The organism is Pseudomonas sp. GW823-FHT02C02 (assembly GCF_058797635.1).
In genome coordinates, this window is the sequence record NZ_JBXAJV010000002.1 from 115,344 (window position 1) to 172,336 (window position 56,993).

General features: G+C 60.7%; 51 protein-coding genes and 1 pseudogene (2 of these 52 cut by a window edge). 26 read left to right on the forward strand and 26 right to left on the reverse strand.

Translation table 11 applies throughout. From position 1 onward, the window contains the following. Together AC1ROI_RS03255 and AC1ROI_RS03260 are read right to left on the reverse strand one after the other, a co-directional pair. Positions 1–330, reverse strand: partial view of a carbohydrate-binding module family 20 domain-containing protein gene (locus AC1ROI_RS03255; protein ID WP_158243829.1) — the 5' portion only. It extends 180 nt beyond the left edge of the window; only the first 330 of its 510 coding nucleotides appear in the window; its start codon is at positions 328–330; the stop codon falls past the left edge of the window. Positions 331–442: 112 nt separating this feature from the next. Next, positions 443–721, reverse strand: coding sequence for a hypothetical protein (locus AC1ROI_RS03260; protein WP_102594616.1), 279 nt, complete (start codon positions 719–721; stop codon positions 443–445). A gap of 91 nt (positions 722–812) precedes the next feature. On the opposite strand from AC1ROI_RS03260, the gene AC1ROI_RS03265 reads away from it, so the two are divergent. Together AC1ROI_RS03265 and AC1ROI_RS03270 are read left to right on the forward strand one after the other, a co-directional pair. Then, complete coding sequence (locus tag AC1ROI_RS03265) at positions 813–1,592, forward strand: AraC family transcriptional regulator (protein WP_102594615.1); 780 nt, start codon at positions 813–815, stop codon at positions 1,590–1,592. Between the two features lie 46 nt (positions 1,593–1,638). Beyond that, entirely contained in the window at positions 1,639–2,631 is a 993-nt protein-coding gene (locus tag AC1ROI_RS03270; RefSeq protein WP_102599429.1) for a diaminopimelate epimerase, read from the forward strand. Between the two features lie 112 nt (positions 2,632–2,743). Here the strand turns inward: AC1ROI_RS03270 and codA are convergent, their stop codons facing one another. The 5 genes from codA to AC1ROI_RS03295 all read right to left on the reverse strand — a co-directional run bounded on the left by codA (position 2,744) and on the right by AC1ROI_RS03295 (position 8,092). Then, positions 2,744–3,988, reverse strand: a complete 1,245-nt coding sequence (codA, locus tag AC1ROI_RS03275) for a cytosine deaminase (protein WP_010458540.1) — start codon at positions 3,986–3,988, stop codon at positions 2,744–2,746. A 13-nt stretch (positions 3,989–4,001) separates the two neighbouring features. Further along, a complete protein-coding gene (gene codB / locus AC1ROI_RS03280; protein ID WP_010458543.1) occupies positions 4,002–5,273 on the reverse strand; it encodes a cytosine permease in 1,272 nt (423 codons plus the stop codon). A 248-nt stretch (positions 5,274–5,521) separates the two neighbouring features. Further along, positions 5,522–6,355 carry an alpha/beta fold hydrolase gene (locus AC1ROI_RS03285; protein ID WP_010458544.1) on the reverse strand — a complete coding sequence of 278 codons (834 nt, stop codon included), beginning with the start codon at positions 6,353–6,355 and terminating at the stop codon, positions 5,522–5,524. Positions 6,356–6,571: 216 nt separating this feature from the next. Further along, positions 6,572–6,928: a 6-carboxytetrahydropterin synthase QueD gene (gene queD / locus AC1ROI_RS03290; RefSeq protein ID WP_008152165.1), complete on the reverse strand. Its 357-nt coding sequence runs from the start codon at positions 6,926–6,928 to the stop codon at positions 6,572–6,574. 84 nt (positions 6,929–7,012) lie between these two features. Further along, a complete protein-coding gene (locus AC1ROI_RS03295; RefSeq protein WP_102595450.1) occupies positions 7,013–8,092 on the reverse strand; it encodes a hypothetical protein in 1,080 nt (359 codons plus the stop codon). Between the two features lie 271 nt (positions 8,093–8,363). Between AC1ROI_RS03295 and AC1ROI_RS03300 the strand changes: the two genes are divergently transcribed. Genes AC1ROI_RS03300 through AC1ROI_RS03315 form a run of 4 tightly spaced genes read left to right on the forward strand, consistent with a single transcriptional unit; the run spans position 8,364 to position 10,959 of the window. Next, positions 8,364–8,672: a PepSY domain-containing protein gene (locus AC1ROI_RS03300; RefSeq protein ID WP_102595451.1), complete on the forward strand. Its 309-nt coding sequence runs from the start codon at positions 8,364–8,366 to the stop codon at positions 8,670–8,672. Then, positions 8,672–8,977: a PepSY domain-containing protein gene (locus tag AC1ROI_RS03305; RefSeq protein WP_010458557.1), complete on the forward strand. Its 306-nt coding sequence runs from the start codon at positions 8,672–8,674 to the stop codon at positions 8,975–8,977. Before AC1ROI_RS03300 ends, AC1ROI_RS03305 begins: the two co-directional genes overlap by 1 nt. A gap of 3 nt (positions 8,978–8,980) precedes the next feature. Continuing rightward, positions 8,981–9,649 (forward strand): response regulator transcription factor, encoded by a 669-nt coding sequence (locus AC1ROI_RS03310; protein WP_010458558.1) that lies wholly within the window; start codon positions 8,981–8,983, stop codon positions 9,647–9,649. Continuing rightward, positions 9,646–10,959, forward strand: a complete 1,314-nt coding sequence (locus AC1ROI_RS03315) for a sensor histidine kinase (protein WP_102595452.1) — start codon at positions 9,646–9,648, stop codon at positions 10,957–10,959. Before AC1ROI_RS03310 ends, AC1ROI_RS03315 begins: the two co-directional genes overlap by 4 nt. A gap of 127 nt (positions 10,960–11,086) precedes the next feature. Here AC1ROI_RS03315 and AC1ROI_RS03320 read toward each other — a convergent pair whose 3' ends face one another. Both AC1ROI_RS03320 and AC1ROI_RS03325 read right to left on the reverse strand, forming a co-directional pair. Then, positions 11,087–11,842 carry a methyl-accepting chemotaxis protein gene (locus AC1ROI_RS03320; protein ID WP_370654464.1) on the reverse strand — a complete coding sequence of 252 codons (756 nt, stop codon included), beginning with the start codon at positions 11,840–11,842 and terminating at the stop codon, positions 11,087–11,089. 102 nt (positions 11,843–11,944) lie between these two features. Further along, positions 11,945–13,234 (reverse strand): annotated as a pseudogene (locus AC1ROI_RS03325) (methyl-accepting chemotaxis protein); the annotation flags it as partial. Between the two features lie 405 nt (positions 13,235–13,639). On the opposite strand from AC1ROI_RS03325, the gene AC1ROI_RS03330 reads away from it, so the two are divergent. Then, on the forward strand, positions 13,640–14,956 hold the full coding sequence (locus AC1ROI_RS03330) for a Na+/H+ antiporter family protein (protein WP_162179694.1): 1,317 nt from the start codon (positions 13,640–13,642) through the stop codon (positions 14,954–14,956). A 124-nt stretch (positions 14,957–15,080) separates the two neighbouring features. Beyond that, positions 15,081–16,757, forward strand: a complete 1,677-nt coding sequence (gene ctpM, locus AC1ROI_RS03335) for a methyl-accepting chemotaxis protein CtpM (protein WP_492573974.1) — start codon at positions 15,081–15,083, stop codon at positions 16,755–16,757. Between the two features lie 105 nt (positions 16,758–16,862). Here ctpM and AC1ROI_RS03340 read toward each other — a convergent pair whose 3' ends face one another. After that, complete coding sequence (locus AC1ROI_RS03340; RefSeq protein ID WP_102595456.1) at positions 16,863–17,798, reverse strand: LysR family transcriptional regulator; 936 nt, start codon at positions 17,796–17,798, stop codon at positions 16,863–16,865. 225 nt (positions 17,799–18,023) lie between these two features. Between AC1ROI_RS03340 and AC1ROI_RS03345 the strand changes: the two genes are divergently transcribed. The 3 genes from AC1ROI_RS03345 (at position 18,024) to AC1ROI_RS03355 (ending at position 19,216) form a co-directional block, all read left to right on the forward strand. After that, positions 18,024–18,509, forward strand: coding sequence for a DMT family transporter (locus AC1ROI_RS03345; protein ID WP_010458572.1), 486 nt, complete (start codon positions 18,024–18,026; stop codon positions 18,507–18,509). Further along, a complete protein-coding gene (locus tag AC1ROI_RS03350; protein WP_010458574.1) occupies positions 18,509–18,964 on the forward strand; it encodes a DMT family transporter in 456 nt (151 codons plus the stop codon). Before AC1ROI_RS03345 ends, AC1ROI_RS03350 begins: the two co-directional genes overlap by 1 nt. An 84-nt stretch (positions 18,965–19,048) precedes the next feature. Next, positions 19,049–19,216, forward strand: a complete 168-nt coding sequence (locus AC1ROI_RS03355; protein ID WP_010458576.1) for a metallothionein — start codon at positions 19,049–19,051, stop codon at positions 19,214–19,216. 67 nt (positions 19,217–19,283) lie between these two features. Here AC1ROI_RS03355 and AC1ROI_RS03360 read toward each other — a convergent pair whose 3' ends face one another. Continuing rightward, positions 19,284–19,511 carry a DUF6555 family protein gene (locus tag AC1ROI_RS03360; RefSeq protein ID WP_010458578.1) on the reverse strand — a complete coding sequence of 76 codons (228 nt, stop codon included), beginning with the start codon at positions 19,509–19,511 and terminating at the stop codon, positions 19,284–19,286. A gap of 145 nt (positions 19,512–19,656) precedes the next feature. Between AC1ROI_RS03360 and AC1ROI_RS03365 the strand changes: the two genes are divergently transcribed. The 3 genes from AC1ROI_RS03365 (at position 19,657) to AC1ROI_RS03375 (ending at position 21,849) form a co-directional block, all read left to right on the forward strand. Then, a complete protein-coding gene (locus AC1ROI_RS03365; RefSeq protein ID WP_077748862.1) occupies positions 19,657–20,442 on the forward strand; it encodes an AraC family transcriptional regulator in 786 nt (261 codons plus the stop codon). A gap of 246 nt (positions 20,443–20,688) precedes the next feature. Continuing rightward, complete coding sequence (locus AC1ROI_RS03370) at positions 20,689–20,862, forward strand: DUF1427 family protein (RefSeq protein ID WP_010458583.1); 174 nt, start codon at positions 20,689–20,691, stop codon at positions 20,860–20,862. Positions 20,863–20,892: 30 nt separating this feature from the next. After that, on the forward strand, positions 20,893–21,849 hold the full coding sequence (locus tag AC1ROI_RS03375; protein ID WP_102595459.1) for a quinone oxidoreductase family protein: 957 nt from the start codon (positions 20,893–20,895) through the stop codon (positions 21,847–21,849). A gap of 120 nt (positions 21,850–21,969) precedes the next feature. Here the strand turns inward: AC1ROI_RS03375 and AC1ROI_RS03380 are convergent, their stop codons facing one another. Further along, entirely contained in the window at positions 21,970–22,992 is a 1,023-nt protein-coding gene (locus AC1ROI_RS03380) for a purine-nucleoside phosphorylase (RefSeq protein WP_102595460.1), read from the reverse strand. A 24-nt stretch (positions 22,993–23,016) separates the two neighbouring features. Continuing rightward, positions 23,017–23,973, reverse strand: a complete 957-nt coding sequence (locus AC1ROI_RS03385; RefSeq protein WP_102595461.1) for a nucleoside-specific channel-forming protein Tsx — start codon at positions 23,971–23,973, stop codon at positions 23,017–23,019. A 273-nt stretch (positions 23,974–24,246) separates the two neighbouring features. On the opposite strand from AC1ROI_RS03385, the gene selD reads away from it, so the two are divergent. After that, positions 24,247–25,281, forward strand: coding sequence for a selenide, water dikinase SelD (gene selD, locus AC1ROI_RS03390; RefSeq protein ID WP_102595462.1), 1,035 nt, complete (start codon positions 24,247–24,249; stop codon positions 25,279–25,281). Then, the gene (mnmH, locus tag AC1ROI_RS03395) at positions 25,281–26,384 is read left to right on the forward strand and encodes a tRNA 2-selenouridine(34) synthase MnmH (protein WP_102595463.1); all 1,104 of its coding nucleotides are present in this window, start codon (positions 25,281–25,283) and stop codon (positions 26,382–26,384) included. Before selD ends, mnmH begins: the two co-directional genes overlap by 1 nt. Positions 26,385–26,914: 530 nt before the next feature. Here the strand turns inward: mnmH and AC1ROI_RS03400 are convergent. After that, positions 26,915–27,589: a hypothetical protein gene (locus AC1ROI_RS03400; RefSeq protein ID WP_010458594.1), complete on the reverse strand. Its 675-nt coding sequence runs from the start codon at positions 27,587–27,589 to the stop codon at positions 26,915–26,917. 356 nt (positions 27,590–27,945) lie between these two features. On the opposite strand from AC1ROI_RS03400, the gene AC1ROI_RS03405 reads away from it, so the two are divergent. From AC1ROI_RS03405 to hemB, 3 genes are all read left to right on the forward strand, one after another. Beyond that, positions 27,946–28,644 carry a glutathione binding-like protein gene (locus AC1ROI_RS03405; protein WP_010458596.1) on the forward strand — a complete coding sequence of 233 codons (699 nt, stop codon included), beginning with the start codon at positions 27,946–27,948 and terminating at the stop codon, positions 28,642–28,644. Between the two features lie 33 nt (positions 28,645–28,677). Beyond that, complete coding sequence (locus tag AC1ROI_RS03410; RefSeq protein ID WP_102595857.1) at positions 28,678–29,520, forward strand: PhzF family phenazine biosynthesis protein; 843 nt, start codon at positions 28,678–28,680, stop codon at positions 29,518–29,520. Positions 29,521–29,754: 234 nt separating this feature from the next. After that, positions 29,755–30,729 (forward strand): porphobilinogen synthase, encoded by a 975-nt coding sequence (gene hemB, locus AC1ROI_RS03415; protein ID WP_077750523.1) that lies wholly within the window; start codon positions 29,755–29,757, stop codon positions 30,727–30,729. Between the two features lie 124 nt (positions 30,730–30,853). Here hemB and AC1ROI_RS03420 read toward each other — a convergent pair whose 3' ends face one another. Then, on the reverse strand, positions 30,854–32,389 hold the full coding sequence (locus AC1ROI_RS03420; protein WP_102595856.1) for an FAD-dependent monooxygenase: 1,536 nt from the start codon (positions 32,387–32,389) through the stop codon (positions 30,854–30,856). Positions 32,390–32,586: 197 nt separating this feature from the next. Between AC1ROI_RS03420 and AC1ROI_RS03425 the strand changes: the two genes are divergently transcribed. Further along, complete coding sequence (locus tag AC1ROI_RS03425) at positions 32,587–33,681, forward strand: DUF1615 domain-containing protein (protein ID WP_102595855.1); 1,095 nt, start codon at positions 32,587–32,589, stop codon at positions 33,679–33,681. Between the two features lie 79 nt (positions 33,682–33,760). On the opposite strand, the gene AC1ROI_RS03430 is transcribed toward AC1ROI_RS03425, so the two are convergent. Further along, positions 33,761–34,123 (reverse strand): hypothetical protein, encoded by a 363-nt coding sequence (locus AC1ROI_RS03430; RefSeq protein WP_154911523.1) that lies wholly within the window; start codon positions 34,121–34,123, stop codon positions 33,761–33,763. Positions 34,124–34,348: 225 nt separating this feature from the next. Here AC1ROI_RS03430 and AC1ROI_RS03435 point away from each other — a divergent pair, with 225 nt between their 5' ends. Then, entirely contained in the window at positions 34,349–34,969 is a 621-nt protein-coding gene (locus AC1ROI_RS03435; protein WP_102593388.1) for a cysteine hydrolase family protein, read from the forward strand. 6 nt (positions 34,970–34,975) lie between these two features. Here AC1ROI_RS03435 and AC1ROI_RS03440 read toward each other — a convergent pair whose 3' ends face one another. The 3 genes from AC1ROI_RS03440 to AC1ROI_RS03450 form a co-directional block, all read right to left on the reverse strand. Beyond that, the gene (locus AC1ROI_RS03440) at positions 34,976–35,695 is read right to left on the reverse strand and encodes an anti-sigma factor (protein ID WP_256580126.1); all 720 of its coding nucleotides are present in this window, start codon (positions 35,693–35,695) and stop codon (positions 34,976–34,978) included. Beyond that, positions 35,692–36,219: a sigma-70 family RNA polymerase sigma factor gene (locus tag AC1ROI_RS03445; RefSeq protein ID WP_083377218.1), complete on the reverse strand. Its 528-nt coding sequence runs from the start codon at positions 36,217–36,219 to the stop codon at positions 35,692–35,694. The genes AC1ROI_RS03440 and AC1ROI_RS03445 overlap by 4 nt, the downstream gene beginning before the upstream one ends. Positions 36,220–36,311: 92 nt before the next feature. Further along, positions 36,312–36,833, reverse strand: a complete 522-nt coding sequence (locus AC1ROI_RS03450; protein WP_010458614.1) for a DUF3455 domain-containing protein — start codon at positions 36,831–36,833, stop codon at positions 36,312–36,314. A gap of 159 nt (positions 36,834–36,992) precedes the next feature. Here AC1ROI_RS03450 and AC1ROI_RS03455 point away from each other — a divergent pair, with 159 nt between their 5' ends. Then, positions 36,993–37,616 carry a glutathione S-transferase gene (locus AC1ROI_RS03455; RefSeq protein WP_010458616.1) on the forward strand — a complete coding sequence of 208 codons (624 nt, stop codon included), beginning with the start codon at positions 36,993–36,995 and terminating at the stop codon, positions 37,614–37,616. Positions 37,617–37,746: 130 nt separating this feature from the next. On the opposite strand, the gene AC1ROI_RS03460 is transcribed toward AC1ROI_RS03455, so the two are convergent. Next, complete coding sequence (locus tag AC1ROI_RS03460; RefSeq protein ID WP_007944798.1) at positions 37,747–38,187, reverse strand: CBS domain-containing protein; 441 nt, start codon at positions 38,185–38,187, stop codon at positions 37,747–37,749. A 332-nt stretch (positions 38,188–38,519) separates the two neighbouring features. Between AC1ROI_RS03460 and AC1ROI_RS03465 the strand changes: the two genes are divergently transcribed. Further along, entirely contained in the window at positions 38,520–40,880 is a 2,361-nt protein-coding gene (locus AC1ROI_RS03465; RefSeq protein ID WP_172962153.1) for a DNA polymerase II, read from the forward strand. Here AC1ROI_RS03465 and AC1ROI_RS03470 read toward each other — a convergent pair. The 3 genes from AC1ROI_RS03470 to AC1ROI_RS03480 form a co-directional block, all read right to left on the reverse strand. Then, positions 40,845–41,315: a DUF1810 domain-containing protein gene (locus AC1ROI_RS03470; protein WP_010458619.1), complete on the reverse strand. Its 471-nt coding sequence runs from the start codon at positions 41,313–41,315 to the stop codon at positions 40,845–40,847. The genes AC1ROI_RS03465 and AC1ROI_RS03470 overlap by 36 nt on opposite strands. A gap of 30 nt (positions 41,316–41,345) precedes the next feature. Continuing rightward, the gene (locus tag AC1ROI_RS03475; protein ID WP_102593390.1) at positions 41,346–42,167 is read right to left on the reverse strand and encodes an aldo/keto reductase; all 822 of its coding nucleotides are present in this window, start codon (positions 42,165–42,167) and stop codon (positions 41,346–41,348) included. A gap of 112 nt (positions 42,168–42,279) precedes the next feature. Further along, entirely contained in the window at positions 42,280–43,428 is a 1,149-nt protein-coding gene (locus tag AC1ROI_RS03480) for an aldose epimerase family protein (RefSeq protein WP_102593391.1), read from the reverse strand. A gap of 250 nt (positions 43,429–43,678) precedes the next feature. Between AC1ROI_RS03480 and AC1ROI_RS03485 the strand changes: the two genes are divergently transcribed. Together AC1ROI_RS03485 and AC1ROI_RS03490 are read left to right on the forward strand one after the other, a co-directional pair. Beyond that, positions 43,679–44,428 (forward strand): hypothetical protein, encoded by a 750-nt coding sequence (locus AC1ROI_RS03485; RefSeq protein ID WP_083377214.1) that lies wholly within the window; start codon positions 43,679–43,681, stop codon positions 44,426–44,428. Between the two features lie 256 nt (positions 44,429–44,684). Then, complete coding sequence (locus AC1ROI_RS03490; protein ID WP_010458623.1) at positions 44,685–45,470, forward strand: sulfite exporter TauE/SafE family protein; 786 nt, start codon at positions 44,685–44,687, stop codon at positions 45,468–45,470. A gap of 181 nt (positions 45,471–45,651) precedes the next feature. On the opposite strand, the gene AC1ROI_RS03495 is transcribed toward AC1ROI_RS03490, so the two are convergent. From AC1ROI_RS03495 to AC1ROI_RS03505, 3 genes are read right to left on the reverse strand one after another with little or no spacing between them, the layout of a single operon-like run. Further along, positions 45,652–46,980 carry a TolC family outer membrane protein gene (locus AC1ROI_RS03495; RefSeq protein ID WP_077750012.1) on the reverse strand — a complete coding sequence of 443 codons (1,329 nt, stop codon included), beginning with the start codon at positions 46,978–46,980 and terminating at the stop codon, positions 45,652–45,654. 1 nt (position 46,981) lies between these two features. Further along, entirely contained in the window at positions 46,982–48,322 is a 1,341-nt protein-coding gene (locus tag AC1ROI_RS03500) for an HlyD family type I secretion periplasmic adaptor subunit (RefSeq protein ID WP_077750010.1), read from the reverse strand. A 6-nt stretch (positions 48,323–48,328) separates the two neighbouring features. Further along, on the reverse strand, positions 48,329–50,065 hold the full coding sequence (locus AC1ROI_RS03505) for a type I secretion system permease/ATPase (protein WP_010458626.1): 1,737 nt from the start codon (positions 50,063–50,065) through the stop codon (positions 48,329–48,331). Between the two features lie 693 nt (positions 50,066–50,758). On the opposite strand from AC1ROI_RS03505, the gene AC1ROI_RS03510 reads away from it, so the two are divergent. Next, on the forward strand, positions 50,759–56,993 hold the 5' portion of the coding sequence (locus AC1ROI_RS03510) for a peroxidase family protein (RefSeq protein ID WP_102593392.1). It continues 4,751 nt past the right edge of the window; the window shows 6,235 of its 10,986 coding nt (coding positions 1–6,235); the start codon lies at positions 50,759–50,761; the stop codon falls past the right edge of the window.

Consider the following 56,993-nt stretch of genomic DNA (forward strand, 5'->3'; position numbering starts at 1 on the left):
TGCCACGGCATGACGAGGATCCCAGGCCCCCAGTTCCAGCGACGAGCCCACGGCATAATCGTCGCGCAGCGTGATGAATTCGGCGTTGAAGGTTTCGAACACGCGCGGGTTGTCGGTCTTTAGATCGGCGTTGCCATCGAGGAAGGTGTCGCCCTTATCGCAGGCGCCACAATCATGGCGGCATTCGCTCCGGCCTCTGAGGAACAGCGGTTCATTGCGATTGTTTTCGGCCATGGGGTTGGGTACGACGTCGTAGACCAATTTGACGCCTGCAGTTACTCCGCCGAGTACCAGGGCAATGAGCAGGGACACTAGGGAAGCCCGTTTCATGACCTTCCTCCGAACGTGCATCAGGAGCTTCACTCTGGCTCGGAGGCGAAGGCTTGTCTGCTGTCATAACTGACAGATCTGGCAGACTTGTTCGCAATAAGTGGCGAGGGATTTATAACTGAGTGACTGGAGGAACGCCCGGCTCTTGCTCACACAACGCCCGAACCAGTGGATCGCGCACCTGCATCAGTTCGAACAGGCCTAGGGCACGTAGCGCCGGCAACGCCTGGAGAATGTCTTGCGTGGCGGCCGTGCGTTGATCCTCGGGTGTCTGGGAATCGATCAGCATCCGGGCATTGATCAGAAAGGCCCCGACCGTGCCTTTGCGCACGACAGATCCATTGAATTGGCCTTGGTTCAGATCGTCGGGAAGCAGGTCTTCGGCGCGCATGGTTGAGACTCCGGTGAATGAGTGCCCAGACTAATCCGTTGCTCATGGCTAAACTGCGCTATCCGGGTCATTCGATAACGTGAAACTGCCAATGGCTAAACCACTGATATCTGTTGAACAGGCGCGATCCAACACCGGGCCGCTGGTAATTGCCTCGGTCCTGAACAGTCCCATCGAGCGCACCAGCACTCCCCACCGGCATGCGCGCGGGCAACTGTTGGGCGCGCGGCGCGGGCTGTTGACGGTGGAGGCGGCAGATCATCACTGGGTGGTGCCGGCGACCCATGCGGTGTGGATTCCACCCGACTGTGTGCATGGCTTGCGCTCCCACGGCCCCTTCCACGGCTGGAGTGTCTACGTGGTCGCGCCGGCCTGTGTCGTATTGCCCGGACAACCCTGCATCATTGCGACTTCGGGTTTGCTTCGTGAGGCCGTCGACCGGGCGGCGACCTGGAGCGAGGGACCGCTGGATCAGCGACAGGCGCGGATCGCTCAATTGATTGTGGATGAGGTCGCGGCGCTGCCCGCCGAGCCCTTCGGTCTGCCGCTGCCACTCGACCCGCGTCTGCGGCGGATCAGTCAGGCGCTGGCCGACGACCTCGCCGACAACCGTTCGCTCACCGAGTGGGCGCAATGGGCCGGTTTGTCTGCCCGGACCCTGGCCCGGCGCTTCGTCGATGAAACCGGCTTCAGCTTCAGCCAATGGCGCCAGCGCGCACGCTTGCTGCGAGCGCTGGAGTTACTCGCCGCCGACGTACCGGTGACCACCATCGCCCTGGAACTGGGCTACGACAATGTCAGCGCGTTCATTGCGATGTTCCGGCGAACGTTTGGCGTGACGCCGGGGCGGTATTTCATCGTAGGCCGTTGACGCCTACAGTACGGGCTCTTTTCAAGCTGACTTTCAGGACCGATCCATGACGCCGTTCTACGATGCTCGAGGCAATATCTACGCGGTGGTGACGCCCGACGAGGTGCGCGGTCGCGGTATCGATTTGCCGGACCAGGCTCGCGACGCCGCGCAGATCCGCGAGCACTGGGCATCGGCCGCTATCGAGGCATTTTGCAGTTGGGCGCCCGGTTCACAGCCATCGGGCAGCAAAGACCATCGCTGCGACGGGCTGCTGGTCGGGCCGTTTCAATCCTCGCCACCCTTTGATCTGTTGATCGTCAATACCGACGGCACCCTGGCCGAGCGCAGTGGCAATGGGCTGACGATTTTTTCCCAGGCGCTCAGCGAGCAAGGATTGATGCCCGAGGAGCAGGCGTGCCTGCTGCGGGTTCATCACGACAAGCGCGATGCGGTTTCACCGGTGGAAACCACTGTGGACGCCGCTGAGGTCGACGGTGTTCAAGGGTTCTGGCTGGATTTGGGCAAGCCTTCGTTCGGGCCGCAAGCGGTGGGTGCGCGCGAGGCTGAACGCGTGACGCTGAACGAGCGCGAAGTCAGCCATGTGCAGCCGTTGTCGGCGCTTGATCCTGCCTGGAACCGCAGCCAGTTTGTGCGCATCGGCAATCCCCATTGCGTGACGCTGCTGACGAATGCCGACGCGTTGCCCAGCAATGAGCAGATGCGAGAATCGCCCTTGGCCCAAGGCTTGATGCGTATCGCCTATGCCGCGCCGACCGGGGCTGGGCAGCCGTGTCCGGCGGGGGTGAATTTGCAATGGGCGATGCTTGAGTCAGAGGGGCGAGTGGTGGCGCGGGTGTTTGAGCGCGGGGAAGGGCCGACGGCGTCGTCAGGCACCAGCGCCAGTGCGGTGGCGTGTGCGGCGTGGCGGGTGGGTTGGGTGACGGCGGGTGAAGTGAAAGTCGTCATGCCGGGCGGCACGGCGCCGGTTTTGTTGGAAGAGTCGGAGGGGAAATTGAGTCGGGTCAGGCTGTTTGGCACGGCGCGGTTGATGGGTTGATTATTAGATAGCCATCGCGAGCAGGCTCACTCCCACAGGGGTTTTGTGATCGGCTCAAACCCCCTGTGGGAGCGAGCCTGCTCGCGAAGAGGCACGCCCAATCAGCGAAATTTCAGAGCTGACCCGCCCATTCCACCACCGGCATCGTCCGCTTCATCAACACCTTGCCGTCGCGTACCGAATACAACGGCAACCCCTGGCTACGGATCACCTCGTAGTCACTGTCCGCCGACAGAATCAGCAAATTCGCCGGGCGCCCGGCCTCCAGCCCATAACGGTCCCCAAGGTTCATGGCCTTGGCGCTGTTGTCGGTGACCAGGTCCAGCGCACTTTGCAGGTTGCGATACCCCAGCATGTGGCAGATATGCAGCCCCGCTTCCAGCACCCGCAGAATGTTGCCGTTGCCCAGCGGATACCACGGGTCAACGATCGAATCCTGGCCGAAGCACACGTTCATCCCCGCTTCCAGCAACTCATTGACCCGGGTCACACCGCGGCGTTTCGGGAAGGTGTCGAAGCGCCCTTGCAGGTGAATGCTTTCGGTGGGGCAGGAGACGAAACTGATCCCCGAATGCCCGAGCAGACGGAAGAGTTTGGCGCAGTACGCGTTGTCGTAAGAGCCCATGGCCGTGGTGTGGCTGGCGGTCACCCGCGAACCCATGCCACGGCTGCGGGCTTCTTCGGCCAGCACTTCCAGAAAGCGTGAATGCGGGTCGTCGGTTTCGTCGCAATGCACGTCCACCAGGCAGCCGGTGCGCTCGGCGAGGTCCATCAGAAACTTCACTGAGCTGACGCCCTGATCGCGGGTGTATTCGAAATGCGGAATGCCCCCCACCACATCGGCGCCCATACGGATCGCTTCTTCCATCAGCTCCCGGCCGTTGCGGTAGGACTCGATGCCTTCCTGCGGGAACGCGACGATTTGCAGGTCGATCAGGTGCCGGCTTTCCTCGCGCACTTCAAGCATTGCCTTGAGCGCAGTCAGTTGCGGGTCGGTGACGTCGACGTGGGTGCGCACATGCTGGATGCCGTGGGCAGCGAGGGTCTGGATGGTTTTCTTGGCGCGGGCCTTGGTGTCTTCCTCGGTGATGGTGACCTTGCGTTCGCCCCAGCACTCGATGCCCTCGAACAGCGTGCCACTCATGTTCCAGCGTGGCTCGCCAGCGGTGAGGGTGGCGTCGAGGTGAATGTGCGGCTCGACAAAGGGCGGCACCACCAGGTTGCCGCCGGCGTCGAGGTCGTCGGGCCCCAGGGTGGGGGCTTCGGTCTGGCGGGCGATGGTGCGGATCAGGCCGTTTTCCAGGTGCAACTCATGCAGGCCTTCTTGGTTGCGCAGGCGGGCGTTGATGATGTGCATCAGGCGAATCCTTTTATAGATCTTGTAAGGGAGCTTCAGCGGCACGGGCACCCAGTACGCTGGTCAATAGCACATACGTTAGCGCGGCAGCGGCAATCCCTACCAGTGGCGCGATCCAGGGCGAGCTGAATGCGGCGACGGTGCCGACGGCATAGGCGGTCAAACCGGGCCAGTTGAACGCCGGCAATCGAGCATCGGCCAGACGAGGATATTGACCACGATAGCGGTAGAAGAAATCCGCCATGATCACGCCGCCTATCGGCGGGATGACCGTACCCAGCAGGATCAGATACGGCACAAGCATGTCGTACATGCCCAGCAGCGCGAGCAAGGTGCCGATCACCGCGCCGGCCAGGGTCACGGTTTTGCGGCGGCCGGTGCGCAACAGGTTGCAGCCGGCGACGGCGAAGTTGTAGATGGTGTTGTCCTGGGTGCTCCAGATGTTGAGCAGCAACATGGCCATCGCGGCCATGGCGAAACCTTGCAACAGCAGCACTTCGACCACGTCCGGTTGCTGGTAGACGATGGCCCCGTAGGCCCCGATCAACACCATCAGGCCGTTGCCGATAAAGAAGCCGATCAGGCTCGCCAGCACCGCGACCCGGGCGGAACGGGAGAAGCGCGTCCAGTTGGTCGCCTGGGTGGCGCCGCTGACAAAGGTGCCAAAGACCAAAGTAATCGCGGTCGACCAGTCAAGCGTTCCCGTCGGAACCACCGCGAGCAGCCCATCGAGCCCGCCGACCTTCACTGTGGCGACCCACATCGACAGCATCAGCAGCAACATCATGGCGGGCACCGCAATGTACGAAAGGATTTCCAGCCCGCGATAACCGACATACGCGGTGGCGCAAAATGCCAGGCCGAACAGCACCATCAGGCCCAGAACGGTGCCCTCGCTCAGTTCGAAATACTTGCCCAGCACCACGGCGGCCGTGGCCGTGCCCCAGGCGTACCAGCCGATCTGGGTGAAGCCGAGGATCAAGTCGCTGAGCTTGCTGCCGACCTCGCCGAAGCAAAAACGCCCCATCAGCACCGAATTGAGGCCGCTCTTGAAGGCGATGTAACCCAGGCTTGCGGCGTAGATGCCCAGCAGCAGATTGCCGACGATAATCACCGCCATCATCTCGCCAAAACTGAACGCCACGCCGAGCTTGCCGCCGGCGAACATGGTGGCGGTGAAGAAGGTGAATCCCAGCAGCACCATGGCGGTGGAGGCGAGGCCTTTGCGGGCATGCATCGGTACTTCGCTGAGAGGGTAATCGTTGCCCGGATCTTTTTGCGTCATGTGGCGTTCCTTGCTGAATGGGTGACGCGGGAGGGGTTGCAGTGGTCGTGCCAATGGCTGGATATGCAGTTACTTATAGTCGAGGCGGAGAGTTTGGCGCGGGAGGGGCACAAATGCGGTGCACCTGAAGGAATATAGAGCCCATGTGGGAGCGAGCCTGCTCACGAATGCGGTGTGTCAGGCAATGTAGATGTCGACTGATACACCGCATTCGCGAGCAGGCTCGCTCCCACAGGGATTCGGTTTCTTCAGGAGGGCTGGATTAAGGGCAGGAACCGCAGTAAAGCCGCGACGATGGCCTCGGGCGCATCCTCCTGAACCAGGTGCCCGGCATTGGGAACCGCATGAAATTGCGACCCGGCGATCATCTGATGCAGTGCCCGTCCACGCTCGATGGGAATCCACTGATCCTCCTCGCCCCACAGAATCTGCACCGGGCAACGCACCGTTGGGTACAACACCTCAGCCTCGCGGGTGTAACGCTCGTCCATCTGCGCAATCTGCCGATAGAACGCCGCTTGCCCGGGATCGCCCAGCCACGGTTGTACATACGGGTCGAGCTCTTCATCGGGGATGTCGCGCTTGATCGCCCCGCGAATATACGCCGGCACAATCGCCTGTTGAATGTAATCGGGCAGTCCGCTGAACGCCGCTTCATGCTGGCGTACATGCTGCACGAACGGCGAACCCCAGGGCGTCAACGCCACCGGATCAATCAATGTCAGGCTGCGGTAATCCTTGCCGTTGAGCAGGTGCGCGCGCAGCGCGGTGGCACCGCCAAAGTCGTGGGCGACCACGTCCGGCCGCGCCAGGCCCCAGTGATCGAGCAAGCTCGCCAACAGGTCGTTCTGCACCCCCAGCGATACGTCGCCGGTGATTTTCTCGGATTGCCCATAACCCAGCAGGTCGAAGTAATGCACCCGGTGGGTGGTGATGAAATGTGGAGCGATGCGGTGCCACACGTAAGACGAAAAGGGCGTGCCGTGCACAAACACCAGTGGCGGGCCGTCGCCGCGCACGGCGTAGCGAACGGAATGCCCGTTGAAGCGATAGGTCTGAGCCAGCGGCCAGTCAGTCCTCATGGGGATGTCCTCTTGGCATGTTCGAGCCAAAAAGCATAGGCATAAAAAAACAGCCAATGAAGGCTGTTTTTTGTATCACTGACGAAACGCATTGCTCCTTGTGGGAGCGAGCCTGCTCGCGATAGCGTCGGCACACATGGCATCAATGTGACTGACAGGGCGCTATCGCGAGCAGGCTCGCTCCCACAGGGGAATTGTGTTGTCTTTTAGAGCGGGTTACTCGCCGTGATAGATGCAGCCGCTGGTGCACGTCTCGTGGATACGGATCGCGCTGAGTTCCGGCAGCAGGGGCTTGAGTTCCTTCCAGATGAACTTGGCCAGCACTTCGCTGGTCGGGTTTTCCAGGCCGGGAATATCGTTCAGGTAGTTGTGGTCGAGGCGCTCGTACAACGGCTTGAAAATCGCCTTGATTTCCGAGAAGTCGCGGATCCAGCCGGTGTGCGGATCGAGGTCGCCGCTCAAGTGGATCGCCACTTTGAACGAGTGGCCGTGCAAACGGCCGCATTTGTGGCCTTCCGGTACGTGAGGCAGGCGGTGGGCGGATTCGAACGTAAACTCTTTGAAGATTTCCACAGTGATTTCAGCTCTGTCAGGTGGCGATCGCCGCGGCGATGTGGGCAGGCGGCGAGTTTACCAGAGCGCCGGGCAAAACACTGACTAAAGGGTCAGCAAGCGCTCGCCGAGGCGACCATTGGCGGCCAGTTCGAGAAACTCGTCACCCAGGCGACGGCTTTCGTCCATCGTCGCACGCCAGTATTTCTGCCGGCTCGGGGCATCGCCCATGAAGCGCTTGAAGTCGTTGCGGTCCGGCAGTTTGCCGTAGGGCAGGCGCGCCAGGTAGTCCTTCGATGGCGCCAGCAGCAGGACATCCTGCAACCGCGCCGGGCAGGCTCGGCGCCACGGCAGGGTCTTGTCGAACCAGCCGGGAATGACCCGGTCGGTGAAATGCGGATAGAGCACGATGTCTTTGCCGCTGTAGGGCAGGTCGAGGTGATAGTCGAGCAGGCCGCCATCGCGAAACGTCCCCGCGCCTGCGCCCGGCAGGTCACGCACGCCTTCCATCACCATCGGGATCGAGCCCGACGCAAGCAGCGCCTGACGCAGGTTGCCGGCATTCAGCGCGACGAAGCGTGACGGGAAGTCGTTGAGTGCATGGACCGGCGGCGCCAGGCGCGGGTCGTGGATGATCAGCCGTTCGAAATGCCGCGACAGCCGTGCGCGCCCCCGCAGGTTGTCGGCGATCACCGACGACAGGCCCAGCCCGAGACGGCCGCGATGATCGTCCGCGAGCAAGCCGTGGCTTTTGACCACCATGATGTTCAGGCGGTAGTGGGCGTTGTCCAGAATCGACGCATCGCGACCGTCGAGCAGTTCATCGAGCATGCGCCGGGAGCTCTGGCTGATCTGCGCCATGGTCACACCCTTGTCGAAGTTCTGCTCGGTGTAGAGGTGACCGAGGCGCCGGATGCCTTCGGCGGCGTCCGGCAGACAGGCGCTGGCGAAGCGCCAGGAGCCCACCGACGCTCCGATCAACGCACGCTCGCGCGGTGCGGCCGGCAGCCATTCGCCAAACAACGCCAGGTCCAGACCTTGAATCCCCAACGCTTTCGGCCCCCCGGCGGCCCCCGGCAACGTGCCGACATCGGCGGCGCTCAAACCGTTTTCACGGATGCGTGCCAAGGCCCTCGGGCCGGCCTTGAGGGTCAGGGAAGGGAACTTGATGTGGATGGCGGTCATACCGGTCTCGATGTCGGGCAAGCGGGGGATTATAAACAGCTCAGGCAACACCACCAATCCACACTGTGGGCGTGAGCCTGCTCGCGATTGCGGTCTGTCAGGCATTAAAGATGTCGACTGACATGACGCTATCGCGAGCAGGCTCGCGCCCACAGGGTCGGTGTTCGCCCAGGTTTTATGGGTTGCTCCAATGATGGCAATTCAGTTTCAGTTAAGTTCAGCCCGCTAAGGTGCTCCTCGTAGGCAACACATAAAAAATACGGAGACACCCATGAAAACCCTGACTGCCCTGTTCACCGCGTCCATCCTTATCCTGACCGCCAGCCTCGCCCACGCCCGTGATTTAGGCCCCGATGAAGCCCTGCGATTGCGCGACGCTGGTACCATTGTGTCTTTCGAGAAGCTCAACGCCACCGCTCTGGCCAAACATCCCGGTGCCAAAATCACCGAAACCGAGCTGGAAGAAGAGTACGGCAAGTACATCTACCAGGTTGAGCTGCGCGACCCACAGGGCATTGAGTGGGATCTGGAATTAGACGCTGTCAGCGGCCAGGTTCTCAAGGATCATCAGGATACGTAATGAAGGTGTGTTCATTTTCACGCATGGCGCTGGTGCTGCTGGCGTTCTGCTCGGTCGTCATGGCCCGCGACCTCGATCAGGACGAAGCCCTGCGCTTGCGCCAGCAAGGCGTGATCCTGCCGCTTGAGCAATTGTTAAAACAGGCGTTGGACCGCTACCCCGGCTCCAAACTGCTGGAAGCCGAGCTTGAAGAAAAACACGACGTCTACATTTACGAAGTCGAGTTGCTGACTACCGAAGGGGTGGTTCGTGAACTGGACCTCGACGCCACCACTGGCCAGTTACTGAAAGACAAGGAAGATTGATCGATGCGTTTGCTTCTGGTGGAAGACCACGTGCCGCTGGCCGACGAATTGATGGCCGGCCTCAACCGGCAGGGGTATGCCGTGGACTGGCTGGCCGATGGCCGCGACGCGGTGTATCAGGGCAGCAGCGAGCCGTATGACCTGATCATCCTCGACCTGGGCCTGCCGGGTTTGCCGGGGCTTGAGGTGCTGGCGCAATGGCGGGCCGGTGGTCTGGTCACGCCGGTGCTGATCCTCACGGCGCGCGGTTCCTGGGCCGAGCGGATCGAAGGCCTCAAGGCCGGTGCCGACGATTACCTGACCAAACCGTTCCACCCCGAAGAGCTGCACCTGCGGGTCCAGGCGTTATTGCGGCGCTCCCACGGTCAGGCCAACCAGCCGACGCTCAAATCGGCAGGGCTGCACCTGGATGAAGGTCGTCAGTGCGTCACGCGTGACGGTGCCGATATCCAGCTGACAGCCTCCGAGTTTCGCCTGCTGCGCTATTTCATGCTGCACCCCGAGCAGATCCTTTCCAAAAGCCACCTCGCCGAACACCTCTACGACGGTGAAACCGAGCGCGATTCCAACGTGCTCGAAGTCCACGTCAACCACCTGCGGCGCAAGCTTGGGAAAAGTGTGATCGAAACCCGTCGCGGCCAGGGTTACCTGTTCGGCGGACAAGCCCAGTGAGGTCAATTCAGCGCCGCTTGAGTCTGGGGCTGATCAGCGTGATGGTGGTCGTCGGCCTGGTGCTGGCGCAAACCAGCCTGTGGTTGTTCGAAAAGGGGCTGCAGCGTTACCTCGAAGACGGTTTGCGCAACGACAGTGAAAACCTGCTGGTGGCGCTGGTGCGCGGGCCGGCGGGGTTGCAACTGGATGAGCGGCACCTGTCGCCGGCCTATCAACGGCCGTTTTCCGGGCACTACTTCCGTATCGATTTCGCCGACAAGCATTGGCGTTCCCGCTCGTTGTGGGATCAGGAACTGCCGCCACTCGACCATCCCGGCCTGCACAGCAACCTGCAACTGGGGCCGGAAGGTCAGCAATTGCTGGTGCTGCGTTCGGACTATCGCCGGCTCGGGCAATCGATTTCGATCAGTGTGGCGCAGGACTACACGCCCGTGCGCGAGAGTTTTCGGCGCATGCAACAAGTCGGCCTGGGCCTCGGGCTGGCGGGGTTGCTGCTGATTCTGCTGCTGCAACGGATCACCGTGCGCCGCGCCTTGCGCCCACTGGAAAAGGCCCGCGAGCAAATCGCCCAGTTGCAGCAGGGCCAGCGCTCGCAACTCGATGACCAGGTGCCGGTGGAACTGGAGCCGCTGGTGGCGCAGATCAACCATTTGCTGGCCCACACCGAAGACAGCCTTAAACGTTCACGCAATGCCCTGGGCAACCTTGGGCATGCGTTGAAAACGCCGTTGGCGGTGTTGCTGAGCGTAGCTTCCAGCGAGAAGCTCGACGCTTATCCCGAACTGCGCAAACTCCTCAAGGCTCAACTGGAACAGGTCCAGCAGCGGCTCAGTCGCGAACTCAATCGCGCCCGCTTGTCCGGCGATGCGCTGCCGGGAGCGCTGTTTGATTGCGATGGGGAACTGCCGGGGTTGTTGGCGACGTTGAACATGATTCACGGCGAACACCTGAACCTGAGTTACCGCGCACCAACCGGTTTGCAGCTGCCGTGGGATCGCGAGGATTTGCTCGAACTGCTAGGCAATCTCTTGGATAACGCCTGCAAATGGGCGGACGCCGAGGTTCGGTTGAGCGTGGTCGAGACGGCGCAAGGGTTTGAATTAAGCGTGGAAGATGATGGGCCGGGGATTCCCGAGGCGCAGCGCGATCAGGTGCTGAACCGGGGGACACGGCTGGATGAACAGACGGATGGGCATGGGTTGGGGCTTGGGATTGTGCGCGACATCGTCGACACGTGGGGCGCGGTGATGCGGTTGGAGGAAAGCGAGTGGGGCGGCCTGAAAGTGCTGATCAAACTCTCCAAACGCTGAGTATCCCTGTAGGAGCGAGCCTGCTCGCGATAGCGGTTTGTCAGTCGACATCTCTGTTGGCTGACAAACCGCAATCGCGAGCAGGCTCACTCCCACACTTTGATCTTCAGTGGACGCGATAACGGCGTTAAACGCGAAACTGATCCATCAGACTCTGCTGCTGATTCGCCAGGCTATTGAGTGACTGGCTCACCCGCGCCGATTCATTCGCCTGTCCCGACAGCGACTCCGTCACATCGCGAATCGTCGCCACGTTGCTGTTGATCTCCTCGGCCACCGCGCTCTGCTCTTCGGCCGCAGACGCAATCTGCAGGTTCATGTCGCTGATCACCGTCACCGCCTCGCCGATCTGGCGCAGCGCTGTCACCGCTTGGCCCACTTGCTCGACGCTGCCTTGCGCCTGGCGATGGCTGTTGTTCATCGAGCCAACCACGTCCTGCGTGCCGCACTGCAATTGCTCGATCACAACGCGGGTTTCTTCAACCGACTCCTGGGTGCGTCGCGCCAGGTTGCGCACTTCATCGGCGACCACCGCAAAACCTCGTCCGGCCTCACCGGCGCGGGCCGCTTCGATCGCGGCGTTGAGGGCCAGCAGATTGGTTTGTTCGGCAATGGCGCGAATCACTTCCAGCACCGAACCGATTTTCTCGCTGTTGGCCGCCAGGCCTTCCACTTGCACCATGGCCGCGCTCATGTCGGCGGCGAGGTTGCCGATGCTGGTGGTGGTCTGGTCGATGACGGTCAGGCCCCGGCGAGTCGCTTGGTCGGCATCCTTCGCGGCCTGGGCGGCTTGCGCGGCACTGCGGGCGACGTCCTGGGCGGTGGCGCTCATTTCGTGGGAGGCGGTGGCGACCTGATCGACCTGACGGTATTGCTGCTCCATGCCGGCGCTGGTCTGCGTGGCGATGGCGGAGGATTGATCCGCGGTGCTGCGGGCGTCCTGCACCGAGCGTTTCACTTCGGCGATGATCGGTTGCAGCTTGTCGAGGAAGCGGTTGAACCAGCCAGCCAACTGGCCCAGTTCGTCCTGCTTGTCGTAAGCCAGGCGTCGGGTCAGGTCGCCTTCGCCGCTGGCGATGTCTTCGAGCATGTGCGCCACGCCGAGGATCGGTCTGGTCACGCTGCGCGCCATCAGCCACACCAACAGCAAGCCAATCAGCGCGGCCAGTACACCGAGGCCGAGCTCAATCAGGGTGCCGCTGCGGTTGCTGTCATCGAGTTGGTTTTTCAGGGTTTCGGCGGGGCCGACCAGGACTTTTTCCGGCACGTCGAGCAACACGCCCCAGGATTTCCCGCCGGGAATCGGCTGGAACGGCGACAGCACTTTCAGTTGCTGGTTGCTGTGCAGGCTTTCGGTGGTGCTGCTGGCCGCGAGCATGCGAATCAGCTCGGTGCCGTCGGACGTGTCCACGGTGTCCAGGCGCTGGCTGAGTTTGCTGGCGTCCGCGCTGTAACCGGCGAGCAAGCCGACCGGGCTGATGATGCTGACGCGGGTCTGGCCGTCGTAGAGCTTTTTGCTCGCGCCCTGACTCATGGCCTGCAAGCTGTTGAGGTTGATGTCCACCGACAGCGAAGCGATGACTTTGCCGTTGACCATCAGCGGGAACACGATGCTGGTCATCAGCACCTGCTGGCCGTCGATCACATAGAAATACGGTTCGATCACGCACGGTTTGAGCGTGGTGCGCGGGCAGGTGAACCAGGCGTTGGCCGGCTCGCCGCTGGGACCGGCCTTGGTGTCGGCCATGTCGCTTTCCGGCAGCGCCATGGAGGTCACTTTGCCAGGCACAGGTTGCGACCAATACAGGGCAAAACGGCCCTTGTCGTTGCTGCCCAGTTCAGCCTGGCCAGCGAACAGATCGTCCTTGCCGTCCAGCGCGTTGGCTTCGAATACCAGGGACAGGCCGAGCAAATCCGGGTTGGCTTGCAGCGCCGACTTGACCTGGCGGGTCAGGTCTTCACGCAGGTCGAAGGCGTCCAGAAAACGCTTTTCCGCCTGGTCGCGCAGGAACAGCACCTGGCGCGAAAAGCCGTGGCCGTATTGATAGGCGTCCATGAACTGCTGACGAATCACCAGCGCCTGGTTTTCACCCTGGGATTCGATCCGGGCCTGAGCGGCTTCGGTGAGCATCTCCATGCTCGAGGCTTTCACCATCTCGGAGCTGTGCTCCATGCGATACAGCGAAAGACCCACCAGCAGGGTCACGATGCCGGCCAGGCAAAGCCCGGCCAGCAGGGTGATTTTCCATTGGATGGAAAGTTGTCTGAGCGACATGGAGAGACGTCCTTATTCGATATTTATCTGAGACTTTGCACTGTAACGGCCACGATTCACCTTTCTTTATGCCTGCATCCGAATAAGGCTCGCCGCTGATTTTGTGGCGAGAACGCTTCCTGTGGCGAGGGAGCTTGCTCCCGTTGGGTTGCGAAGCGCCCCCTGGCATTCCGTCAGCCACTACGCATCGGCAGGTTTTACGCCTGCTGCGCAGTCGAACGGGAGCAAGCTCCCTCGCCACAGGTATTTCGTGGCCCGTTACATACAGGTCGGCCCATGCGCTTTGACACCGGGCCGACTCTGCGGCACAGTGCGCGCCCTCTAATAAAACCCATTCCTTGATCTGCTGGCGGCGCTTCGCAGACTGCCGGCTGAGCTCATTTCGCTTGCCCTGAGGTAACGATGATTAATGCTGTAATTGCCGCGGTCGGCGTCATGCTGGTCCTTAGCCTGTCCCGCGTGCACGTAGTGATCGCGCTGATTGTCGGCGCCCTGGTGGGGGGGCTGACCGGTGGCCTGGGCATCGATGCCACCCTGAAGGCCTTTAATAGTGGCCTCGGCGGCGGGGCGACGGTGGCGTTGTCCTACGCCTTGCTTGGTGCGTTCGCCGTGGCGATTGCCAAGTCCGGGCTGGCCCATGCCCTGGCGGACAAGGCCCTGCTGATGGTGGATCGCCAACACGCCAGCGGTGGCGGCCAGGTCAAGTGGCTGCTGATCGGCTTGCTGTGGGTGGTGGCCATCGCTTCGCAGAACATTCTGCCGATACATATCGCCTTTATTCCGCTGCTGGTGCCGCCGCTTCTATATGTGCTGACCAAGTTGCAACTGGATCGCCGCTTGATCGCCTGCGTCATGACCTTCGGCCTGATCACGCCGTACATGTTCCTGCCGGTGGGCTTCGGCAACATCTTTCTGAATGAAATCCTGCTGGCCAACGTTGCGCGCAGCGGCGTCGATATCAGCGGCATCAACGTCACCCATGCCATGGGCATTCCGGCTTTGGGCATGGTTGTCGGCCTCGCGGTGGCGTTTATCAGCTATCGCAAGAAGCGCGTCTACGACCTGGAAAAGATCGAGAAAGTCGAGCAAGTCGCGGTGGAGTACAACCCGCTGAGCCTGATCGTCGCCGGTGTGGCCATCGCGGCGGCGTTCATCATTCAGCTGCTGCTGGACTCGATGATCATTGGTGCGCTGGCGGGTTTCCTGATCTTTTCGGTGTCGGGCATTGTGAAGTGGCGCGACACTGACGACCTGTTCACCGAAGGCATGAAAATGATGGCGATGATCGGTTTCATCATGATCGCCGCCTCGGGTTTCGCCGAAGTGATGAAAGCCACCGGTCAGGTGCAGACGCTGGTGCAAACGTCGGCGTCGTGGATCGGGCACAGCAAAGGCGTCGGCGCGCTGTTGATGTTGCTGGTCGGCCTGCTGGTGACCATGGGCATCGGCTCGTCGTTTTCCACCGTGCCGATCCTGGCGGCGATTTTCGTGCCGTTGTGCGTGCAGCTGGGTTTCAGCCCGATCGCGATCGTGTGCATCGTCGGCACGGCCGGCGCGTTGGGTGACGCCGGTTCGCCGGCCTCGGACTCGACGCTGGGCCCGACCTCCGGTCTGAACATTGATGGCCAGCATCACCACATCTGGGACACCGTGGTCCCGACCTTCCTGCATTACAACCTGCCGCTACTGGCGTTCGGCTGGGTGGCCGCGATGGTCCTCTGATTTCACTTCCGTAGGAGCCAGCGGTTCGGCGATCCGATGCCGCTGGCTCCTACAGTTTTTCGTTGGCGTGCCGTTAAAGCCTTTAACCACGCCAACAAAATCAAAAGAGTGAACCGTCATGCGCATGAGCCTGAAGGCTAAAGTCCTGTCCCTTGCTGTCCTCCCGGTGTTGCTCTTTGCGCTAGTCATCAGCCTGACCACGCTGTTCATTCTGCAGGAGCAGGCCAGCAAGGAAGTCGAGGAAACCCGCCAGCGCCTGCTCAGCGATGCCAAGGCCACCCTGCAAAGTTACGTGGCCGTGGCCATGACCACGATCAAACCGCTTTACGACGCGGCCACCCCTGGCGATGACGCGGCGCGGGCGCAGGTGATCAAGCTGTTGTCGAGCATCACCTACGGCAAGGACGGCTACTTCTTCGGCTACGACTCCAACACCGTGCGCCTGTTCAAGGCCAACAGCCCGGAAGGCGTGGGCCAGAGCTTCAAGGACAACCGCGACCCGAACGGCGTCTACGTCAATCGCGACCTGGTCAAAGTCGCCAAAGACGGCACCCACTACCTGCAATACAGCTCGCCGTTGCCCGGCAACACTCAAGTGCTGGTGCCGAAACTGGGCTACACCGAATACCTGCCGAAGTGGGACATGGCGGTCGGTACGTCGGTGAACCTTGATGGTATCGAGGCGCAAGTCGCGCTGGTCCAGGCCAAGGTGCAGGAGCGAATGGAAGGCGTGGTGCTGACCATCGCCGGTATCGCCGTGGTGATGCTGCTGGTGATCGCGGCAGCCGGGATGCTGCTGGCCAATACCATTCTGCGTCCGCTGAACCTGATGAAAGCCAACCTCGATGACATCGCGGCGGGCGAGGGCGACCTGACCCGTCGTCTGACCATCACCAGCCAGGACGAACTCGGCGAACTGGCCGGCTCGTTCAATCGCTTTGTCGACAAGATCCACGGCCTGGTGCGTCAGATCACCGAAATGACGTCGCAACTGACCGGCCTGGTGAATCAGGTCTCCGACCAGGCCCAGCGCTCGGATCAGGCCATGGAGCGTCAGCGCCACGAGACCGATCAGGTCGCCACGGCGATCAACGAAATGTCGGCGGCGGCTCAGGAAGTCGCTAAGAGCGCGCAGAACGCGGCGGTGGCGGCTCAGCAGACCGACGAAGAAGGCCAGGCTGCCAAGCGTGTGGTGGCCGGTAGCATCGTGAAAATTCATGCGTTGGTGAACGACATCCGCAGCAGTGGCGTGTCCCTCGACAGCCTGCAAAAAGACGTTTCGTCGATTGTCAGCGTGCTGGGGGTGATTCGTTCGATTGCCGAACAGACCAACTTGCTGGCACTGAACGCTGCCATTGAAGCCGCGCGTGCCGGTGAAGCCGGTCGTGGTTTTGCGGTGGTGGCCGACGAAGTGCGGGCGCTGGCCAGCCGCACGCAGATCAGCACCCAGGAAATCCAGGGCATGATCGACCGCTTGCAGGCCGGGACCCAATCGGCGGTGGAAGCGATGCGTCGTTCCAGCGAAGCGGGTGATGGCACCTCGGCCCAGGCCAATGAAGCCGGTGCATCGCTGGACACCATGGCCCAACTGATCGGCACCATCAATTCGATGAACGCGCAAATCGCCAGCGCGGCTGAAGAGCAGACCGCCGTGGCCGAAGAGATCAACCGCAGCGTGCATCAGATCGCCGTGGCGGTGGACAGCGTTGCCGACGAAACCCAACTCGGTGCCCAGACCTCACGCAGCCTCGCCGACCTCGGCCAGCGCCTGGGCAAACTGGTCGGCCAGTTCCGGATCTGACAAGCGACGCGAGCCTGCTCGCGATAGCGGTCTGTCAGCCAATATTAATGTTGGATGTGCCGGCCCCATCGCGAGCCGGCTCGCTCCCACAGGGTTTGTTTGGTGTCAGGGTCTGTCCCAGTAGGGCACCGTTCCGAAGCACTCGACGAAGAAATCAATCACCGTGCGCACCTTCACCGACAACCGTCGGCTACCTGGCCACAGCACCGCAATCTGCTGCGGTTCGAGGCTGTTGGACACCTGATATTCCCCCAGCACCGGCACCAGCGTGCCGTTGCGCACCGCCTCGCCGATCAGCCACGACGGAAACATCACCAACCCCAGGCCTCGTTCGGCGGCTTGCGTGAGCGTGTCGGCGTGGTTGCCGGTGATCGGGCCTTTGACGGAGTAGGGCGTCCAGTCCTGCGCGTCCTTGCGGAAAAACCAGCGTTGCTGCCCGGCCACGCCCTTGTAGGCCAGGCACTGATGCGCCGCCAATTCTTCGGGATGGTGCGGCGAGCCATGGCGTTTGAGGTAGGCCGGGCTGGCGGCCACTTGAAAGCGATGGGGCGCCAGGATCCGCGCCTGCATGCTCGAATCGTGCAGCGGGCCAATGCGAAACAGCAAATCGGCGCCTTCGTGCAACGGGTCGACGTAGCTGTCGGTTTGCTGGATATCCAGTTGCAGTTTCGGATAGCGCTCGCACAACAGCCCCAGCCACGGCGTCAGATGCCGTTGCCCGAAGACCACCGGCGCATTGATCCGCACCAGCCCGCTGGGTTCGCTTTGCTGCTCCTGCAAGGCCTGTTCGGCTTCCTCCAGTTGCACCAGCACCAGCCGCGCATGATGACCGAGCATGCGGCCGGCTTCGGTGGGCGTGACGGCGCGCGTGTGGCGGTAGAGCAATTGCTGGTTCAAGGCTTGTTCCATCAACTGGATCTGTCGGGAAATCGACGAGGGTGCCAGGCCCTCGCGGCGGGCGACTTCGGAGAAGCTGCCATGGTCGAGCACAGCGACAAACAGCCGAAGTGCCTTGAATCCAAGCTCGTTGAGGCCATGCATGGTCGATCCTGCTGTGCGAGTTGCGCAAAAGTGTTGTCGGGATGCTCCCATTTATCGCAAAGGATCGCCAGCCGATAATGCCTGCCACAACAGCCCCTTGGCAGGAGCGAAGCTTGCTCGCGAAGGCGGCGTGTCAGACGCCGGAAATGTCGACTGATACGACGCCTTCGCGAGCAAGCTTCGCTCCTACCGGGGCCGTATTCATCTGACGAGCAGGTTTTCCTTATGCAATCTTCTTCAATCGACATCGCTTCAGTGCCAGCGGCCAAACCAGGGCTGCGGCTGTTGCTGCTGCCTCTGGTGATCCTCGCCGGCATGGGCCTTTCCGTGGAGGCCGGTCTGCTCGGGCCGCTCGGGGTTCAGGTCGGGCATTTATGGGCGACGTTGAGCATCTTCGGCGTCGGCTCGGCGATTCTGTTTCTGCTGTTGTTGTTCAGCGGCAAGCAACAAGGTCCGGCGTTGAACACCTTGCCGCGCTGGCAGTTGATCGGCGGCTTCCTCGGGCCGATCTACGTGGTGGTGCTGACCCTGGCCACGCCGCACATCGGGATCGCGATGACGATGATCGCGATCCTCTCCGGGCAGGTCGGCAAAAGCGTGTTGATCGACCACTTCGGATGGTTCGGCGCCACCCGCAAAAAGGTCAACGGTGAGCGTTGGCTAGCGTTGCTGCTGATTGTCGCGGCACTTGTTCTGATTGCTCGGGGTTGATGATGAATCTGATTATTTTGTTGGCCGTGGTGGTGGCCGCCGGCGCGGTGTTGAGTATCCAGGCGGCGATCAACGGGCGTCTGGGGGAAACCGTCGGCGTGTTGCGCAGCAGTTTGCTGACCTTCGCAGTGGGCGCGGTGGTCACCGGGTTGCTGATCCTGTTTTTTGAACCGGCCCATGCCGTGAGCCTGCTGGACGTGCCGAAATGGCAACTCAGCGGTGCCTTGTTCGGCGTCGTCTACATGATGGTCATGGTCGGCGCGGTGCCGCGGGTCGGCACGGCGGTGGCAACCGTGGCGGTGATCGTCGGGCAGTTGGGCATGGGGATGTTGATCGATAACTTCGGCTGGCTGGGTAACCCGGCGATCGAGTTGTCGAGCAGTCGGTTGCTGGCGATGGTGTGCCTGGCGCTGGCGTTGCTGTTCATGTATCGCAGCAGCACCCGAAGCGAGTAACTGCGCGCCATTTTGTAGCTCCTACACTGATGAGTGAAGTGCGCATTTGCCGCACGCGACGACCACACCCAAGGAGTCAGACTCATGATCGACAGTGAAAGTACCTGCGACTGCCCCAAATGCTCCTGCAAACTGGGCGAGCACCCGATAGCGCGCCACGGCAAACACTATTGCTGTGAAGCGTGCGCCAAGCACCACGAACATGGCGAGGAGTGTGCGAGCAAAGGTTGCAAGTGCGCACACGCCAAATAGCTCATCAACATGAAGTGGAGCCTCTCGGGCTCCACTTTCAATGTCGGATGACTACCCCCTGTAATGCTCAGCCCGCCGGTCGCCACGTCACATTTTCGATGCCGAATTTCTCCGCCAGCGGCTTGCTGGTTTTTTGCACCTTCTCTCGGCCAAAGCGGGGTATTCGTCCAACCCCTGCGTCACAACTGGCCCAGTGCCAAGCTTCCGCGTTGTCCATTTTGTCCAGGCGGATAATGAAAGACTTTGGCGCGCCATGAAGGGTGTATTCAATGACGAAAAGTTTTGCGTTGTTCATAAAGCCCGTATTCCTCCCTGTGGTAATACAAGGATCGTTGGGGTTAAGGAAAATTCATTCGGATTGTCAGACGGCTGCCGCCGGTGGCGACAAGGTGAGTGGCCCGTTACCATGCAAGACCTGAAAACCCCAATGATCATTGCCCATGGCCCTTGCCGCCCCGCCAGACCTGAGTGACACCGATGTGCCCGTGCAACCGCTGGCACGCACTTACTCGCGTGGCTTGTACATCGAGCCCCACGAGCATGAATGGGGCCAATTGCTGTACGCCATGAGCGGGGTCATGTGGGTGGAAACGCCCCAAGAGGCGTTGGTGGTGCCGCCGCAACGGGCGGTGTGGCTGCCGCCGGGCGTGCCGCATGGCATCCGCGTGGTCTCGGACCTGCAGATGCGCAACATCTACCTGCGGCCCTCGTTGGCGGTCACGTTGGATGACAGTGTTCAGGTGATCGAAGTCGGCGGGCTGCTGCGTGAGCTGATCGTCGGGCTGGTGGAGCAGGGCGATGATGGCGCGCCCGAGTACTACGAGGCGCTGGTCGGCCTGGCGTTGCTGGAGCTTAGACGAGCCAGGCGTTCGCTGTTGAAAATCCCGTTGCCGGATGATTCCGACCGACGCCTGATGAACCTGTGTCAGGCGGTCATGGCCGCGCCCTCGCTGGCCATTCCCTTCGAGCAGCACGCGGAAAATGCCGGTGCCAGCGTGCGCACCCTGGCACGGCTGTTCAAGGAAGGCCTGGGCATGGGCTTCGCCGAATGGCGGCGGCAGGTGCAATTGGCGACCGCGGCGGCGGAGTTGATTCAAGGCGTGCCGGTCAGCACGATTGCCCGCGAACTGGGCTATTCGCCGAGCAGCTTCAGCGACATGTTCCGCCGGGAACTGGGTGTCGCGCCTTCGCAGTTTGCGGCGAGCCAACACCCCGTCCAGCCATGACGCACCCCTGTAGCAGAGCGAAAACCTTGTAGGCGTGAGCCTGCTCGCGATAGCGGTGTATCAGGTAGCACAGATGTCGACTGACACTCCGCTATCGCGAACAGGCTCACGCCTGCAGGGCTCCGCCGCTACACAATTGGCAGTGCACCCGCCGCGCTTTGGCCGATATTCAGAAGCACTTGGCCGATGCCCGCTGCCACCGCTCTTTAGACTTCAGGCATACCTTGTTTGCCCACGGAGTCTGCCATGAGCTACCTCATCTCGCTGGTCATTGGTCTGGGCGTCGGCCTGCTCTACGGCGCACTGGACTTTCGTTCGCCCGCCCCACCGGCCATTGCCCTGGTGGGCCTGCTGGGCATGCTCGCCGGCGAAAAGTTGTGGCCCATGGGCCGGCAACTGGTGGCGGGCTGGGTCTCCTGAAACCCTTTCCTTTATGCGATGGACACTCCCATGAAAGCACTGCAATTCGACCAGACCGGCGACCTCTCGGCCTTGCGTTATGTCGATGTCCCGACTCCCGTTCCCGGTGCCGATGAAGTGCTGGTGCAGATCAAGGCGGCCGGCCTCAACCCCAGCGATGTGAAGAATGTGTTGGGACGGTTTCCCTACACCACCTTGCCACGGATTCCCGGTCGGGATTTCGCCGGTGTGGTGGTTGAAGGGCCGCAGGCACTGATCGGTCAGGAAGTCTGGGGCACCGGTCGTGAACTGGGTTTTTTTGCCGATGGCTCCCATGCGCAATTCGTCAAACTGCCGGCCAATGGCGTGGCGCTCAAACCCACCCATCTGAGCTTCGCCCAGGCCGCCAGCCTCGGCGTGCCCTACACCACGGCGTGGGATGCGCTGGAACGCAGTCTGGTGACTGCTGTAACGCGGCTGTTGGTGATCGGCGGCGGAGCGGTCGGCAGTGCCGCGCTGGCGTTGGCCAAGGTGCGGGGTGCTCAAGTCCTGGCGGCGGCGCGGCGACCCGAGCAGGTCAAGGATCTGCAGGCGCAGGGGTATCAGACGCTGCAACTGGATAAACCGGACGAGCTGGGGGCGCAGGTGCAGGCCGTGTATACCGGCGGCGCCGACGTGATTTTCGACACCACCGGCTTCTGGCTACCGGCCTCGGTCCCGGCACTCGCGGCGTTCGGCCGCATCGCGATCATCGCGGCGCCGGTCGACGGCATGGTGCAACTGCCGGCGCTGGCGTTGTATCGCAAGGGCGGTTCGGTGGTGGGGATCAATTCGTTGTTGTATGGCGTGCAGGCGGGTGCGGCGATGCTCGATCAGTTCGGCAAGTTCTTTGATCAGGGGTTGTTGCCGTTGCCGGAAGGGTTGTTTGAATCGCCGCTGGCGGAAGGGCTGGAGCGGTATGAAGAAGTGAACCAAGGTGCCGGGGACAAAGTGATTTTGTTGCCGTAACGCCGATCAAAATGTGGGAATGAGCCTGCTCGCGATGATGGAGTGTCAGTCGACATTTGTGTTGCCTGATACACCGTCATCGCGAGCAGGCTCGCTCCCACAGGGTTTTGCATTGTCAGATCAAGCCTCGGGAACACCATTCTCCCACGCCGACCAATTGTTCAAGATCTCCAGCACCAACGGATTCCCCGTCCGGTACAGGTTCTCCAGTGCCGGCACAAACCCGCCCTGATCCGCATACTTGAGCAGGTTGTCCACCTCGCTCTGGCCCGGGGCCGGTCGATCAAAGTCGGAGCCCGCGCGCACCACCGCCAGGCGTTGCACATCCACCAGGCCCTCGCGACTGGCCCGCAGCAGCGCTTCGTAGGTGGAGTTATCTTCCTGTTGCGTCGTGCAGTACTCGCCTTTGTCGTCGGTCAACAGCTTGGTCCAGACCTCGGCACGTTCACTCAAGCGCGTCCCGGAAAACCAGGTGTTGCCGGCCAGCGTGTCGCACTTCGTCACCGCCGGTGGCTGATTGGCCGGGGCCGACGGGTATTTCAGGCGCCATGCCGCCGATTCCTTGCTCTCGCTCAGCTTTACGTTGTGCGTCAGGGCGAATGCCTTGGCCTGCAACTTCGGATTGAGCTCGAACACTTCGGTCTTGTAGTCCAGCGGCGGTTTTTGGTTCGGGCCTTGGGTGTTGATGCCGATGTATCCGGTCGGCCAGTCTTTCGGCGCGTCTCGCGAATCCAGTTCCCACTGGGTGCCGAACTCCACCAGGTAATGGGCCCACGCGGTGGTGCCAATGGTCCCGTGTTTCGGGCTGATGCCGGCAATGCCGGCGATCAGGAAGTAGCTTTTACGCAGGTCGAATTTCGGCGACAGGGCCAGGGCCAGTGTCGAAGCTGCGGCGTTGGTCTGGCCCATGCCGGTGACCATCAGGCACACCTGCTGCGTGTTGCAGCGAATGGTCGGGTACTCGACGGACAGGCCCGGCACTCGAACTTCCTGCTTGAGCTCCAGACGATCGATCCAGTTTTGCGCCTCGGGGGCGAACATGGTGATCAGCATCACTTTCGGCTGGATCGGTGCTTCGCTTGCCCAGGCAGTGGAAGAGAGCAGGGCGGCACAGGCCAGGGACATACGCGTCATTGCATTCATAAAACCTCCAGGTTCAATCAAGCCTCAGAACTGATAACCGATGCCGGCGTAGTAACCCCAGCCATTGGAGCTAGCGCGGAAGTCGCCGTCGCCGAAATTCAACTCGCTGCCATCCTCCCAGTTGCCGCCGTTGTGGAAGTAACGGCCGACCAGGGTGAAGCGCAAGTGTGTGAACGAGTACAGCAAGACGTTGGTGGCGACGGTGGCGTTGGCGGTGCGGGCCGGGTTGTCCTTGTGCAGGTCGGAGCCGAAATCGAAGTTGGTGAAGCCGATGTACGTCAGTGACGCGCCGTTGCTGAAGCTGCTGATCGGCACGATGTATTTGAGCTGGGCACGGTAGCCGTCCCACGAATACTCGTTGCTGGCGCCGTAGTTTTCCCACTGATAACGCCCGTAGAAGTTCGCCGACAAGTTGACTCGCGAGTGGGTGTCGATGTCGGTGCCCAGGCCGCTGTAAAGCGTATTGGCGCGGTTGGCGCTGTTGCTGCCGTGGTCGTAGATCCAGTCGAACGCCACGTACCATTCTTTGAACGGCCCGATGGCCAGGCTGCGGCCGGCAAGGTGGTCGATGGAAATGCGCGGTTCGTGCTCCATGAACACCGGCGAACCGTGGTCCCACACGCCTTTGTCATGACTGTTGCCGATGTCGAAGATCTTCGGGATGTCGATGTAGCCGTACAACTCGAACGGCCCTTTGCGCCCGAAGTACTCGTACTCCAGGTAAATATCGTCGGCCGGTTGCGGGCCGAAACTGATGTCTTTGCTGCCGATGACGGTCAGGTCCTGGTTGAACCAGTCCGACAGGTAAACGCCTTTTTTCGGCGGGCTGGCTTCGGGACTCAGGGTTTCGCCCTGGGCGGATTCTTCGGCGGGCGCGGATTGCGCCAAAACGGTGCTGCTGAGTAGTCCTGTAACGCTGGCCAACAGCAAGGAAACAGCAAGAGTGCGCGAGCAAGTCACGCGGCTGGACGTGCGGTGCATTAAAAGTCCCTTTTCGTGCGGATCAAAAGCCCGATTCTTCGGGCTTGCGCGGTTATGTCGCGAAAACGTCTATATCAGCGACTCGCAAACGTTTGCATAACAGATGCCAATTATTTCAATTCCATGAAAAATCGACGAAATAAGGTTTTTTATTGTCGGGTTGGTCAGTTACGCGAACTGACACTTCTGTAGCTGCTACAAGGCAGGTGGTGTTGCGCCTTGGATTGACCGCCAGTGGTAGACTCGCCCCCATTGTCTTCACGAGGTATTCCCATGAGCGAGCCGATTCGTCTGACCCAATACAGCCACGGCGCCGGCTGTGGCTGCAAAATTTCGCCGCAAGTGCTTGAGGTGATTCTGGCCGGCAGTGGCGCGCAGAACCTCGATCCCAGGCTTTGGGTCGGCAACGCCTCGCGCGATGACGCGGCGGTGTACGCGATCGACGAAGAACGCGGCGTGGTCTCGACCACCGACTTCTTTATGCCGATCGTCGACGACCCGTTCGATTTCGGCCGCATCGCCGCCACCAACGCCATCAGCGATATCTACGCCATGGGCGGTGATCCGCTGATGGCGATTGCGATCCTTGGCTGGCCGGTGAATGTATTGGCGCCTGAGATTGCCCGGGAAGTGATTCGCGGTGGACGTTCGGTGTGTGACGAGGCGGGCATTCCGTTGGCCGGTGGGCATTCCATCGACGCCCCGGAGCCGATCTTCGGCCTGGCGGTGACCGGGCTGGTTGAAAAGCGCCACATGAAGCGCAACGACACCGCCACCGCCGGTTGCCTGCTTTACCTCACCAAACCGCTGGGCATCGGCATCCTCACCACCGCCGAGAAGAAGGGCAAGCTGCGCACGGCCGACATTGGCCTGGCTCGCGACTGGATGTGCACCCTGAACAAACCCGGCAGCCGTTTCGGCAAGCTCGACGGCGTGACGGCGATGACCGACGTCACCGGTTTCGGCTTGTTGGGGCATCTGGTGGAAATGGCCGACGGCAGCAACGTCACCGCACGCATCGAATACAACCGTGTGCCGCGTCTGCCGGGTGTCGAGTATTACCTCGACCAGGGCTGCGTGCCGGGCGGCACCCTGCGTAATTTCGACAGTTACGCGAGCAAGGTCGGGCGCGTGCAGGAATTGCATAAGCGGGTGCTGTGCGATCCGCAGACCAGCGGCGGCCTGCTGGTGGCGGTCACGCCCGAAGGCAACGAGCAATTCCTCAAAGTGGCCAGCGAATTGGGCCTGGCCCTTGAGCCAATCGGTGAGCTGGTCGAGCGACAGACCCTCGCGGTCGAGGTGTTTTGATGTCAATCGACTTCACCGACTACCGCGACATCTTTCTCAACGACCGGCCGATGCTGGATGCCCGCGCGCCGATCGAATTCCACAAGGGCGCGTTCCCCGGGGTGGTCAATCTGCCGCTGATGAACGACCACGAGCGGCAGCGGATCGGCACCTGCTACAAGCAACACGGCCAGCAAGCGGCGATCACCCTGGGGCATCAATTGGTGTCCGGCGAGATCAAGGCCGAACGCATCCAGGCCTGGGCCGATTTTGCCCGGGCGCACCCCGAGGGCTATTTGTATTGTTTTCGCGGCGGCTTGCGTTCGCAGATCGTCCAGCAGTGGCTCAAGGACGAGGCCGGCATCGACTATCCGCGCGTCGGTGGCGGCTACAAGGCCATGCGCAGCTTCTTGCTGGACACGGTCGATCAGGCCGTTGCCCAGTGCGATTTCGTATTGCTGGGCGGCATGACCGGCACCGGCAAGACCGAGGTGCTCACGCAGCTACGCAACGGCCTGGACCTCGAAGGCCACGCCAATCATCGCGGTTCCAGCTTCGGCAAACGCGCCACCGTCCAACCGTCCAATATCGACTTTGAAAACCGCCTGGCGGTAGACGTGCTGAAGAAGCGCGCTCACGGCATCGAGCAGTTTGTGCTGGAAGACGAAAGCCGGGCGATTGGCAGCTGCGCGTTGCCCTTGCCGCTGTTTCAGGGCATGCAGCAGTACCCGATGGTCTGGCTGGAGGACAGCCAGGAAGGGCGGGTCGAACGGATCTTGCGCGATTACGTCGTGGACTTGTGTGCCGAGTTCATCAGCGTGCATGGCGATGAAGGCTTTGCGCTGTTTTCCGAGCGTCTGCTGGAAAGCTTGAACAATGTGCAGAAGCGCCTGGGCGGTGAACGGCACCGGCGGATGTTGATCTTGATGGAAGACGCGCTGGCGGAGCAGGCGAACAGCGGGGCGGTGGATTTGCACCGGGGCTGGATCGAAGGGTTGCTGCGTGAGTATTACGATCCGATGTATGCCTTTCAGCGGGAGAAGAAGGGCGCGCGGATTGAGTTTGCCGGGGAGAAGGGCGCGGTTCTTGAGTACCTGCGCGAGCGGCAGATCAACCGACAGTGATGTGTTGGTTTTCTGGCCTCATCGCGAGCAGGCTCGCTCCTACACTGGATTTGTGTCGCGCCGGAGATCCAATGTGGGAGATCAACCGACAGTGATGTGTTGGTTTTTCTGGCCCCATCGCGAGCAGGCTCGCTCCCACACTGGATCTGTGTCGCGCCGGAGATCCAATGTGGGAGATCAACCGACAGTGATGGGTTGGCTTTTCTGACCCCATCGCGAGCAGGCTCGCTCCCACACTGGATTTGTGTCGCGCCGGAGATCCAATGTGGGAGATCAACCGACAGTGATGTATTGGTTTTTCTGGCCCCATCGCGAGCAGGCTCGCTCCCACACTGGATCTGTGTCGCGCCGGAGATCCAATGAGGGAGATCAACCGACAGTGATGTGTCGGTTTTTCTGGCCCCATCGCGAGCAGGCTCGCTCCCACACTGGATCTGTGTCGCGCCGGAGATCCATTGTGGGAGCGAGCCTGCTCGCGATAGGGCCCAGACAGGCGCTATAAACTTTAATGCCTGGAGGGTATCGACTGCTTACGTCGGACACGTCTCCCGCCCATTATCCAGCCCTTGCTTGTAGCTATGGCTCTGCAGGCTCGCCTTGCCGTTATGCCAGGTCAGCGTGAGCACAAACAGCGAGTCGTAGTCGCTGGATTCCCAGTCTTCGGTGATCTTCTGTTTCTTTCCGACCGCATCTCCCGCGACCTTGTTGATCAGCTCGGGCAGGTAACCGTGGGACCAGGCGGTGTAGATGACCGAGTTGTGGTACTTGTCGTGGAGCAATTCATCGGCCAGGTCGCTGGTGTCGTTGGCTGAAAAGTTGATGTTCACCGGCAAGCCGAGCTTGATCGCGCTGGGGCTGATGGTCATCAGGGGGCGAATGTAGCTGTAGGAATTGTCCAGTTCGCCTTCCTCGACATTACGTGTCGGGTTGGCGGCAAAGACGTAATTGGCCTTGCCGAATTTTTCCGGCAGCAAGGTGGCCAGGTCGATGGCACGGTTCAGGCCCTGGCAGTTGAGCTGGCCCAGACCACCTTCGGGTTTTTCCGCGTGACGCAGGAATACCAGGGTCTGGGTGCCGTCTGCCGGTTGGGCGCGGCTTTCACTGGACTCCAGCGACAAAAACAACGCGCTCATCGCCAGCAGGGAGGGCAGGACGACATACGCGCGTTGCTTGAAGCGATCGGCAAATTTGAAAAGGTTCATCATTTAATAGGTGATCTTCAGCGCATTCGGTTAAGGCTGACAAACCTTTACACCACGAGCTCCCAGCAGCGGGTGTTTTCCATGTCATTGGGCCGGTCCGTTTCCGAAAGGGCAGTTCTCAGAGTCCTCTGAAGCCCATTTGGTTCGATTCCGGCGAGTGCGCCGCAATGTACCGGTAACCTTGCATGGGTTGGAGCAGAGGTTATCGACAGGATGTTGCGGATTTATGGACACGGTACAGGTATCGGCGCAGAACGATGACTGCAATGTTTTGATCTTCTTCATCAACAAGATTGATACGCAAAAAACCAGTCTCCTCCATTATGATCAGCGCTTACTGTTCACTGTGGATGCTCCCCATGACCGATCTGTCCGCGTTCCCGATTACCCAAAAATGGCCGGCCCACTACCCGGACTGGATTCAGCTGTACTCCTTGCCGACCCCCAATGGCGTCAAGGTCTCGATCATGCTCGAAGAGATCGGTCTGCCCTACGAACCCCATCGCGTGGGCTTCGACAGCAACGATCAGATGTCCCCCGAATTTTTGTCGCTGAACCCCAACAACAAGATTCCGGCGATCCTCGATCCCCACGGCCCTGATGACAAACCCCTGCCGCTGTTCGAGTCCGGGGCGATCCTGATTTACCTTGCCGACAAGAGCGGCCAGTTACTGGCGCAGGAGTCGGCGGCGCGTTACGAGACGATCCAGTGGCTGATGTTCCAGATGGGTGGCATCGGGCCGATGTTTGGCCAGCTCGGGTTCTTCAATAAGTTCGCCGGCAAGGACTACGAGGACAAACGTCCCCGTGACCGCTACGTCGACGAAAGCAAACGCCTGCTGAAAGTACTGGACAGCCGTCTGCAAGGGCGCGACTGGATCATGGGCGAACGCTACACCATTGCCGACATCGCGACCTTTCCGTGGGTGCGCAACCTGATCGGCTTCTATGAGGCTGGCGATCTGGTGGGCATCAAGAATTTCCCCAACGTCACTCGCGTGCTGGAGCGCTTCCTGGCGCGGCCGGCGGTGATACGCGGGCTGGAAATTCCCAAGTAAATCTCTTCGACTCTCTCAAGACCAAGGCAGGCAATGAGCTCATTCGATTTCAAACAAGTAGATGTCTTCAGCCAGGTTGCACTCAAGGGCAATCCGTTGGCAGTCGTGTTCGGCGCAGACAGGCTCAGCGATGAACGCATGGCGGCGTTCGCAAGCTGGACCAACCTCAGCGAAACCACATTCATCCTCGAACCGCGCGACCCTCGCGCTGACTATCGGGTACGGATCTTCACCACCCTCACCGAGTTGCCGTTCGCCGGTCACCCGACCTTGGGCACTTGCCATGCATGGCTTGAGGCCGGGGGCGTGCCCAAGGGCGAGGAGATCATTCAGGAGTGCGGCGTCGGTCTGGTGCGGGTCCGCAGGCAAGGCGCGGAGCTGGCCTTTCTCGCGCCGCCACTGATCAAGACAGGGCCGGTGGACGCTGACGTCGTCGAGCGTGTGCGCCTAGGGCTGCGATTGGAGCCGGGGGCGATTGTCCGGGCGCAATGGGTCGATAACGGTGCCGGCTGGTTGGCGGTGATGGTCGAGGACCGCCGACAGGTGCTGGATTTGCAGCCGGATCATTCACAGATGCTGGGCCTGGCCGTCGGCGTGATAGCGCCATGGCACCCTGAGCGCGATGGCGATGATGCGCAGTTTGAAGTGCGCGCTTTCATTTCCGGCGATGGCATGCCGGAAGACCCGGCTACCGGCAGCTTGAACGCCGGGATTGCGCAGTGGTTGCTTGCCGAAGGCTTGGCGCCGGCGTCCTACGTGGTCAGCCAGGGCCTGACCATGGGCCGGGCCGGGCGCATTCAGGTGGAGCAGGTGGGTGATGAGATCTGGATTGGTGGTTCGGTGGTGACCTGCATCAGCGGTGTGCTGGAAATCTAAAACTTGTGGGCGCGGGCTTGCTCGCGAAGGCGGTGCGTCAGATACATCCTTGTTGGATGTGCCGCCGTCTTCGCGAGCAAGCCCGCTCCCACAGGGAACCGCGTTATATCGCGCGATTATTGCGGCCTCGGTAACGCAGTCTTGGGCGATCGAGGTTTGTGCCCCGCGCCTTTGAGGGCATAAGCTTCGCCCCCTACGACTTTCATCTCGACCTCCGTTTTTCAGGAACCCCTCATGTCAAGCCAGTTCCCCGAAGCACGTCCACGCCGTCTGCGCCGCAATGCGAGCCTGCGCAGCCTGTTCCAGGAAACCGAGTTCAGTCTGAACGACCTGGTGCTGCCGATTTTCGTCGAGGAAGAAATCGATGACTTCGTGCCGATCAAAAGCATGCCCGGCGTGATGCGTATTCCAGAGTCGAAACTGGCCGGTGAGATCGAGCGTTACGCCCGCGCCGGGATCAAGTCGGTGATGACGTTCGGCGTGTCCCATCACCTGGACAGCAGCGGCAGCGACACCTGGAGCGACAACGGCCTGGTGTCGCGCATGTCGCGCATTGCCAAGGACGCGGTGCCGGAGATGATCGTGATGTCCGACACCTGCTTCTGCGAATACACCGACCACGGCCATTGTGGCGTGATGCACAACCATGAAGTCGACAACGACCAGACCCTGATCAACCTCGGCAAACAAGCCGTGGCGGCGGCCCGGGCCGGTGCGGATGTGATTGCACCGTCAGCGGCCATGGACGGGCAGGTCCAGGCCATTCGCCGGGCCCTCGACCAAGCCGGTTTCACCCAGACCGCGATCATGGCCTATTCGACCAAATTTGCGTCTGCGCTCTACGGCCCGTTCCGCGAAGCTGGCGGCAGCGCGTTGAAAGGCGACCGCAAAAGCTACCAGATGAACCCGATGAATCGCCGCGAAGCGGTGCGCGAGTCTCTGATGGACGAGCAGGAAGGCGCCGATGCGCTGATGGTCAAACCGGCCGGCGCGTACCTGGACATCATCCGCGACATCCGCGAAGTGTCGCGTTTGCCGTTGTCGGCGTATCAGGTCAGCGGCGAGTACGCGATGATCAAATTCGCCGCGCAGGCCGGGGCGATTGATGAGGACCGCGTGGTGCGTGAAAGCCTTGGCGCGATCAAGCGGGCGGGGGCGGATCTGATCTTTACCTACTTCGCGATGGACCTGGCCCTGGCCGGGATCTAAGAAACACCTCGGAACCCCTGTAGGAGTGAGCCTGCTCGCGATGGCGTCTTGTCATTCGACCCATGTATTGACTGATACGCCGCCATCGCGAGCAGGCTCACTCCCACAGTAAATACTGGGGGGCTCAGGGGCTGCCGAAAAACGGCCGGATCCCGTGCTCCTTGAAATACCGCTCAATCACCTTGGGGTCCGCCGAGTTGTCGGCAATCGCCACATACGTATCCGGACGCAGCAGGTAAAACCCGTTACGCCCCAACCCCGCCGCTTCAAACGCCGGCCGCCAGTCGAACACGTGCAACGGCAGGTGATGCTCGTGACACCAGGCGATCATTTCGTCACTGGTGTCGCCATACACATGCACCTGCCAGGTCAGACACTTCAGCGATTCGAAATTGTCCCCCTCACCGTCGTGAGCCCAGGGCAGGCGGTCGCCGCCATGAACGTGGCCCGCGACCCCCGTGCTCAACGCTGTCCCACGATAGTTCAGGGTGATCTGCGACACCGTGCGAAACAGGAACTCACGGGACGTTTCGAATGAGGCCATTTTAGGGATCAGGAACGGTGCCAGACGGGTGCGCAACAAATCGGCCATGCGCCCTTCGGCAGTCACGAAGGTGAAGACCCGGTCGGTGGTGGCCACCAGTTTGCGGGCGAAGGTGATGCGTTCGGTTTCGTAGGTGTCGAGCAGCGTGGCTGTGGCGCCGCCGCTCAAGACGGCCGCCAGCTTCCAGGCCAGGTTGATGGCATCGCCGATCCCGGTGTTCATGCCCTGACCGCCCGCGGGGCTGTGGACGTGGGCCGCGTCGCCCAATAGAAAGGCGCGACCGTTGCGAAAGTGATCCGCCACCCGGTGATGCACACGATACGTCGAGAACCAGTTAACCTGCTCAATCTGCACCTTCAGGTGCTCGATGGCCCGACTGCTGACGTCGGCAAACCCGAGGGTTTCAGCACGGTCGGCGCGCTCGTCGCGCACGGTGCCGATCAAGCGGGCGCGGCCTTCGCCGGCTAACGGAAACACCGCGAGAAAGTCCGCTTCATCCAGGTCCAGATGCAGCTCGCCGTTGAACGTCGGCCCGTGAGCCTGCACGTCCGCCACGTAGAAAACCTGCTGGTAGGTGCCGCCGGGAAAACCGGTATCGAGGGTCTTGCGCACGATTGACCGGGCGCCGTCGCAACCCGCCAGGTAACACGCCTGGCAGATTTCCTGTTGGCCATCGTGCAAGCGCAGCCTTGCACTGATGCCATCGCCGGTCTCTTCAAAACCCTCCAGTTCGGTGCCGCGTTCGACCTTGATACCGAACCCTTCGAGGCGTTCAATCAGCAGTTGTTCGTGCTCATCCTGAGGGAACATCTCGAGAAACGCGTAAGGCGTCAGCCCCTCGCCGATGCCGGTCAATGGCAAGCGCGCTACGGGCTCGCCCTTGACCCAGAAATTCGCTGCGTCCACCCGGTGGCCTTTTTGTACCACGGCATTGCTGAGGTCGAGCTGACGGTAAAGCTCCAGCGTCCGTGCCTGGACCGCCAGCGCCCGGGACGTGGTGCCGGGGGCCGACGTCTTGTCGATAATCCTTACCCCAATCCCCAGTTTGCTCAGCCACAGCGCCAATACCAGCCCGGTCGGGCCGGCGCCGACGATCAGCACGTCGCTACGGTTCATGAGCCTGTCCTCCTCGGTGTGTGGCACAAGTATGGTCCAGCGCGGGGATATGAAAAGGCAGGCCGCCCAACGGAAAAGGCCCGCAACCGTGAAGTGGTGGGGGATGAAGGGGAACGGGGCGTTGCGGCAGCAGTCATAGCCTGCGCCATGCCTTTGATCGTATGGTTAACCCGGTTCAGCAGAGTTGATGGAGCACCATGCAAGCCAATCGATTGATCATGATTTTCGCGGCGCTGCTGGTGCTGGCGGGTTGCGGCACCCAGCGCACTCAGGAGTTGCCGGCCCGCAAACCCGCCGAGGTCAAGGCCGAGATCGTGCGCCTGCTGCCGGCGAAAACCGTTGACCGCCAAGGCTGGGCCACGGACATCTACGCCGCTTTTGCCGCGCAGAACATCTATCCTTCCACGCAAAACCTGTGTTCGGTGCTCGCGGTCACCGAGCAAGAGTCGACCTTCCAGGTCGACCCACCCGTGCCGGGCCTGGGCAAGATCGCCCGCGAAGAGATCGACCGTCGTGCCGCTAAAGTCCATATCCCCAGCCTGCTGGTCAGCGGTGCACTGCAGGTCAGTTCATCCAACGGTAAAAGCTACAGCGACCGGCTGAATGCGGCGCGCAGCGAAAAAGAACTCAGCGCGATTTTCGATGACTTCATCGGCATTGTGCCCATGGGGCGGACCTTGTTTGGAGGGCTCAATCCGGTGCACACCGGTGGGCCGATGCAGGTCAGCATCGACTTCGCCGAGCAACAGGCACGGGATTATCCGTATCCGGTGAACGGCTCGATCCGTCGTGAAGTGTTCAGCCGTCGCGGCGGCATGTACTTCGGCATTGCTCACTTGCTCGGGTACCCGGTGAGCTACAAACAGCCGCTGTATCGCTTCGCCGATTTCAATGCTGGTTGGTACGCCAGCCGCAATGCGGCGTTTCAGAACGCGGTGAGTCGAGCGTCAGGCATCCCTTTGGCGCTGGATGGTGATCTGGTGCGCTACGACGCGATCATGCCGGGCACCACGGAATTGGCGGTGCGCAGCCTTGGCAAGCAATTGGGCATGCGCAACACGACCATTCGCGATCAACTGGAGGAGGGCAAAAACCTGCAGTTCGAGGACACCCAGCTTTATGCGCGGGTGTTCGACCTGGCCGAGAAGGCGGAAGGTCGGCCGTTGCCTCGTGCAGTGTTGCCGGGGATCGTGCTGCAAAGCCCGAAAATCACCCGCAAACTCACGACGGCGTGGTTTGCCAAGCGGGTGGATGAGCGTTATCAGCGCTGCATGACACGGGCGGGCAAGTGACCGGCCGCAAAAAACAGGCAAAAAAAACCCGGCTGATGAGGCCGGGTTTTTCATTGAGTACTGCGGTAAAACCCTTCATTTATACAGCGCGGCTTTCGATCAGACGATCCGAACCACCTTCAGCGACGCGGTTTTCGATCAGACGATCCGAACCACCTTCAGCGACGCGGTTTTCGATCAGACGATCCGAGCCACCTTCAGCGACGCGGTTTTCGATCAGACGATCCGAGCCACCTTCAGCGACGCGGTTTTCGATCAGACGATCCGAACCACCTTCAGCAACGCGGTTTTCGATCAGACGATCCGAACCACCTTCAGCCACACGACTTTCGATCAGGCGATCCGAGCCGCCTTCAGCGACAACCGGGTGAGCAGAAGAAGCGGCGAAAGCGTTAACTGCAAAAACCGAGAAAGCGATGCTGAGAAGGATTTGGCGTTTCATGATGGTGTGCTCCGGGGTGTAGTTGTTTGGTATGGAGGCGATGTTACGCCACGGATTTTTTATGAGAACTTCATTGAGGTGATGGTGAACATCGACGGCATTGATAGGTGACACGTTCCCCCTCACGCGGGCGTGATGGTTCAGTCGTCGGATGGCGGCGGCGGGGTCGATCGGCGCTTCTACACTGGATAGCTGGCGCGTGCCTTTACCTTCGAGGAGTCGATCATGAGTGCCAGTTCCCATGCTCCCGAGCACACCGGCCTGCTGCTGGTGGATCCTTACAACGACTTCCTCAGCGAAGGCGGCAAACTGCATGGCCGCGCTCAACCGGTGGCTGATAGCGTCGGTACGCTGGCCAACCTGAAAACCGTGGTGGCGGCTGTTCGCAAGGCCGGCATCCAGGTTTTCTATGTTCCGCATCACCGCGCCGAGCCCGATGAGCTGGCGCGCTGGAAACACCCCACTCCCTATCAACAAGGCGCCAGCCGTGCGCAAGTATTTGCCGCCGGAACCTGGGGCGGGGAATGGCACCCGGATTTCCAGCCACAGGCCGGTGACGTGATCGTCAAGGAACACTGGGGCGGCAGTGGTTTTGCCAACACCGATCTGGACTATCTGCTCAAACAGCACGGGATCAACAAGGTTGTGGTGGTGGGGATGCTCGCCAATACGTGCATCGAAAGCACCGCCAGGTTCGCCGCCGAACTGGGCTATCACGTCACGCTGGTGCGCGACGCCACGGCCGCGTTCAGTGCCGAGGCCATGCACGCCGCGCATGAGATCAATGGACCGACGTATGCCCACTCGATTGTCACGACGGCGGAGTTGATCGCGGCGCTCGGTTGATCGCGCTCAGATGACTTTCACTGCCCGACCGATGAATTGAATCGGCCCGGTCGGCTTGCCGATCGGTGAGCCCTGCGGATTTTCCAGGGTCAGCTCGAACAGTTGATTGGGTTGCAGTGGCGGCAATTTGTCGAGCGGAATCGATAGGGTCTGTCCCGGTTTGACCAAGCCCAGAGACACCGGTCCTTGCCAGTCATCGGCCTTGGTCCAGAACTCGAGCGCCTTGTCGGCCGGGACCTCAATGACACCCAGCGGAATCAACTGGATTTCCCTCGGGTTGCTGGCCTGGATCACCCAGCCAGGTGCCTTGTCCTGAGGACCGACCAACACCACCAGGTAGGTAGGCTTGACGGTGGTTTGCGTCAGCATCAAGGCGCCGAGCAGCAACGTGGCCGCCAGCCCCGCACCGGCCAGCCCGCGCCAGAGCGGCAACAGATTCCACCAGGATAAAGACTGAGCCGCGATGAGCGACGGTGGCCGTGTCACCTTGTTCACGCTGCGCTCGATACGCTGCCAAAGGTAGGGTGACGGCGGGTGAGGTTCTGCCAGATCGGTCAGGCCGAGCAGGCGACGCTCCCAGGCGTCGACGGCGGCCCGTAACTCAGGTTCGTCGGGCAGGCGCTGTCGGACCTGGGTGCGAAGCTCTGCGGACAGGGTGCCCAACACATATTCGCTGGCCAGTTCGTCGAGTTCTTCCGGGGTTTCATTCGTCAGTTTGCTGATCATCCCATGCACTCCCGCAGTGCCGTCAGGCTCCGCTTGATCCAGGCTTTGACGGTGCCCAGCGGGGTGCCGAGTTTGTGTGAGATTTCAGCATGAGAATATCCGTCGACGTAGGCATGCAGGATACAGGCGCGCCTTGCAGGCTCCAGTTGTTCCAGGCATTGATGAATGCGCCCGGAATGAGCCTGGGCATCGAAGGTTGCCGTGTCGTCCACCCCATCGAAATCACCTTGAATCTCGCGGCTGTTGTCACGGATGAAATTCAGGGCCAGATGTCGCGTCAAACTGAATATCCAGCCCCGCGCCGATCCTCGCGCCGGGTCGAACTGCGCGGCGCCATTCCATATCTTGATGAAGGCATCGTGGACGATGTCTTCCGCCAGCGCAGTGTCACGCACCAGGCGTTTGGCAACGCCCAGCAGGCGCGGACTCTCCTGCACATACAAATCACGCAGGGCCTGACGCTCACCGCGGGCGCAGGCGGCGATATGGGCTTCGTAATCGAAAAGAGTTTCGGGTAAGGACACTGAGTTCAGCCGTCAATAATGGGCAGCAGCCCCGGGCCATCGGACCGGGGCCAATGCTGAGCAGCGTAGACCAATTTCCCGCAGGCCTGGTTTCAGTTGGCCGCCCAGAAAATGTAATCCGCCTGGTACTTCACTATTTCTTGCTTGCCCTTGTTGGCCGCCGAGCATTCAGCGCTCGGGGCCACGCCACCTTTGAGGGCGACGCGCTGGATGTAGCTGACGCCGGTCATTGCGCCTTTTCCTTCGGCCGGGTTGGCCTTGACCAATTGATAGGGCAGGTTGCCCGGACTCGAAGGCGCGACAGCCAGTTGAGTGCCGGTGACTTTCGAACCGTCTTTCGCCTGCCAGGTGGCGGGCGGTCCGAAATAGGTGCCGACCTGTTTGCCGCTGCGATCATTGAGTACCGCTTTGGGGCCGACAAAGAACCATTCGGTCTGGCCGGCGGCATTGACCTTGTCACGGCATTCGTAAGTGATCTCGCCGACACCGGTGGTTTCCAGGGCGACCTTGTGCCCGTCCGGGACCTTGATGCTGTCGGGCAGACCTGACTGGGCGTAGGCCATTGGGCCCGCGACGAACAAACCGGCAAGGCAAATCAGCTGTTTGGCATTCATGAATAGCGCTCCGTAAATGAGTAATCTGCTCGGCAGCCTCAGGGGCTGTTACTGGTACTACCCATCGGAAAGCGATTTGGATGCAGTGGCATAAAAAGAAATTTTCCAGCATGGTCAGTATCAGATGCTACAAAGAGACACTCTTGAAGGGGGGTGCTTATGTACCAGCTCTACGGACACCAGAACTCCGGCGCCGCCGCGATAGAGGCCGCCCTCGAACTCTGTGAAATCCCTTATCGCTTTATCGACGTCGAGTCGTCTGCGGAGGCTGCCAAAGCCCTGGAGAAACTCAACCCGCTCAAGCAGATTCCCACCTTGCAATTGCCCGACGGCAGCGTCCTCACCGAAAGCGCGGCGATCCTGATTCATCTGGGGCTCGCGTTTCCCGAGTCAAACCTGCTGTCGAACACGCCCGCCGAGCGTGATCAAGCGATCCGGGGCCTGGTGTACATCGTCAGCAATTGCTATGCGGCCATCGGCATCATCGATTATCCCGAGCGCTGGCTGATCGAGCCGAATCAATCGGCCATGGAAAACCTCATGGCCGGCGCCCGTCGACGGTTGCACTGGAGTTGGGAGGTGTTTGCCGATCAGTTCTCGGGCGAGTTGTACCTGGACGACGAGACGCCTGGGGCACTGGATGTGCTGGCGGCGGTGGTGACGCGATGGGCGGGCAGTCGTGAGCATCTGCGCAATGCCCGACCCGGTTTTTATGCGTGGCTGACGCGAATCGACCGCCACCCGACGCTGGCACCGGTTTTCGCCCGGCATTGGCCAACCTGAAAAATCACGTAAATCAAATGTAGGAGCGAGCCTGCTCGCGATGGCGGTGGATCAGTCAATACAAGTGTCGACTGACACACCGCCTTCGCGAGCAGGCTCGCTCCCACAGGGAAACTGCGTAATTTCAGAGTCACTCGCCGCGAATGTACTGCTCCAACTGGCGAATCAATTCAGCCTGTTCGGCGATGGCTTCCTTGACCAGGTCACCGATCGACAGCAAGCCGATCAACTTGCCGTTTTCCACCACAGGCAGGTGGCGCAGGCGTCTGTCGGACATGATGCCCAGGCAGGTATCAACGGTTTGATGGGTGTCCACGGTGATCACCGGCGACACCATGATGTCGCGAACCGGCGTGCCCACCGAAGAACGGCCATGCAGCACCAGTTTGCGCGCGTAGTCCCGCTCGCTGATGATCCCCAGCACTTCGTCATTCTCCACCACCAACAAGGCGCCGACGTTTTTTTCGGCCATCTTCATCAGGGCTTCGAGCACCATGTGATCGGGTTTGATCTGGTGCACTTCCTGATTTTTCTGATCTTTCAACTTGAGCAGTTGGGCGACGGTTTTCATGATGGCTTCTCAGGTGTTGTCGTTGTTATTGAAGAATCGTAGACCCAGGCGCCGAGGGCAAGGCGGAAAGCGGCAGATAACGCGCAAAAAACGTCATTCGGCGGATTTTCTTCGATTAACCGAAGTTTTTCGCTGATCCATGGGCTGAACTCAGCCCCCTGTGGGAGTGAGCCTGCTCGCGATAGCGCAGGGTCAGCCAATACAAGCGGCGACGGATGCACCGCCATCGCGAGCAGGCCCGCTCCCAAAGGGGGTGCATTCAGCTCAGAGAGGGCTATCCCCCGCGATGACGCGTAGAATTGCCGCTTGAATCAAATCTTGAGGTTGCAGTGGTGGATTTACAGCAGGGCTTCGTCCTGACCCGGCATTGGCGCGACACCCCGGCCGGTACGCAAGTCGAGTTCTGGCTGGCGACCGACGCCGGTCCCCAACGTATCCGTCTGCCACATCAACCGTCGGTGGCATTTATCCCGGCGGCCCGGCGCGAGCAAGCCGAGGCTGTTTTGCGCGGCGAAAAAAATGTCGAGCTCAAGCCATTGGCCCTTCAGGATTTCGAGCACCGCCCGGTGCTCGGCCTGTATTGCCAGCAACACGGTCAGTTGATGCGCCTGGAAACCGCGCTGCGCAAAGCCGGCGTCGAGATGTTCGAAGCCGACGTGCGCCCGCCGGAACGCTACATGATGGAGCGCTTCATCACCGCGCCGGTCCTTTTTGGTGGCACGCCAGGGGCCGAAGGCCTGCTGCTCGACGCGCAGATGAAACCCGCTCCCGACTACCGGCCCAACCTCAGGCTGGTGTCCCTGGACATCGAAACCACGGCTCAGGGCGAGTTGTATTCCATTGCCCTGGAAGGCTGCGGCGAGCGCCAGGTCTACATGCTTGGTCCGCCCAATGGCGATGACAGCGCGGTGGATTTCCAGCTCGACTACTGCGACTCCCGAACCGTCCTGCTGAAAAAGCTCAACGAATGGTTCGCCCGCCATGACCCCGACGCGATCATTGGCTGGAATGTCGTGCAGTTCGACCTGCGCGTGCTGCACCAGCACGCCCGTCAGCTGGGTGTACCGCTGAAACTGGGGCGCGGCGGCGAAGAAATGCAATGGCGCGAGCACGGCAGCCGCAACCATTACTTCGCCTCCGCCGCCGGCCGGTTGATCATCGACGGCATCGAATCCCTGCGCTCGGCGACCTGGAGCTTCCCCTCGTTCAGCCTGGAAAACGTCGCGCAAACCCTGCTCGGCGAGGGCAAGGCGATCAGCACGCCGTACCAGCGCATGGACGAAATCAACCGAATGTTCGCCGAGGACAAGCCGGCACTCGCCACGTACAACCTCAAGGACTGCGAGCTGGTGACGCGGATTTTCGCCAAGACCGAGCTGCTGACCTTCCTCCTGGAACGGGCCAGCGTCACCGGTTTGCCCGCGGACCGCAGTGGCGGTTCGGTGGCGGCGTTCACCCACCTCTACATGCCGCTGATGCACCGACAGGGTTTCGTGGCGCCGAATCTGGGCAACAAGCCCGCGCAGGCCAGCCCCGGCGGTTTTGTCATGGACTCGCAGCCGGGCTTGTACGAGTCGGTGCTGGTACTCGACTACAAAAGCCTCTATCCGTCGATTATCCGCACTTTCCTGATTGATCCGGTCGGGCTGATCGAAGGCTTGCAGCATCCCGAAGACAGCGAGTCTGTGCCGGGTTTTCGCGGTGCGCGTTTTTCCAGGACCCGGCATTGCCTGCCGGCGATCGTCGCGCGGGTAGCCGAAGGCCGCGAGACCGCCAAGCGCGAGCACAACGCGCCGTTGTCGCAAGCGCTGAAGATCATCATGAACGCCTTCTATGGAGTGCTCGGTTCCAGCGGCTGTCGCTTCTTCGATACGCGTCTGGCGTCGTCCATCACCTTGCGCGGCCACGAGATCATGCTGCGCACCCGGCAGCTGATCGAAGCCCAGGGGCACACGGTGATCTACGGCGACACCGACTCGACGTTCGTCTGGCTGCGTCGCGCTCACGGTCAGGACGAGGCCGCGCAGATCGGACGTGCGCTGGTGGACCACGTCAACCAATGGTGGCGCGAACATGTGCAACAGGAATACGGGCTGGAAAGCGCCCTGGAATTGCAGTTCGAGACCCACTACAAACGCTTTCTGATGCCGACGATTCGTGGCGCCGAGGAGGGCAGCAAGAAGCGTTACGCCGGGCTGGTCACCCGCGCCGATGGCACTGACGAAATGGTCTACAAGGGCCTGGAAACCGTGCGCACCGACTGGTCGCCGCTGGCCCGGCAATTCCAGCAGGAACTGTACTCACGGATTTTCCATCGCGAGCCCTATCAGGATTACGTTCGCGACTACGTGCGCAAGACCCTGGCCGGCGAGTTCGACGACCGCCTGATCTACCGCAAGCGCCTGCGCCGTACTCTGGATGACTATGAACGCAACGTGCCGCCCCACGTCCGTGCGGCGCGGATCGCCGATGACTACAACGACCAGCAGGGCCGCCCCCGGCAATACCAGAACGGCGGCTGGATCAGCTACGTGATCAGCGTCGCCGGGCCCGAACCGCTGGAGATTCGCAGCGCGCCCATCGACTACGACCATTACGTCACCCGGCAACTGCAACCGGTGGCGGATGCGATTCTGCCCTTCGTGGACGACGACTTTTCAACCTTGATTGGTGGGCAACTGGGCTTGTTTTGAGTCCAGCAGCTGCAGCGTCCAGTCATCCCGTATGCCGTGAAAGTATTGATCCAGTGCCTTATGGAACACGCTGCCCTTGGGGGCGATTTGGGCGAACAGGGTCATCGACGAGTGAAACTTGAGGTTGTCGGGGTGTCCGAAAATCTCGGCGATCGAGCGTTGTTTGATGTCCAGGACCAATTGAGTGCAGGTTCGCAGTCGAGCGCCCAGCGTTGGATGCTCAAGATAGGCCACGGCTTCCTCGCGGGAGCGGATCGCGTAATGTCGAGACATCTGGCTACCGCCCAATCCGGCGAACTGCGGAAAAACGAACCACATCCAGTGCCGGCGCTTGCGGCCGGCTTTCAACTCTTCCCGGACCCACTCGAACACGGGGTCTTGTGCTTGCACAAAGCGTGGCAAATTGAAGTCGTCGAGCTGATCAGTGCTTCTCATGCAGAAGCCCTCTGACAGTACCGCGATGGCTTAGACCATGGCCAACCGGTGCTTGCGTTGTGGCGCGTGAAACGCGTGGTCCAGCGCCTTCAAGTCCTCGTCGTCGAGCCGCAGTTGTGCGGCCTGCGCATTCAGTTGCACATGTTCAGGAGCGACCGCTTTGGGGATGGCGATCACGCCTGTCTGTCGCAGAATCCATGCCAGTGCTATCTGAGCCGGCTTCGCGGCGTGACGGGCGGCAATCTGCCTGAGCGCCGGATGGGTCAGCATCGTTCCTCCCTGACCGATGGGACAGTATGCCATCAACGGCTGCTGATGCTGTTGACACCAGGGCAGAAGATCAAATTCGATGCCGCGCTCTTCCAGGTTGTACAGCACCTGGTTGGTAGCGCAGGCCGGTGAGTTCAATTCCTCCAGGTCGTCAACGTCGAAATTGGACACGCCCCAACGGCCGATTTTGCCGTCTTCTCGCAGGCGTTCGAAGGCTGCGACGGTTTCCTCGAGCGGATACTGGCCGCGCCAATGCAGCAGGTATAAATCGATGTAATCGGTGTTCAAGCGCCGCAGGCTGCGTTCGCAGGCCTGGGGGATGCCTTTGCGGCTGGCGTTGTGCGGGTAGACCTTGCTGACCAGGAAGACCTTGTCGCGCAGGCCTGTTATGGCTTCACCCACCACTTCCTCCGCGCCGCCTTCGGCATACATCTCGGCGGTGTCAATCAGGGTCATGCCCAGCTCGATGCCCAGGCGCAGCGCGGCGACTTCCTTGTTGTGTTGCGAGGGATCTTCGCCCATGCGCCAGGTGCCTTGACCGATGACCGGTACGTCGACGCCGGCCAGTTCGAGGGTCCGCATGAAAACCTCCTTTTTCGAATCGATAGATACTCTCCAGTTGGCAGCAGAATACCCCGGTGGTTCCGTGGACGTGTAGCAGCTGCTCGGCAGCTGCTTGATTGTGGGGGGATGTTTAGTGGGCCGAAAACTTCAGCACAGTGCTCTGGGTATAGGTCTTGCCCGGGTCAAGTCGGGTGGACGGGAAGTTCGGCTGGTTCGGTGAGTCCGGGTAGTGCTGGGTCTCGAGGGTAAACGCGCCCCAATGCGGATAAACCTTGCCGCCCTTGCCCTTGACCGTGCCATCGAGGAAGTTGCTGGTGTAGAACTGCACGCCGGGTTCAGTGGTGTAGAGCTGCAAGCGGCGCCCGGAGAGTGGGTCGCTGACATCGGCCGCCAGCTTGCTCACATCACCCTTGGCGTCCAGGGCCCAGTTGAAGTCAAAGCCGCCCTGTTTCGGCTCGGCGAATTTCAGTTGCGGGTGATCGGCCTTGATGTTTTTGCCGATGGCGGTGGGTTGTGTGAAGTCCATCGGCGTACCCGCGACCGGGGCCAGTTCGCCGGTCGGAATCAGTTTGGCGGTGACCGGCGTGTAATGGGTCGAATGCAGGGTGACGAGCTGTTTCAGAACATCCCCGTTGCCCGCGCCGGCGAGGTTGAAATAGCTGTGATTGGTCAGGTTCAGTACGGTCGGTTTATCAGTGCTGGCCTTGTAGTCGATGCGCAGTTCATTGTTCTCGGTGAGGCTGTAAGTGACCTCGGTCTTGAGGTTGCCGGGGAAGCCCATTTCGCCGTCCGCCGACAGATAGGTCAGGGTAACGCCCACCGAATCCTTGCCTTTGCTCGGCTGAGCTTTCCACACGTGCTTGTCAAACCCCTGCGGGCCGCCGTGCAGCGAGTTGGAGCCGTCGTTGAGCGGCACCTGATAGCGTTTGCCGTCCAGTTCGAACGCGCCGTTGGCCAGGCGATTGCCGAAACGCCCGATGGTCGCGCCAAAGTACGCGGTGCCGCTCTGATAGCCCTGAACGTCGTCAAAACCCAGCACCACGTCGTCGAGCTTGCCGTTTTTGTCCGGCACCTTCAGCGACTGCAAAATGCCGCCGTAGGTAATGATGGTGGCTTGCAGGCCATGGCTGTTGCGCAAGACGTATTGCTCGACGGGTGTGCCGTCGTTGGTCTTGCCGAAGGCTTTGTGTTCGCTGGACAGGCCAGCCGCTTGAGTGGGGAGGGTGGCGATCATCAGGGACAGTCCGAGGCCGGAGAGCAGGTGTCGGGAGTGCAGCATGGTTGACCTTCCTTTTTGTTGTTTTTGGAATGTAGTCATACTAATGATCGATTTCGATCGTCGATCAAGGAAGGATTTATAGCTGATATGTGAAGTGTTGCAATTAAAAGTATGACTAATATGTCGGTGTTCGTTATGGAGGCCAGGGTTTACGGACCATCGGCACTGCACTTTTTCAGCTTTGGCGGCTCTATCCTTGGCCAGCCTGCGGCGATCCCCTCCGTCGGCCAATGCCCAAGTTCAAGCACCCATGGCTCGAGTTTTACCCTTCTTCGCTTCACTTCTACGGCGCCGATGCCTGCTGCTGGCCAGCCTGTCGATGCTCTTCGCCAGCGGTTGCAGCCAGCAACAGGGTAGCGACATCGTCAACCAGTTCCGCGAAGGCACGCCCCAGGAATTCCTCCAGACCAGCGTCGACCGCATGGCGACCCTGGCGATGCGCGACAACCTCGACAGCCTCTACTTGCTGATGAGCAAGCTCTACCTGCGTAACCCGGACGAGTTGAAAAAATCCGGCTTCCTCGACGCCCGCACCGCCGGTAAACAAGTGCGCCTGGCCATCGAACAACAGCAGCCGCTGCCGACCCTCGGTGGCAAGAAGGACCTCGCGGCGCTGAGCTACGCCATGAGCCCTGAGTTTCTCGGCGACCGGGTCGGCGCCTTCATCTACGCCATCGGCAGCATGCTGGTCACCGCTCACGGCAACCGTCTCGAGTTCTATATGACCGATGCGATCAACCCGACCTTCGTCAATAACGCCGCCCGCAACATCGAGAAAGCCACCTGGATCCTGAGCCAGCGGCAAAACAAAAACGGCGAGCCCTTGCTGTTCTCCAACGAAATTTCGGAGGAGGGCAGCAACCTGAGTTTTGCCGTGGAGTTCGGCAAGATCGTCGCGCGGCTGGATCTGCTGACGCAGATGCTGGACGAGCGTTATCGGCGGATCGGCCTGAACTACGCGCAGAGCTTGCTGTTTTTGAATTTCCTACCCGTGCAGTAAATCATCCCCACCGCACTCACTGACACAGCAGATCCCCCTATAGGCGCGAGCCTGCTCGCGATAGCGTTGGCACATTCAATATCACGTGACTGAAACATCGCCATCGCGAGCAGGCTCGCTCCTACAGGGGGGGTTGAGTAAATAGGAAAAGTAGTAAGTTGTGGAATAACGATAGTTCGCATCGATATAACTGGTTATAAGAAAAATCGCTATGCTGCGGTCCAGTTTTTCCATGCGTTTTATTGCGGGCGTGTTAATGGATTTCGTTAACTTCGGGTTGGTGGTGGCAGGGTTGGTCGTCGGCTTTATCGTCGGCATGACCGGGGTAGGCGGTGGGTCTTTGATGACCCCGATTCTGCTGTGGTTCGGTATCAATCCGGCCACGGCGGTGGGCACCGACTTGCTGTACGCGGCCATTACCAAATCCAGCGGTGTGCTGGTTCATCGCAAGAACAACAATATCGACTGGGCGATCACCGGTTGGCTGACCCTCGGCAGCGTGCCGGCAGTAGCGCTGACGTTGTGGTTCCTGAGCAGTTTGCAGACTTCTCCCGACGCGATGAATGCCGTTATCAAACAAGCCCTCGGCTTCGTTCTGTTTGCCACGGCCCTGGCGATTTTCTTCAAAAAACGCCTGCTCGACTTCGCCCACAAACGGGCTGGCGGCCATTACAACCCCAGCGGTTCGCGCCTGAATGTGTTGACGGTCATCACCGGTCTGGTCCTGGGCACCATGGTCGCGCTGACCTCGATCGGTGCCGGCGCCCTCGGCACCGTAGCGCTGTTCATCCTCTATCCGTTGCTGCCGACACGCCGCCTCGTCGGCACGGAAATCGCCCACGCCGTGCCGTTGACCCTGGTCGCCGGCCTGGGCCATGCCAGCATGGGCAACATGGATTGGCAGGTGCTGGGTTACTTGCTGGTGGGTTCGCTGCCGGGGATTTACCTGGGCAGCCACTTGACCGGTCGTATCTCCGACGAAGTGCTGCGTCCTTGCCTGGCCACGATGCTGGTGTTGATCGGCTACAAACTGGCGTTTTAGCGTGTACCCCAGATAAAAATGTAAATTGTCTAGTCTTGAAGCAGGGCTACGCCTGTTTCACCCGAACGCCCGATGCACCGCATCGGGCGTTTTGTATTTTAAGGACAGGTGTGGGCACTCTTGGTTGTCGATAAAGATCGCTGCCGCACCCTCTGCTCAAAAAGTGCTGCGCAGGTGAACGTCAGTTGGTGACCAACAGTTCCGGGCCGAGGTAGTCGTTGATGTGGTCAATATCGTCGTCGCCCAGACTGCCCACCGAAGAGGCCAGGCGCAGGCGCGACATCAAGTAGCGCAGCTTGGCCTCGAACAGATCGTGGCGTGCATCGAAGAGCAGCTCTTCGGCATTGAGAACGTCCGAGTTGGTGCTGGTGCCGCCTTCTTTGAAGCCTTTGCGTGTCGAAGTCAGTGAGCGTTCGTTGGACTCCACTGCTCTCTCCAGCGCGCGAATACGTTGGGCGCCGCTCTCTACGCCGCGATACTCACGGGTGGTACCGGAGATGACTTCCTGGCGCGTAGCGTCGAGTTCGTCCAGGGCCTTATAGCTATTGGCGCTCGCCTGGCGCGTCAACGCGCTAGTGCCACCACCGTTGTACAACGGGAAGTTTGCCTCCAGCCCGATTGAGGCGTAGCGGTTGCGTTGATTCAGCTCGGAGATTGATTGGCTATCGCCCGCGGTGTAGCCGGCAACGAAATCAAGTGTCGGCCAGTGACCAGCCCTGGCGCGCTTCACTTCTTCTTCAGCGAGGTCGCTGCTATGACGGCGCGCATGGATCAGCGGGCTGTCAGTCTGAGCCTTGATTAACCAGTCCTGCAGGTTGCTCGGTAGCAGCGGTGGCGTATTGAAGGTCGGACGCAAGGTGGTCAGGGATTCGGGGGATTCTCCGATGTATTCCTCAAGCTTGCGGCGCGCGTTGACCAGGTTGTCCTGCGCTTCGATCAGCTCAACCGCGGCGAGGTCGCGGCGAGCGATCGACTCGTCGATGTCGGTGACGGTACCGGCCCCCAACTCCATGCGTCGTTTAGCCGAAGCGAGTTGCTCGTCAAAGGCGCTTAACTTGGCTTTGGCAAGGATGATGGTTTCGCTGGCCAGGAGCACGTCGAAATAGCTTTCGGCCAGGCGCACTGCGGCGTCCTGACTCTTGGCATCGAACACCGCGACGCTGTAGTCGGCACGCTGTTTACCCTGGCGGAACTCGGCCATTTTCTGTTTGTTGAACAGCGGCTGGCGCAAGCGCACGTTAGCGCCCTTGGAGTCGTAGTCGAGATCCCTTTCGATGCCGCTCTGGCGCTGGGTGCCATTGACCTTGTTGTCGTAGGCCGAGGCACTGATCTGCGGTAGCAGGCCGGCCTGGCCAATGGCGCGGTTTTCCAGGCCGGCCTCTTTTTCATGTACGGCGGCGCGATAGACGGGGCCTTGGTACTGCAACAGATCCCAGGCTTGCTTGAGGTCCATGGCGCCAACCGGGAAGGACAGCGCAAGCAAGCAAAAGATCAGGCAATGACGGTCCATTTCATTGTTCCTTGAACGAGCTGTCGACACGCTCGAGCATTGGTTTGAGAAGATAGCTCATCAAGTTGCGCTCGCCGGTCTTGATGGTGACGCTGGCGGGCATACCGGGACGAATGTGATTGCTGCCAAGCTGGCTCATGCCATCGGGAGTGACTTCTACCTGTGCCAGATAGAACGGTTGCTTGCTTTCCTCGTCGAGCAGGCGGTCGGCGGAGACTGTCTTCACACGGCCAGGGATGTTGGGCGTCTGGGCATGGTTGAAGGCCGGAAACGCAATGTCCACGGCCAGGCCGGGGACCATCTTGTCGATCGCCTGTACCGGAATCATCGCGTCAACCTGCAGCGGTTCATTGTCCGGAACGATTTCCATGATTTTGAAGCCGGGCTGAATGATCCCGCCGATGGTCGCAATGCTCAGTGAATGGACGATGCCATCGATCGGCGAGCGAATCACCGTGTGGGTCACTTCATAGTCCAGCGCACGCAAGCGGTCGGCCAGGGTGGTATTTTCCTTGGCGGTGTCGGTGAGCTGCGATTCGACTTCCTTCTGGTAATCGTGCTGGCGCTGAAGGATGCGCAGCTTGATTTCGGTGGTCTGGCTGCGTATGCGGGCGATGTTGTTGAGGTTTTCGGCCTGGCCGGCGGAGAGGTCGGAATTGCTGCGTTCCAGCTCAAGCAGGCGGTTGCGTGGCACATAGCCTTCGGCCGCCAGCACGCGGGTACCTTTTAGTTCCTGGTTGAGGAAGTCGATCTGCGAGGCGCGGGCGCCATAGACCTGCTGCAGGCCCTTGAGCTGCACCGCCGACGCCGCGAGGTTTTCCTGAAGGATGCTGATTTCGCCAGCGAGGCCGGCGCGTCGGGTGTCCAGCAGGCGTTGTTGCAGATTCATGGCGGCCACCAGGCGGTGGTCATTCCCGAAGCGCTTGAGCAGTTCAGGGTCGTAGTTCACCACGTCGCGGCCGTCGCGTTCCGCTTCCAGACGGTTTTCCACCGTCTTGCTGACGATGTACTGGGCGCTGACCGCACCCTGTTCGGAGGCGGCGCGCAGCGAGTCGAGGCGGACCAGCTCCTGGCCTTTTTTCACTGCATCACCTTCGCGAACAAGAATGGCCTCCACAGTGCCGCCGGTCAGATGCTGCACGGCTTTACGATTGCTGGTGACTTTGACCGTGCCAGTCGCGACCACGCCGGCATCCAGTGGCGCCAGCCAGGACCACAGGAGGAAGCCGCCGAAGCCGGCGAGCATCAGCAACATGCCCCAGCGCACGGGTTTACCGACGTCCAGATCCACCACGTTCCTGGGATCGGCGAGAATCATCTCGGTGTGTTGGCTCATTTGCATGATCGGTCACTCCCGTGATTTGACGGAGGCCAGCGGAGTCGATGCGCCTGCAGGCATCACACTGGCCTTGCGCAGCGCTGCAAATACTTCATCGCGAGTACCGAGCATCTGCACACCGCCGTCGCGCAGCATCAGCACCTTATCGACGGCGCAGAGCACATTGGGACGGTGGGAAATCAGAATGACGGTGGCGCCGCGGTTTTTCAGTTGAGCCAGCGCCTCGACCAAGCCCTTTTCACCGACGTCGTCGAGGTTGGCGTTCGGCTCGTCCAGCACAATCAGATTGGGTTCTCCATACAGCGCGCGAGCCAAGGCGATGCGTTGCTTCTGGCCTCCGGACAGCGGGCTGCCATCGGTGCCCAGACGGGTCTCATAACCCTGCGCCAAACGCAGGATCATCTCGTGCACTCCAGTCGTCCTGGCGGCGCGTATGACCGCATCGCTGTCCACTTCGCCAAAGCGCGCAATGTTGTCGGCGATGGTGCCCTCGAACAGCTCCACGTCCTGTGGCAGGTAACCGAGCCAGGGGCCAAGTTCGCCCTTGTTCCAGGTGAATATGTCCGCGCCGTCCAGGCGCACCTTGCCGGCCTGCGCCGGCCAAACGCCAACCAACAGACGAGCGAGGGTGGATTTGCCCGAGGCGGATGGACCGATAATGCCAAGGCTTTCGCCGGGGGAAAGGTTGAAGCTCACTCCGCGCAGAATCGTGTTGCTGGTGCCGGGCGCACCGGCATACACATTCTCCACCGCCAGCATGCCCAGCGGCCGCTGCAGCGACATGCTCGGTGGCCGGCGAGGATAGTCGTTCAGCATCTCGTTCAACCGGGCCCAGGCCGAACGGCAGCCAAGCAATTGCTTCCACGACGCGATGACTTGTTCAACCGGGGCCAGCGCGCGGCCGGTGAGGATCGAGCAAGCAATCATCATCCCCGGGGTGATCTTGCCTTCGATCGCCAGCAACGCGCCGGCGCCGAGGATCAGCGATTGCAAAGTGATGCGCACGAAGCGCCCGGTACTGCTGATCAGGGCAGCACGGTCGGAAGCCAGGGTCTGCATTTCCAGAATGTGCAAATGGCTTTGGTACCAGCGCTTGCCGATCGAAGGCAGCATGCCCATGGCCTCGATAACCTCGGCGTTGCGCAGGTTGTTGTTGGCGTAGCTGGCGGAGGTGAGGGCAGCCTGATTGGCTTCGGCCAGTGGCTTTTGCGTTGCCTTCTCGGTGAGATAAGCCAGGCCCACCAGAATCAGCGAGCCGATCAGCGTGACCAGTCCGAGCAGCGGGTGGATCAAATAGGCGACCAGCAGGTAGATGGGGGTCCAAGGCGCATCAAAGAATGCGAACAGACCATTGCCGGTGAGAAATTGACGCACCTGTGCGAGATCTTGCAGGGCCTGGGCCGGATTGCCTCCGGCGCGACTCAGGTTGCGCTCGAATGCTGCGGTGAAAATGCGTCGATTGAGGTCCATGTCGAGGCAGTTGCCGACTCGGATCAGCACGCGGGTGCGGAACATTTCCAGCGTGGCCATTAGCAAGAACAGGCCTATCACCAGGAAGGTCAGCATCGTCAATGTTGTGACGTTACGACTGACCAAGGCCCGATCGTAGACCTGCAGCATATAAATAGCTGGCGTCAACATCATGACGTTGATGACGCCGCTGAATCCGGCCAACGAGTAAAAACTGCGGCGAAGTCGAAAGAGCGCGTCGGCCAGTTCGGATCGGGTACTTGAGAGCTTGTGCATTTGATAGACCCTCACCGAAAAGCCGGGTGTGCTTGCGGCAAAAAGCAGCAAGGAAAATGTGTGAAAAACCATAGATGTAGTTGCGAATGCTTCTCGCGGACACAAGCCATAGCGTTCCTGGAAAAGTTCCGTAAATTTTTATGTTCACATGCAGCAGCGTAGGTGGCGTTTGTCTCTCTAGCGATACAGTTTGAAATAACATTTCGCTCTAGTAGTTCGTATGAATATTTATATGTCGTTTAATAACAGTAAGTTGGCATGTCCAATGACGATGATATTTTTTTACGTCGTAATATTGACAGCGCATTGCTATAGAACTTTAGTCATGTTCAAGGGCGCCCGTCTGAATCTTGCCATCGCTTCGAAAGTGCAGGGCACGGTGGTCCTGAAGGAGCACGGCATGTCGATCATTTTGTTCTGTTGCACCGTGACGGAGCTGTTCAGGAAGTTCGCTTCGACTTCCCGATTCCATGGCCCACCAGTGGCTCGGAATCGCTCTGCCTAAACGCTCAGCGAGCAATTTCATCCAGCGAATTCCAGGCGCGCATTCACCGGCGCAGGGGACGGCTTTGCCTGCCCCACGCCTGCTCTCGCCAAACACTGAACCAACGAACTGCGCAAGCCAGCACGTGACTTGGCGCGGGAGGATTTATTCGTCCCGAGCCTTTCCCATATAGATCGAGGGCAATCGAAATGGCCAATTTCAACAAGTCGGACCTGGAGTTCATTCTCAAGCAAATCTTCATCGCAGAAGCGCATGCCGACGGCGCCAGCCTTAGTGATTTGCTACCCAACAGTCAGGTGCCATACGGCCTGCGAACCGTCGATGGCAGCTACAACAACCTGGTCGCCGGACAAAGCGAATTTGGCGCTGCGGACAATTCCTTCCTGCGCCTGCTTGACGCTTCGTATCGTGCGTCGTACGCCGGGACAGGGACGGTGGTCGATCCGCAGCCACGGATTATCAGTAACCTGATCAACGACCAGACCGCCAACAACCCGGCCGCTGTCGCTGCGAACGGTGGTGCTGACCCAGTGATCAGCCCCGGTCTGGACGGCGTGTTCGGCACGGCCGACGACAAGGAAGTATTCTTCATCCCCAACGAGTCGCCGGACGCCGGCCTGACCGCCGGCTTCAACTCGTGGATGACCTTCTTCGGCCAGTTCTTCGACCACGGCCTTGATCTGCTCAGCAAGAGCAGTACCGACGTTGTGTTTATTCCGCTGCAGCCGGACGATCCGTTGTTTGTGCCGGGCAGCCCGACCAACTTCATGGTGCTGCCACGTGCAGTGCGTACGGCCGGCGCGGACGGAATTGTCGGCACTTCCGATGATGGTCAGCCCAACACCACCTCACCGTTCGTAGACCAGAGCCAAACATACAGCTCGCACCCGTCGCACCAGGTGTTCCTGCGTGAGTACGTCCTCAACGCGGCCGGTGACCCTATTGCAACGGGGCGCTTGATTACCAACCGCGATCTCGGCGCTGATGGCAAATTCGGCACGGCCGATGATGGCGACGGCGAAAGCGGCGGCATGGCGACCTGGGCAGTGGTAAAAGCCCAGGCCCGTGACATTCTCGGCATCAACCTGACCGACCTCGATGTGCACAACGTGCCGTTGCTCGCGACTGATGCCTATGGCAGCTTCATCCGGGGGCCGAACGGTATGCCGCAGGTGGTGATGCGCACCAGTAACGGTACCGACGGTATTGCCGGGACGGCTGATGACGTCACGCAACTGGTCGAAGGCAACCGGGATGCGCCGATCAGTCTGGCCAACGCCGTAAGCACCGGACATGGTTTCCTCGACGACATCGCCCACAATGCCGCGCCGGTCGTCGTCGGTGGGGTTCTGCAAGCGGATGCCGACGCCGATGTCGGCAATGCGCAGCCCGTGGGTGCGGGCGGCAACAACCTGACCTATGACAACGAACTGCTCGACGCCCACTACATTGCCGGCGACGGCCGGGCGAACGAAAACATTGGCCTGACCGCCGTGCACCATGTGTTCCACTCCGAGCACAACCGCCTGGTCCAGCAATCCAAGCAAACCATCCTGGCCGCCGGCGATCTGGCGTTTCTCAATGAGTGGCTGGTGGACGACGTCGCCGCAATGCCTACGACACTCGCCGAAATATCAGCCTTGGTGTGGGACGGCGAACGCCTGTTCCAGGCCGCCAAGTTCGGCACCGAGATGCAGTACCAGCACCTCGTCTTCGAAGAGTTCGCGCGGACCATTCAGCCGCAGGTTGACGCATTCCTTGCCCCCAACGGGTATGACACCTCGATCAACCCGGCCATCCTCGCCGAGTTCGCCCATGTGGTGTATCGCTTCGGTCACTCGATGTTGACCGAGACCGTCGATCGCTTCGACCCCGAGTTCAATCCGCTGCTCACTGACCCGAACAACCCGGATTCGCAAATGGGTCTGATCGCGGCCTTCCTCAATCCGCTGGCGTTCGCCGGCAGCGGGGCCACTGCGGACGAAGCGGCAGGGGCGATCATTCGCGGTGTGACCCGCCAGCTCGGCAACGAGATCGACGAGTTCGTCACTGAAGCGTTGCGCAACAATCTGCTCGGTCTGCCCCTCGATTTGCCGGCCTTGAATCTGGCGCGTGGTCGCGACACGGGTATCCCGACCTTGAATGAGGCGCGGCGTGAGTTCTACTCATCAACCGGCGACAGCCAACTCAAGCCGTACATCAGTTGGGCAGACTTCGCGGACAACCTCAAACACCCCGAGTCGTTGGTCAACTTCATCGCAGCCTATGGCACGCATGAAACGATTACGGCGGCGACCACGCTGGCAGACAAACGCGCTGCAGCCCTGGCGCTGGTATTCGGTGGCGATGATGCGCCGGCTGACCGCCTGGACTTCCTCAACAGTACCGGCGCCTATGGCAACGTAACGCTGGCCGGCAAGGATGGGCTGCTGGGTACTGCCGACGACGTGACGGGTGTAACGATCACGGGCGTCGACGATATCGACTTCTGGGTCGGTGGCCTCGCCGAGCAGAAGATGCCGTTCGGCGGTATGCTCGGTTCGTCGTTCAACTTCGTGTTTGAGACCCAGATGGAGGCGTTGCAGGACGGCGACCGCTTCTACTATCTGTCACGTACCGCGGGCCTGAACTTCGGCACCGAGTTGGAAAACAACTCCTTTGCCAAGCTGATCATGCTCAACACCGATGTCACACACCTGTCGAACACCGTGTTCCTGACGCCTACTTACACCCTGGAAGTGAATCAGGCCAATCAGTTCACTGGCCTTGGCGCGGGCAGCGCCGATCCAACTGGCGGCCTCATGATCAACGGTGTGGAAATCGTGCCGCTGGTGATCCGCGATAACCCCGACACCGTGGGGGCGGACAGTAATTATCTGCAATATACCGGCGAAGACCATGTCGTCCTGGGTGGCACCGCTGGCAATGACATCATCGTCTCCGGTGAGGGCGATGACACCCTTTACGGCGACGGTGGCAACGACCGCCTCGAAGGCGGCGCCGGCAACGATGCGGTACTGGGCGGCGCGGGCGATGACATCATCACCGACTCGTTCGGTGACAACCGTCTGGAAGGTAATGCCGGTAACGATGTGATCGTCGCCGGTAGCATGCTGGTTGGCGGCAACCTGATCCTGGGGGGCGATGGCCAGGACTTCATCATCACCACCGAAGACATCAGCACCACCTTCGGCGGTCAGGGTGACGATTTCATCCTCGGGGCCAAGACCAACCTGCCAGCTACGGGCAACGAAGGTGATGACTGGATCGAGAGCGGTACCCAGGACGGTGCGCCAGGCGATAACGCCTCGCCGTTGCTCAATGACGACGTGATCGGCAACGATATCTTTGTCGGTGGTGGTGGCTTCGACGAAATGATCGGCGAGGGTGGCGATGACATCTTCGTCGGCAGCGATGCCCAGGACAATATGGACGGCATGTCCGGTTTCGACTGGGTGACCTACAAAAATGACAGGGTCGGTGTGACCGTTGACCTGACCATGGCCACGCTGGCGCAACCACACGGCAACGCGCCAAACCAGAACAACGGGCCGTTCAATCCGGTCGGTGCCTCACCGACCTCGATCCTCGACCGTTTTGCCGAGGTCGAAGGCTTGTCCGGTTCGCAATTTGGCGATGTGCTCAAGGGCGATAATGTTGATGCGGTCACGATTGCCGACCACGGCGGGACCACGGGCAGTGCGCTGACCAATGTGGCGTTGATTCGCGGACTGGAGCAATTCCTGGCCGATGCCGGCTTGCCGACCACTGGTTTTGCCACGGGCAATATCATCCTCGGTGGCAATGGCAGTGACCTGATCGAGGGGCGTGGTGGCGATGACCTGATCGATGGCGACAAATGGATCAACGTCAGAATTGCGGTGTATGGCCCCAACGACGTCAACCATACCGGCCCTGAAATCGCCACCTTCGACAGCATGGTCGACATGATTCCGTTCATGATCGACGGCACCTATAACCCAGGTCAGCTCAAGGCCGTGCGGGAAATCCTGCCCGGCACTTCGACAGGCGGGGCGGCTTTCGACACTGCCGTTTTCTCCGGCCTTCAGTCTGAGTATGTGGTGACGCGTGACACCCGAGGCACGGCCAATGTGGCGGACGATGTCTGGACAGTGACCGATACCGAAGCGGGTCGCGACGGCACCGATACCTTGCTGCATATCGAACGCCTGCAGTTCGCCGATACCCAGCAAGTGCTGGTGCCGGATCTGAACGCACAACCGTTGGGCAGACCGACCGTCGCGGATGGAAACGGCGGCGCGATCACAGTGGGCGACACATTGACGGTGAGCATGGCCGGAGTGCGCGATTCCGACAACATCACGGTGGGTAACCCGCAGGGTTTCGTCAACAATGCCTCGGTGTCCTACTATTGGCAGTTCGAAGCCGACCCCGGCACCGGCGTGTTCGAAGACATCATCCAGCTGCCAGCGGGTGACCTGGCGTTCCAAAGTGCCGACGGCACCACGTTCAAGGTCTCGCCGGATCTTGCCGGGCTGGCACTGCGGGTCAAAGCGATCTACCAGGATGGTCACGGCACGACTGAAGTGGTGTTCTCGCAACCGACTGATGTGGTGGCTCCCGGCGAGCCGGTTGTGCCGACGGCGCAGACACCGGTAGTCAATGCCACCGCGGGGGGCGAGGGCCTTAACATGGTCCGCTCCGACCTCAACTTCATCCTTGATCAGATCAAGATTGCCGAGGCTGATGCGGCCGGTCAGGACATCCTCTCGCTGATCCCGAATATCCGCGCGCCGTTGGGCCTGCGTGCGGTCGACGGCTCGAACAACAACCTGATGAACCTCAACGGCATCAACAACACCGAGTTTGGTGCCGCGGATAACACCTTCCCGCGCTTGACCGATCCGGTCTTCAATCCGGCGGAAGGTGCTCCTGCCGGCTTCTTCGGCCCCGGCTCGCCGGCCATTCCGGGATCGTCGTATCAGCAGAACAGCGGCTTTGTGTTTGACTCGCAGCCGCGCACGATCAGTAATCTGATCGTCGACCAGACGTCGAACAACCCGGCGGCCTATGCCACTGCTTACGACCCGGGTGCGGACGGTGTGCTCAACTTCGGCGCAGAGGGGAACGACGACGTGCTCAAGGATGGCACTCGAATAGTCGCCAGCCCCGGCATGGATGGTCAGTTCGGTACTGCCGACGACCATGATGTGTACCTGTTCGAGAACACCGCGTCGGACGCAGGGTTGTCCGCGCCGTTCAACGCCTGGATGACCTTCTTCGGGCAGTTCTTCGATCACGGTCTGGACCTGGTGACCAAAGGCGGTTCGGGCACGATCTTCATCCCGCTGCAACCGGATGATCCGCTGTATGTGCCCGGTGGCAACACCAACTTCATGGTGCTGACCCGCGCGACCAACCTGCCCGGGGCGGATGGGGTTCTCGGCACGGCCGACGACATCCATGAGCACACCAACACCACGTCGCCATTCGTGGATCAAAACCAGACCTACAGCTCGCACCCATCACACCAGGTTTTCCTGCGCGGTTATGAGCTGACCGACAACGGCCCCATCGCGACCGGCAGATTGATCACTAACCGTGACCTGGGGGCGGATGGCAAGTTTGGTACCGCAGACGACACCGAAATCGGTGGTATGGCGACCTGGAAAGTGGTCAAGGCGCAGGCCAACGACATTCTGGGTATTCGCCTTACCGACGCCGACGTCGACAACTCCCCGCTGTTGGCGACCGACGCTTATGGCAATTTCATCAAGGGGCCCAACGGCTTCCCGATGGTCGTGATGAAGGGCGCTGACGGTCTTGGTGGCACGGCTGATGACGTCCTTGTCGAAGGCAATCCGCTTGACCCCATTAGCCTGACCAACGCTGTGCGTACCGGTCACCAGTTCCTCGCCGACATTGCCCACAATGCGGCGCCGGTGTTCAGCGGTGGCGTGCTCGTGCCTGACGCGGATTCGGATACTGGCAACGCAGTGCCGTTCAATCCGCAGACCGGGGCCAACCTGGCCTACGACAACGAGTTGCTCGATGCGCATTACATCGCTGGCGACGGCCGGGTCAACGAGAACATCGGCCTGACCGCGGTGCATGCGATCTTCCACTCCGAGCATAATCGGCTGGTCGCGCAGACCAAGGACACCGTGCTTGATTCGGGTGACGTAGCCTTCCTCAACGAGTGGCTGCTCACTCCTGTGAGCGCTTTGCCCGCCAACCAGGCTGAGATCGATGCGCTTGTGTGGAATGGCGAGCGCTTGTTCCAGGCTGCCAAGTTCGGCACCGAGATGCAGTATCAGCACCTGGTGTTCGAGGAGTTTGCGCGGACCATCCAGCCCAACGTTGACCTGTTCTTTGCACCGACCCAGGTCTATGACGTTGACCTCGATGCCTCGATCGTCGCCGAGTTCGCCCATACCGTGT

Bases quoted from the DNA above. Each gene is read 5' to 3' on its own strand.
- selD (WP_102595462.1), top strand. From the start codon at position 24,247: ATGAGCGAGCCGATTCGTCTGACCCAATACAGCCACGGCGCCGGCTGT.
- AC1ROI_RS03365 (WP_077748862.1), top strand. From the start codon at position 19,657: ATGGCCCTTGCCGCCCCGCCAGACCTGAGTGACACCGATGTGCCCGTG.
- AC1ROI_RS03345 (WP_010458572.1), top strand. From the start codon at position 18,024: ATGCAATCTTCTTCAATCGACATCGCTTCAGTGCCAGCGGCCAAACCA.
- AC1ROI_RS03495 (WP_077750012.1), bottom strand. From the start codon at position 46,980: ATGGACCGTCATTGCCTGATCTTTTGCTTGCTTGCGCTGTCCTTCCCG.
- AC1ROI_RS03295 (WP_102595450.1), bottom strand. From the start codon at position 8,092: ATGACCGCCATCCACATCAAGTTCCCTTCCCTGACCCTCAAGGCCGGC.
- AC1ROI_RS03400 (WP_010458594.1), bottom strand. From the start codon at position 27,589: ATGATGAACCTTTTCAAATTTGCCGATCGCTTCAAGCAACGCGCGTAT.
- AC1ROI_RS03310 (WP_010458558.1), top strand. From the start codon at position 8,981: ATGCGTTTGCTTCTGGTGGAAGACCACGTGCCGCTGGCCGACGAATTG.
- AC1ROI_RS03440 (WP_256580126.1), bottom strand. From the start codon at position 35,695: ATGATCAGCAAACTGACGAATGAAACCCCGGAAGAACTCGACGAACTG.
- AC1ROI_RS03305 (WP_010458557.1), top strand. From the start codon at position 8,672: ATGAAGGTGTGTTCATTTTCACGCATGGCGCTGGTGCTGCTGGCGTTC.
- AC1ROI_RS03375 (WP_102595459.1), top strand. From the start codon at position 20,893: ATGAAAGCACTGCAATTCGACCAGACCGGCGACCTCTCGGCCTTGCGT.
- AC1ROI_RS03285 (WP_010458544.1), bottom strand. From the start codon at position 6,355: ATGAGGACTGACTGGCCGCTGGCTCAGACCTATCGCTTCAACGGGCAT.
- AC1ROI_RS03455 (WP_010458616.1), top strand. From the start codon at position 36,993: ATGTACCAGCTCTACGGACACCAGAACTCCGGCGCCGCCGCGATAGAG.
- AC1ROI_RS03260 (WP_102594616.1), bottom strand. From the start codon at position 721: ATGCGCGCCGAAGACCTGCTTCCCGACGATCTGAACCAAGGCCAATTC.
- codA (WP_010458540.1), bottom strand. From the start codon at position 3,988: ATGCACATCATCAACGCCCGCCTGCGCAACCAAGAAGGCCTGCATGAG.
- AC1ROI_RS03360 (WP_010458578.1), bottom strand. From the start codon at position 19,511: ATGAACAACGCAAAACTTTTCGTCATTGAATACACCCTTCATGGCGCG.
- AC1ROI_RS03270 (WP_102599429.1), top strand. From the start codon at position 1,639: ATGACGCCGTTCTACGATGCTCGAGGCAATATCTACGCGGTGGTGACG.
- AC1ROI_RS03405 (WP_010458596.1), top strand. From the start codon at position 27,946: ATGACCGATCTGTCCGCGTTCCCGATTACCCAAAAATGGCCGGCCCAC.
- AC1ROI_RS03460 (WP_007944798.1), bottom strand. From the start codon at position 38,187: ATGAAAACCGTCGCCCAACTGCTCAAGTTGAAAGATCAGAAAAATCAG.
- AC1ROI_RS03500 (WP_077750010.1), bottom strand. From the start codon at position 48,322: ATGCAAATGAGCCAACACACCGAGATGATTCTCGCCGATCCCAGGAAC.
- AC1ROI_RS03490 (WP_010458623.1), top strand. From the start codon at position 44,685: ATGGATTTCGTTAACTTCGGGTTGGTGGTGGCAGGGTTGGTCGTCGGC.
- AC1ROI_RS03435 (WP_102593388.1), top strand. From the start codon at position 34,349: ATGAGTGCCAGTTCCCATGCTCCCGAGCACACCGGCCTGCTGCTGGTG.
- AC1ROI_RS03385 (WP_102595461.1), bottom strand. From the start codon at position 23,973: ATGCACCGCACGTCCAGCCGCGTGACTTGCTCGCGCACTCTTGCTGTT.
- AC1ROI_RS03355 (WP_010458576.1), top strand. From the start codon at position 19,049: ATGATCGACAGTGAAAGTACCTGCGACTGCCCCAAATGCTCCTGCAAA.
- AC1ROI_RS03470 (WP_010458619.1), bottom strand. From the start codon at position 41,315: ATGAGAAGCACTGATCAGCTCGACGACTTCAATTTGCCACGCTTTGTG.
- AC1ROI_RS03300 (WP_102595451.1), top strand. From the start codon at position 8,364: ATGAAAACCCTGACTGCCCTGTTCACCGCGTCCATCCTTATCCTGACC.
- AC1ROI_RS03380 (WP_102595460.1), bottom strand. From the start codon at position 22,992: ATGAATGCAATGACGCGTATGTCCCTGGCCTGTGCCGCCCTGCTCTCT.
- AC1ROI_RS03450 (WP_010458614.1), bottom strand. From the start codon at position 36,833: ATGAATGCCAAACAGCTGATTTGCCTTGCCGGTTTGTTCGTCGCGGGC.
- AC1ROI_RS03430 (WP_154911523.1), bottom strand. From the start codon at position 34,123: ATGAAACGCCAAATCCTTCTCAGCATCGCTTTCTCGGTTTTTGCAGTT.
- codB (WP_010458543.1), bottom strand. From the start codon at position 5,273: ATGACGCAAAAAGATCCGGGCAACGATTACCCTCTCAGCGAAGTACCG.
- AC1ROI_RS03265 (WP_102594615.1), top strand. From the start codon at position 813: ATGGCTAAACCACTGATATCTGTTGAACAGGCGCGATCCAACACCGGG.
- AC1ROI_RS03420 (WP_102595856.1), bottom strand. From the start codon at position 32,389: ATGAACCGTAGCGACGTGCTGATCGTCGGCGCCGGCCCGACCGGGCTG.
- AC1ROI_RS03340 (WP_102595456.1), bottom strand. From the start codon at position 17,798: ATGCATGGCCTCAACGAGCTTGGATTCAAGGCACTTCGGCTGTTTGTC.
- AC1ROI_RS03425 (WP_102595855.1), top strand. From the start codon at position 32,587: ATGCAAGCCAATCGATTGATCATGATTTTCGCGGCGCTGCTGGTGCTG.
- AC1ROI_RS03370 (WP_010458583.1), top strand. From the start codon at position 20,689: ATGAGCTACCTCATCTCGCTGGTCATTGGTCTGGGCGTCGGCCTGCTC.
- AC1ROI_RS03480 (WP_102593391.1), bottom strand. From the start codon at position 43,428: ATGCTGCACTCCCGACACCTGCTCTCCGGCCTCGGACTGTCCCTGATG.
- AC1ROI_RS03475 (WP_102593390.1), bottom strand. From the start codon at position 42,167: ATGCGGACCCTCGAACTGGCCGGCGTCGACGTACCGGTCATCGGTCAA.
- AC1ROI_RS03505 (WP_010458626.1), bottom strand. From the start codon at position 50,065: ATGCACAAGCTCTCAAGTACCCGATCCGAACTGGCCGACGCGCTCTTT.
- AC1ROI_RS03320 (WP_370654464.1), bottom strand. From the start codon at position 11,842: ATGGAGCAGCAATACCGTCAGGTCGATCAGGTCGCCACCGCCTCCCAC.
- AC1ROI_RS03485 (WP_083377214.1), top strand. From the start codon at position 43,679: ATGGCTCGAGTTTTACCCTTCTTCGCTTCACTTCTACGGCGCCGATGC.
- hemB (WP_077750523.1), top strand. From the start codon at position 29,755: ATGTCAAGCCAGTTCCCCGAAGCACGTCCACGCCGTCTGCGCCGCAAT.
- mnmH (WP_102595463.1), top strand. From the start codon at position 25,281: ATGTCAATCGACTTCACCGACTACCGCGACATCTTTCTCAACGACCGG.
- ctpM (WP_492573974.1), top strand. From the start codon at position 15,081: ATGAGCCTGAAGGCTAAAGTCCTGTCCCTTGCTGTCCTCCCGGTGTTG.
- AC1ROI_RS03350 (WP_010458574.1), top strand. From the start codon at position 18,509: ATGATGAATCTGATTATTTTGTTGGCCGTGGTGGTGGCCGCCGGCGCG.
- AC1ROI_RS03410 (WP_102595857.1), top strand. From the start codon at position 28,678: ATGAGCTCATTCGATTTCAAACAAGTAGATGTCTTCAGCCAGGTTGCA.